54 protein-coding genes and 1 pseudogene (1 of these 55 cut by a window edge) are annotated in these 55,971 nt (G+C 59.6%); 33 read left to right on the top strand and 22 right to left on the bottom strand.

All coding sequences use genetic code 11. The annotated features are described in order from the left end of the window. Positions 1–137: 137 nt before the first annotated feature. Positions 138–491, top strand: a complete 354-nt coding sequence (locus AC5SEO_RS12095; protein WP_003513938.1) for a DUF6867 family protein — start codon at positions 138–140, stop codon at positions 489–491. A 118-nt stretch (positions 492–609) separates the two neighbouring features. Next, positions 610–1,728 (top strand): branched-chain amino acid ABC transporter substrate-binding protein, encoded by a 1,119-nt coding sequence (locus AC5SEO_RS12090; protein WP_174068590.1) that lies wholly within the window; start codon positions 610–612, stop codon positions 1,726–1,728. 203 nt (positions 1,729–1,931) lie between these two features. On the opposite strand, the gene AC5SEO_RS12085 is transcribed toward AC5SEO_RS12090, so the two are convergent. From AC5SEO_RS12085 to AC5SEO_RS12065, 5 genes are all read right to left on the bottom strand, one after another. Beyond that, on the bottom strand, positions 1,932–2,468 hold the full coding sequence (locus tag AC5SEO_RS12085) for an AAA family ATPase (RefSeq protein WP_313594470.1): 537 nt from the start codon (positions 2,466–2,468) through the stop codon (positions 1,932–1,934). Positions 2,469–2,663: 195 nt separating this feature from the next. Continuing rightward, entirely contained in the window at positions 2,664–3,593 is a 930-nt protein-coding gene (locus tag AC5SEO_RS12080) for a response regulator (RefSeq protein WP_111804606.1), read from the bottom strand. Then, positions 3,590–6,985 carry a hybrid sensor histidine kinase/response regulator gene (locus AC5SEO_RS12075; protein WP_065658671.1) on the bottom strand — a complete coding sequence of 1,132 codons (3,396 nt, stop codon included), beginning with the start codon at positions 6,983–6,985 and terminating at the stop codon, positions 3,590–3,592. The genes AC5SEO_RS12080 and AC5SEO_RS12075 overlap by 4 nt, the downstream gene beginning before the upstream one ends. Before the next feature lie 43 nt (positions 6,986–7,028). Then, positions 7,029–7,799 carry an SDR family oxidoreductase gene (locus AC5SEO_RS12070; protein ID WP_038492026.1) on the bottom strand — a complete coding sequence of 257 codons (771 nt, stop codon included), beginning with the start codon at positions 7,797–7,799 and terminating at the stop codon, positions 7,029–7,031. Between the two features lie 218 nt (positions 7,800–8,017). After that, entirely contained in the window at positions 8,018–9,052 is a 1,035-nt protein-coding gene (locus tag AC5SEO_RS12065; RefSeq protein ID WP_003510168.1) for a glutamine synthetase beta-grasp domain-containing protein, read from the bottom strand. Between the two features lie 481 nt (positions 9,053–9,533). On the opposite strand from AC5SEO_RS12065, the gene AC5SEO_RS12060 reads away from it, so the two are divergent. From AC5SEO_RS12060 to aidB, 21 genes are all read left to right on the top strand, one after another. After that, positions 9,534–9,740, top strand: a complete 207-nt coding sequence (locus AC5SEO_RS12060) for a DUF2735 domain-containing protein (protein ID WP_019565109.1) — start codon at positions 9,534–9,536, stop codon at positions 9,738–9,740. Between the two features lie 341 nt (positions 9,741–10,081). After that, positions 10,082–11,371, top strand: a complete 1,290-nt coding sequence (gene urtA / locus AC5SEO_RS12055) for an urea ABC transporter substrate-binding protein (protein ID WP_003513924.1) — start codon at positions 10,082–10,084, stop codon at positions 11,369–11,371. Positions 11,372–11,654: 283 nt separating this feature from the next. Beyond that, positions 11,655–13,268 (top strand): urea ABC transporter permease subunit UrtB, encoded by a 1,614-nt coding sequence (gene urtB, locus AC5SEO_RS12050; RefSeq protein ID WP_025594332.1) that lies wholly within the window; start codon positions 11,655–11,657, stop codon positions 13,266–13,268. Next, the gene (urtC, locus tag AC5SEO_RS12045; protein WP_003513919.1) at positions 13,265–14,443 is read left to right on the top strand and encodes an urea ABC transporter permease subunit UrtC; all 1,179 of its coding nucleotides are present in this window, start codon (positions 13,265–13,267) and stop codon (positions 14,441–14,443) included. Before urtB ends, urtC begins: the two co-directional genes overlap by 4 nt. A 7-nt stretch (positions 14,444–14,450) precedes the next feature. Then, positions 14,451–15,212: an urea ABC transporter ATP-binding protein UrtD gene (gene urtD / locus AC5SEO_RS12040; protein WP_003513917.1), complete on the top strand. Its 762-nt coding sequence runs from the start codon at positions 14,451–14,453 to the stop codon at positions 15,210–15,212. 208 nt (positions 15,213–15,420) lie between these two features. Then, positions 15,421–16,116: an urea ABC transporter ATP-binding subunit UrtE gene (urtE, locus tag AC5SEO_RS12035; RefSeq protein ID WP_174068587.1), complete on the top strand. Its 696-nt coding sequence runs from the start codon at positions 15,421–15,423 to the stop codon at positions 16,114–16,116. 255 nt (positions 16,117–16,371) lie between these two features. Continuing rightward, the gene (locus AC5SEO_RS12030; RefSeq protein WP_019565111.1) at positions 16,372–17,625 is read left to right on the top strand and encodes a CE1 family esterase; all 1,254 of its coding nucleotides are present in this window, start codon (positions 16,372–16,374) and stop codon (positions 17,623–17,625) included. Continuing rightward, positions 17,532–18,383, top strand: a complete 852-nt coding sequence (locus AC5SEO_RS12025) for an urease accessory protein UreD (protein ID WP_162701115.1) — start codon at positions 17,532–17,534, stop codon at positions 18,381–18,383. The genes AC5SEO_RS12030 and AC5SEO_RS12025 overlap by 94 nt, the downstream gene beginning before the upstream one ends. A 109-nt stretch (positions 18,384–18,492) precedes the next feature. Beyond that, positions 18,493–18,795, top strand: coding sequence for an urease subunit gamma (locus tag AC5SEO_RS12020; protein ID WP_003513909.1), 303 nt, complete (start codon positions 18,493–18,495; stop codon positions 18,793–18,795). Between the two features lie 10 nt (positions 18,796–18,805). Beyond that, the gene (locus AC5SEO_RS12015; RefSeq protein WP_013636714.1) at positions 18,806–19,063 is read left to right on the top strand and encodes a DUF1272 domain-containing protein; all 258 of its coding nucleotides are present in this window, start codon (positions 18,806–18,808) and stop codon (positions 19,061–19,063) included. A gap of 20 nt (positions 19,064–19,083) precedes the next feature. Beyond that, positions 19,084–19,389, top strand: a complete 306-nt coding sequence (locus AC5SEO_RS12010) for an urease subunit beta (protein WP_003491734.1) — start codon at positions 19,084–19,086, stop codon at positions 19,387–19,389. Between the two features lies 1 nt (position 19,390). After that, entirely contained in the window at positions 19,391–19,747 is a 357-nt protein-coding gene (locus AC5SEO_RS12005) for a GFA family protein (RefSeq protein ID WP_003513905.1), read from the top strand. Positions 19,748–19,756: 9 nt separating this feature from the next. Beyond that, positions 19,757–20,167, top strand: coding sequence for a lysozyme inhibitor LprI family protein (locus AC5SEO_RS12000; RefSeq protein WP_003513903.1), 411 nt, complete (start codon positions 19,757–19,759; stop codon positions 20,165–20,167). Between the two features lie 5 nt (positions 20,168–20,172). Next, on the top strand, positions 20,173–20,817 hold the full coding sequence (locus tag AC5SEO_RS11995; RefSeq protein WP_174068586.1) for a glycosyltransferase family 29 protein: 645 nt from the start codon (positions 20,173–20,175) through the stop codon (positions 20,815–20,817). Between the two features lie 4 nt (positions 20,818–20,821). Then, positions 20,822–22,531, top strand: coding sequence for an urease subunit alpha (gene ureC, locus AC5SEO_RS11990; RefSeq protein WP_013636712.1), 1,710 nt, complete (start codon positions 20,822–20,824; stop codon positions 22,529–22,531). 9 nt (positions 22,532–22,540) lie between these two features. Beyond that, entirely contained in the window at positions 22,541–23,209 is a 669-nt protein-coding gene (locus AC5SEO_RS11985; RefSeq protein ID WP_162696504.1) for a TIGR02117 family protein, read from the top strand. A 168-nt stretch (positions 23,210–23,377) separates the two neighbouring features. Beyond that, positions 23,378–23,914, top strand: a complete 537-nt coding sequence (locus AC5SEO_RS11980; protein WP_003513894.1) for a peroxiredoxin — start codon at positions 23,378–23,380, stop codon at positions 23,912–23,914. A gap of 150 nt (positions 23,915–24,064) precedes the next feature. Beyond that, positions 24,065–24,541: an urease accessory protein UreE gene (gene ureE / locus AC5SEO_RS11975; protein WP_174068585.1), complete on the top strand. Its 477-nt coding sequence runs from the start codon at positions 24,065–24,067 to the stop codon at positions 24,539–24,541. A 3-nt stretch (positions 24,542–24,544) separates the two neighbouring features. Beyond that, positions 24,545–25,216 carry an urease accessory protein UreF gene (locus AC5SEO_RS11970; RefSeq protein ID WP_174068584.1) on the top strand — a complete coding sequence of 224 codons (672 nt, stop codon included), beginning with the start codon at positions 24,545–24,547 and terminating at the stop codon, positions 25,214–25,216. A gap of 106 nt (positions 25,217–25,322) precedes the next feature. Next, positions 25,323–25,934 (top strand): urease accessory protein UreG, encoded by a 612-nt coding sequence (ureG, locus tag AC5SEO_RS11965; RefSeq protein ID WP_013636707.1) that lies wholly within the window; start codon positions 25,323–25,325, stop codon positions 25,932–25,934. 3 nt (positions 25,935–25,937) lie between these two features. Then, complete coding sequence (gene aidB, locus AC5SEO_RS11960; RefSeq protein WP_174068583.1) at positions 25,938–26,762, top strand: AidB family quorum-quenching N-acyl homoserine lactonase; 825 nt, start codon at positions 25,938–25,940, stop codon at positions 26,760–26,762. Between the two features lie 74 nt (positions 26,763–26,836). Here aidB and AC5SEO_RS11955 read toward each other — a convergent pair whose 3' ends face one another. The 10 genes from AC5SEO_RS11955 to AC5SEO_RS11910 form a co-directional block, all read right to left on the bottom strand. After that, positions 26,837–27,526: a Crp/Fnr family transcriptional regulator gene (locus AC5SEO_RS11955; protein WP_019565122.1), complete on the bottom strand. Its 690-nt coding sequence runs from the start codon at positions 27,524–27,526 to the stop codon at positions 26,837–26,839. Positions 27,527–27,860: 334 nt separating this feature from the next. Continuing rightward, positions 27,861–31,181 carry an efflux RND transporter permease subunit gene (locus AC5SEO_RS11950; protein WP_003513883.1) on the bottom strand — a complete coding sequence of 1,107 codons (3,321 nt, stop codon included), beginning with the start codon at positions 31,179–31,181 and terminating at the stop codon, positions 27,861–27,863. A gap of 13 nt (positions 31,182–31,194) precedes the next feature. Continuing rightward, on the bottom strand, positions 31,195–32,388 hold the full coding sequence (locus AC5SEO_RS11945; protein ID WP_112675524.1) for an efflux RND transporter periplasmic adaptor subunit: 1,194 nt from the start codon (positions 32,386–32,388) through the stop codon (positions 31,195–31,197). 365 nt (positions 32,389–32,753) lie between these two features. After that, positions 32,754–33,746 (bottom strand): ABC transporter substrate-binding protein, encoded by a 993-nt coding sequence (locus AC5SEO_RS11940; protein WP_003513879.1) that lies wholly within the window; start codon positions 33,744–33,746, stop codon positions 32,754–32,756. A 21-nt stretch (positions 33,747–33,767) separates the two neighbouring features. After that, positions 33,768–34,640, bottom strand: coding sequence for an ABC transporter permease (locus AC5SEO_RS11935; protein ID WP_003513877.1), 873 nt, complete (start codon positions 34,638–34,640; stop codon positions 33,768–33,770). Further along, positions 34,637–35,512: an ABC transporter permease gene (locus AC5SEO_RS11930; RefSeq protein ID WP_038491990.1), complete on the bottom strand. Its 876-nt coding sequence runs from the start codon at positions 35,510–35,512 to the stop codon at positions 34,637–34,639. Before AC5SEO_RS11930 ends, AC5SEO_RS11935 begins: the two co-directional genes overlap by 4 nt. A 198-nt stretch (positions 35,513–35,710) precedes the next feature. Further along, positions 35,711–36,505 carry an ABC transporter ATP-binding protein gene (locus AC5SEO_RS11925; protein WP_003513873.1) on the bottom strand — a complete coding sequence of 265 codons (795 nt, stop codon included), beginning with the start codon at positions 36,503–36,505 and terminating at the stop codon, positions 35,711–35,713. Next, positions 36,502–36,945, bottom strand: a complete 444-nt coding sequence (locus AC5SEO_RS11920) for an NUDIX hydrolase (RefSeq protein WP_019565127.1) — start codon at positions 36,943–36,945, stop codon at positions 36,502–36,504. The genes AC5SEO_RS11925 and AC5SEO_RS11920 overlap by 4 nt, the downstream gene beginning before the upstream one ends. After that, on the bottom strand, positions 36,942–38,399 hold the full coding sequence (hydA, locus tag AC5SEO_RS11915) for a dihydropyrimidinase (RefSeq protein ID WP_025594312.1): 1,458 nt from the start codon (positions 38,397–38,399) through the stop codon (positions 36,942–36,944). Before hydA ends, AC5SEO_RS11920 begins: the two co-directional genes overlap by 4 nt. Next, complete coding sequence (locus AC5SEO_RS11910) at positions 38,396–39,643, bottom strand: Zn-dependent hydrolase (RefSeq protein ID WP_174068582.1); 1,248 nt, start codon at positions 39,641–39,643, stop codon at positions 38,396–38,398. The genes hydA and AC5SEO_RS11910 overlap by 4 nt, the downstream gene beginning before the upstream one ends. A gap of 262 nt (positions 39,644–39,905) precedes the next feature. On the opposite strand from AC5SEO_RS11910, the gene AC5SEO_RS11905 reads away from it, so the two are divergent. From AC5SEO_RS11905 to AC5SEO_RS11895, 3 genes and pseudogenes are all read left to right on the top strand, one after another. Further along, positions 39,906–40,547 carry a TetR family transcriptional regulator C-terminal domain-containing protein gene (locus AC5SEO_RS11905; RefSeq protein WP_003513869.1) on the top strand — a complete coding sequence of 214 codons (642 nt, stop codon included), beginning with the start codon at positions 39,906–39,908 and terminating at the stop codon, positions 40,545–40,547. A gap of 255 nt (positions 40,548–40,802) precedes the next feature. Further along, a pseudogene (locus AC5SEO_RS11900) lies at positions 40,803–41,126 on the top strand (DUF2325 domain-containing protein); the annotation flags it as partial. Next, on the top strand, positions 41,107–41,394 hold the full coding sequence (locus AC5SEO_RS11895; RefSeq protein WP_112751968.1) for a hypothetical protein: 288 nt from the start codon (positions 41,107–41,109) through the stop codon (positions 41,392–41,394). The pseudogene AC5SEO_RS11900 and the gene AC5SEO_RS11895, both read left to right, overlap by 20 nt. A gap of 7 nt (positions 41,395–41,401) precedes the next feature. Here the strand turns inward: AC5SEO_RS11895 and AC5SEO_RS11890 are convergent, their stop codons facing one another. The 3 genes from AC5SEO_RS11890 to uppO form a co-directional block, all read right to left on the bottom strand. Continuing rightward, complete coding sequence (locus AC5SEO_RS11890) at positions 41,402–41,767, bottom strand: DUF423 domain-containing protein (protein ID WP_013636697.1); 366 nt, start codon at positions 41,765–41,767, stop codon at positions 41,402–41,404. Further along, positions 41,764–42,165 (bottom strand): globin domain-containing protein, encoded by a 402-nt coding sequence (locus tag AC5SEO_RS11885; RefSeq protein ID WP_174068581.1) that lies wholly within the window; start codon positions 42,163–42,165, stop codon positions 41,764–41,766. Before AC5SEO_RS11885 ends, AC5SEO_RS11890 begins: the two co-directional genes overlap by 4 nt. Before the next feature lie 134 nt (positions 42,166–42,299). Next, complete coding sequence (gene uppO / locus AC5SEO_RS11880; RefSeq protein ID WP_174068580.1) at positions 42,300–43,715, bottom strand: polysaccharide biosynthesis phosphomannomutase UppO; 1,416 nt, start codon at positions 43,713–43,715, stop codon at positions 42,300–42,302. Positions 43,716–43,973: 258 nt separating this feature from the next. Here uppO and uppM point away from each other — a divergent pair, with 258 nt between their 5' ends. After that, complete coding sequence (uppM, locus tag AC5SEO_RS11875; protein WP_174068579.1) at positions 43,974–45,593, top strand: polysaccharide biosynthesis protein UppM; 1,620 nt, start codon at positions 43,974–43,976, stop codon at positions 45,591–45,593. Positions 45,594–45,612: 19 nt separating this feature from the next. Here uppM and AC5SEO_RS11870 read toward each other — a convergent pair whose 3' ends face one another. Next, the gene (locus tag AC5SEO_RS11870) at positions 45,613–45,822 is read right to left on the bottom strand and encodes a hypothetical protein (RefSeq protein WP_003513853.1); all 210 of its coding nucleotides are present in this window, start codon (positions 45,820–45,822) and stop codon (positions 45,613–45,615) included. 240 nt (positions 45,823–46,062) lie between these two features. On the opposite strand from AC5SEO_RS11870, the gene uppL reads away from it, so the two are divergent. Next, a complete protein-coding gene (gene uppL / locus AC5SEO_RS11865) occupies positions 46,063–46,878 on the top strand; it encodes a polysaccharide biosynthesis UDP-hexose transferase UppL (RefSeq protein WP_034502051.1) in 816 nt (271 codons plus the stop codon). A gap of 531 nt (positions 46,879–47,409) precedes the next feature. Here the strand turns inward: uppL and uppJ are convergent. Continuing rightward, a complete protein-coding gene (gene uppJ, locus AC5SEO_RS11860) occupies positions 47,410–48,354 on the bottom strand; it encodes a polysaccharide biosynthesis UDP-hexose transferase UppJ (RefSeq protein ID WP_174068578.1) in 945 nt (314 codons plus the stop codon). A gap of 8 nt (positions 48,355–48,362) precedes the next feature. Further along, positions 48,363–49,274: a polysaccharide biosynthesis endo-1,4-beta-xylanase UppH gene (uppH, locus tag AC5SEO_RS11855; RefSeq protein ID WP_013636689.1), complete on the bottom strand. Its 912-nt coding sequence runs from the start codon at positions 49,272–49,274 to the stop codon at positions 48,363–48,365. 280 nt (positions 49,275–49,554) lie between these two features. Here uppH and uppI point away from each other — a divergent pair, with 280 nt between their 5' ends. Further along, positions 49,555–50,625: a polysaccharide biosynthesis UDP-hexose transferase UppI gene (uppI, locus tag AC5SEO_RS11850; protein WP_097100776.1), complete on the top strand. Its 1,071-nt coding sequence runs from the start codon at positions 49,555–49,557 to the stop codon at positions 50,623–50,625. Positions 50,626–50,627: 2 nt separating this feature from the next. Next, a complete protein-coding gene (gene uppG / locus AC5SEO_RS11845) occupies positions 50,628–51,707 on the top strand; it encodes a polysaccharide biosynthesis glycosyltransferase UppG (protein ID WP_495363881.1) in 1,080 nt (359 codons plus the stop codon). Between the two features lie 37 nt (positions 51,708–51,744). Here the strand turns inward: uppG and AC5SEO_RS11840 are convergent, their stop codons facing one another. Continuing rightward, on the bottom strand, positions 51,745–52,815 hold the full coding sequence (locus AC5SEO_RS11840) for a hypothetical protein (RefSeq protein ID WP_038492918.1): 1,071 nt from the start codon (positions 52,813–52,815) through the stop codon (positions 51,745–51,747). A gap of 500 nt (positions 52,816–53,315) precedes the next feature. On the opposite strand from AC5SEO_RS11840, the gene uppW reads away from it, so the two are divergent. The 3 genes from uppW to AC5SEO_RS11825 form a co-directional block, all read left to right on the top strand. Next, a complete protein-coding gene (gene uppW / locus AC5SEO_RS11835; RefSeq protein ID WP_019565136.1) occupies positions 53,316–54,731 on the top strand; it encodes a Wzy-type polysaccharide biosynthesis protein UppW in 1,416 nt (471 codons plus the stop codon). 161 nt (positions 54,732–54,892) lie between these two features. Further along, positions 54,893–55,669, top strand: coding sequence for an ABC transporter ATP-binding protein (locus AC5SEO_RS11830; protein WP_013636684.1), 777 nt, complete (start codon positions 54,893–54,895; stop codon positions 55,667–55,669). Between the two features lie 44 nt (positions 55,670–55,713). Then, positions 55,714–55,971, top strand: partial view of a transporter substrate-binding domain-containing protein gene (locus tag AC5SEO_RS11825; RefSeq protein ID WP_003513835.1) — the 5' end (the start) only. 513 nt of this gene lie beyond the right edge of the window; the window shows 258 of its 771 coding nt (coding positions 1–258); its start codon is at positions 55,714–55,716; its stop codon lies beyond the right edge, outside the window.

Genomic DNA, 55,971 nt, shown 5'->3' with positions numbered 1-55,971 from the left:
AAGATAACGAACCGCCGCCGGCCGTTTTCGAAGGGGAAATGGCCGGTGGCAAACAATAAAATGCCTGCCGGAAAAACGGCGGGACGACAACAAGGCAGGGCCGGACATTTGCATCCCGGCGCTGATGGGGAAAGAAGATGCAGGGCCTTTTATTCGAGACCGATAGCGGCGTGCGTTATATTCTGCGCGCACTGGTTGTTCTTCTTGGTTTCTGGACGGCGTGGCGCACGGGCAGATCCGTCGCCGATGGCTGGGGCGATTTCCCGCGTGTGGTGATCTATACGCTGGCTTTGGGGCTCGTGATGCGGTTTCTGCATTTCGCGCTTTTCAACGGGCCGTTCATCAACGGCTTCTACTACGTGTTTGACGTCGTTCTTCTTCTGGCTTTTTCAAGCATCGGTTTCCGCATGCGCAGGACGAGCCAGATGGTCAATAACTACTATTGGCTCTACGATCGGACGTCGGCATTTTCATATAAAAAGAAAGATTGACAGCCGGATTCCTCCGGCTGCACGATACTCGCGTGAGTGGAACGTTTCCTGTTCGGTTAAGGTGGGTACTGAACAGGTCCTGGTAGTCAACCCATCCAAAGGAACTGGGAGTATAGTAATGAAGAAGTCTCTTCTTTCCGCCGTTGCGCTGACCGCCATGGTCGCCTTCAGCGGTTCGGCCTGGGCCGATATCGTGATCGCTGTCGGCGGCCCGCTGACAGGCCCGAACGCCGCATTTGGCGCTCAGCTTCAGAAGGGTGCTGAACAGGCTGCGAAGGATATCAATACTGCAGGCGGCATCAACGGCGAGCAGATCAAGATCGTTCTCGGCGATGACGTTTCCGACCCGAAGCAGGGTATCTCGGTTGCCAACAAATTCGTTGCTGATGGCGTGAAGTTCGTCGTCGGTCACTTCAACTCCGGCGTCTCCATTCCGGCTTCCGAAGTTTATGCCGAAAACGGCATTCTCGAAGTAACGCCTGCTGCGACCAACCCTGTTTTCACCGAGCGTGGCCTGTGGAACACCTTCCGTACCTGCGGTCGTGACGACCAGCAGGGTGGCATTGCCGGCAAGTATCTGGCCGACCACTACAAGGACGCCAAGATCGCCATCATTCACGACAAGACCCCCTATGGTCAGGGCCTTGCCGACGAAACCAAGAAGGCAGCCAATGCGGCCGGCCTGACGGAAGCCATGTATGAAGGCGTCAATGTCGGCGACAAGGACTTCTCCGCACTGATCTCCAAGATGAAGGAAGCCGGCGTTTCCGTTATCTACTGGGGTGGCCTGCACACCGAAGCCGGTCTGATCATCCGCCAGTCGGCTGACCAGGGTCTGAAGGCGAAGCTCATCTCGGGCGACGGTATCGTCTCGAACGAACTTGCTTCCATCGCCGGCGACGCCGTCGAAGGTACGCTGAACACCTTCGGTCCCGATCCGACGCTGCGTCCTGAAAACAAGGAACTGGTAGAGAAGTTCAAGGCCGCCGGCTTCAACCCGGAAGCCTACACGCTCTACTCCTACGCCGCCCTGCAGGCGATTGCCGGTGCTGCCAAGGCTGCCGGTTCCGTTGAGCCGGAAAAGGTTGCCGAAGCTCTGAAGAAGGGCACCTTCCCGACCGCACTTGGCGATATCTCCTTCGACGAGAAGGGCGACCCGAAGCTTCCCGGTTACGTCATGTACGAGTGGAAGAAGGGCCCGGACGGCAAGTTCACCTACATCCAGCAGGGGACGTAAGTCTTACTGGACTGCAATATGGAGGCCCGGTCGCAAGACCGGGCTTTCTGCTTTCTGGTGCGGGGCATTTCCGGCGTCAGCACCCAGCCAGCCCAAGTCCTTGGGCTAAAACACTTTCCGAGCCGCACGTCAGACGGATTCCGTCTCAAAGACGGAGTGACGGTGATGGGAAAGGCTCGAAACACTTGGCTCCGATCGCGCCTTCAGCCAGCTTCAGCCGCCAGCCTCTCCAGCACAATATCGGCACGTTCCGTGACGGGGGCTTTCGGCAGTACAATCGTCTCATAATCCAGACGGGCATAGTCGTGCAGCAGGCGTTGATATTCCTCCACTGCCACCTCGAAACCATGCTTGCGCTCGCTGTCGCCTCGGTAGATCTCCGGCCAGGGCGGGGTGAGGAAGACCAGCGGGTTGTAGCGGTGCGTGCGCCGCAGCGTTTCGATGAATCCATCGCCGCTAATATGATGAAGTGCTGAGGCGGCGTCGATCAGGCCGCGGTCGAAGAAGACGAAGTCTTCCGCTGGCGCCTTTTGCCGGTCCTCCAGCGCCATGGCGATCGCCCGGCGGGCAAAGGCTTCCAGGTCGATCCAGGGGAGGGCGGTGCCGTTATTTCTCGTTTCCTCAGTAACGATGCGCCGCCCCGGTTCCTCGACGGTCGCGAAACCACGGTGAGCAAGCTCGGCAAGCAGGGTTGATTTGCCGCCGCCGGAGCAGCCGGAAAGAATAATGAAATGGTGCATGGGAACCTCCCTGCGCGGGGTTTGGGTTGGATGGAAGGTGATGTTTCTTGGGGGGGACTGAATTGCGGCGTTGCCGCTTGTTTCTTTCCTCGAGGGGAGAAGAAATATGCTGCACTCGCTCGGCGAATAAGTCGATGCTCTACGCTTAAGCGGAAAATATATGTTTTTCCAACCGTGTCACATCAGATGCAGCCGTCACCCCTGATGCAAAATATGCGCGGCCTTGACGGCGGCGGAGGCGCGGTTTTCGACACCGAGTTTGACGTAAATCTGTTCCAGATGTTTGTTCACGGTTCTGGCGGAAAGGCCGAGAATATCGCCGATATCGCGGTTGGATTTGCCTTTGGCAATCCACAGCAGAACTTCCGATTCCCGCGTTGTCAGGGCAAAGTGGTCCTTCAGCAGGTGGTCGTCGGATTTCTCGTTGGCGGCTGTCAGACGGAAGAGATATTCGTCCGGTCCCATTGCGCCGAGGAAGGATAGCTGCAAAGCGGGCCGCCCGGCCTCGGTGATCGTCAGCGGTGCATCGCGGGCGGAATCCACTGTTGTCCTGTCGGCCAGCCAGCCGGAAATATGGGCAACGACGATCTCCAGCCCATCATCACGGCCGGTGGCGGCGTTGACCAGCCGGGTTGCCTGTGGTGTGGACCAGTGGATCGCGCCGTTGGCGCGCACGGCAAGCAGGTGGCGTCCGGCGGCATCAAGCGCCACGCGGGCGCTCTGCGCCGAGCGGGCATTGGAGAGATGCACACGGATGCGGGCGCGCAGCTCATCGATGTTGATCGGCTTGGTCAGATAGTCGACACCGCCGGATTCGAGCGCCCGCACCACATGTTCGGTTTCCGTCAGCCCGGTCATGAAGATGACAGGCACCTGGGCCATGGCGGCGTTGGCCTTCAGGCGGCGGCAGGTTTCGAAACCGTCCATGGCCGGCATGACCGCATCGAGCAGGATGATATCGGGCGTGATGCGTTCGGCAATGTTGAGCGCGGCCTGACCGGATGTGGCGATCAGCGCCGAAAAGCCTGACTGTTCCAGCGCATCGGTGAGGAACCCCAGCGCTTCCGGGCTGTCATCCACCAGCAATACAATGTCTCTCGGCAGTGCTGCGCCTTGCCCGCTCATGCCTTGCCGTCTCCCCTGTCGCTCTCTTCAAACCGCTTTAGAAAGTGGGCGTAACCGGCCAGATCGAAGGCCTGCACATAGGTGCCAAGCTCTTGCGTGAAGGGCAGGTTGTTGGTGTTGCGGGCGAGATCTGCGAGTTTTGCCTCTATGCCGCGTATGTAGCCTATTTCGCCGAGCCTCTGCAAATCCTTGATATGAATTGCGCCGGGATGAACGATCTGCGCCGGCGGCTGGGGGATGGGTGCCGGGGGAAGGTCGGTATCGTAAATCCATTTCAGGCCGAGATGCACCGCAAGCCTGTCGCACAGGTGGCGGATATCGACCGGCTTGGCGATGGCGTCGTTGTGATTGTCTTCTCCGGCACCCGCTACGGTGCCGTCACCGATATTGGCCGAGAGCATGATGAGCGGAGCCGTCTGCCCTGCTTCACGCAACTTCGTCACAAGCTGCCAGCCGGACATTCCGGGCATGGAGATATCGATGAGAAAGAGGTCGGGCTGCACGCCTTCGATGAGTGTCAGGCATTCCGGTCCGCTTTGGGCGGTCAGCACCACGAAATCGAGCGGCGAAAGCACCTGCCGCATCAGCTCGCGGTGATCCTCGTTATCATCAACCACCACGATGGTGCGGCGTGGGCCCGAATAGGAGCGAATGGTTTTTTCCGGCGCAGGTGCGGTACTTGGCCGGTGCACGGCCGACAGCATGAGACGGACGCGGAAGGTGGAGCCGTTGTCCTTTTCACTGGAGACGGAAATCTCGCCGCCCAGTGTGTTGGTCAGAAGCCTCGTGATGGTGAGGCCGAGGCCAAGGCCCGGCATGGGGCGCACGCTTTCGGCCTCGCCGCGCTGGAAAGGCTCGTAGATGCGGGCGAGGTCTTTTTCGGCAATGCCGCGCCCGGTATCCGACACCGTGAAGCTCGCCACCTGGCTGCGATAGGCGACATCGAAGGTGACGCTGCCCTCGTCGGTGAACTTGATGGCGTTGGAGAGCAGGTTGACGAGGATCTGGCGCAGACGCTTTTCATCCGTGCGGACATATTGCGGCAGGGAATGGGCGCGTTCATGCCGGAATTCCAGACCCTTGGCCTGCGCCTGCGGGCGGAACATATCGACGATCTGGTCGAGGAAATCCTGAATATTGATCTCGTTGGAATAGACCTGCAGGCGGCCAGCCTCAATCTTGGAAATATCCAGAAGCCCGTCGATCAGGCCGGAGAGATGGTCGGCGGAACGGCGAATGACCTTGATGGCCGATTGCCGCGGCGCGGGAATGGTCTCATCGCGTTCGAGGATCTGGGCGTAGCCTAAAACAGCGTTGAGCGGCGTGCGCAATTCGTGGCTGAGGCCGACCACGTAGCGGCTCTTGGCGCGGTTGGCGGCCTCAGCCGTTTCCTTGGCGTCCTGAAGGGCGGCGTCAGTCTTCTTGTGTGCGGCGATTTCCTTCAACAGCAGCGTGTTCTGGCGTGAGGATTCCTCTTCCGCAACCACCCGGCTGTCATGGGCAAGAACCAGAAACCAGCAGACGATGCCGGCAATGACGGCAAAGACGAAAAACACGATGAGGATGGTGCGGTTGACCACGTCAGCCGTTGCCGGCGAGGCGGTGCCGACCTGATGGGCGATGAGCGCCAATATGCCGCCAATGGCGGTGACGGCGATGGCCGCCGCCATGCCATAACGTCCGAGCCGTGTGGCGAGTTTTGCAACCAGTTGGTGGGGCAGGAAAGATTTTGCGACCGTCGCGACCTGATAGTTGAGTTTGGCCTTCGGCTTGCACATGTCATGGCAGCGGCTGTCCAGCGAGCAGCAGAGCGAACAGATCGGCGCCGCATAGGCCGGACACCATGCCATGTCTTCCGGCTCGAACGGGTGTTCGCAGATGGAGCAGGTGATGGCGCTCAGCTCGCGCCATTTCTGGCGCGGCTTGCGGGCCAGATAGAATTTGCCCTTCGTGCCCCAGGCGATCAGCGGCGAGGCGATGAAGGCGACGATGAGGGTGAGATAGGGCGCAAGCGAGGCAGCGAGTGCGCCGAAGGTGCCGAAATGCGCCATCAGCGCAATGGTGGCCGAAAGCGCCATGGAGCCGACGCCGACGGGATTGATATCGTAGAGATGGGCGCGCTTGAACTCGATGCCCGGTGGGGCAAGGCCGAGCGGCTTGTTGATGAACAGATCGGCCGAGATGGTGCAGAGCCAGGCCATGGCGACGATGGAAAAAATGCCGAGCGTTTCTTCCAGCAGGCGATAGATGCCGAGTTCCATCAACAGCAGCGCGATCACCACGTTGAAGACCAGCCAGACCACGCGGCCGGGGTGGCTGTGGGTGAGGCGGGAAAAGAAGTTGGACCAGGCGAGCGAGCCCGCATAGGCGTTCATGACGTTGATCTTCAGCTGCGAGACCACCACGAAGGCGACCATCAGCAGCATGGCCGCCGTATGGTTGGGGATCATATAGCCGAAGGCGGTGAGATACATCTGGGCCGGATCGGCGGCGCGGTCCACCGAGACGCCGGAACTGAAGGTCAAGACCACGAGGAAGGAACCGGCCAGCAGCTTCGGCACGCCCACGACGACCCAGCCAGCACCGGCCAGAAAGACCGCGATGCGATGGCGCAGGCGGCTCTGGCCCTCGGCGGGCAGGAAGCGCAGGAAATCCACCTGTTCGCCGATCTGTGACATCAGCGCGAGGATGACGGCAGACGCCGCGCCGAATTCCACCAGATTGAAATGGGCCACGGTGCCCGGCGGACCGGAGGCGTGATGAATGCCGGAAAACGCCCGCCACAGGTCGTATTTTTCCCAGTCCATCAAAGCGATGAAGATGAAGGGCAATACGTTCAGCACGATCCAGAAGGGCTGGGTAATGATCTGGAAACGGCTGATGAGGCGCACGCCGTGGGTGACGAGCGGAATGACCATGACGGCAGAGATGATGTAGCCGATCCACAGGGGAATGCCGAGCGCCAGCTCCAGCGCGCCGGACATGATCGACGCCTCTATGGCGAAGAGCATGAAGGTGAAGGCGGCGTAGATCAGCGAGGTGATGGTGGAGCCGATGTAACCGAAGCTCGCGCCGCGTGTCAGGAGATCGATATCGACGCCGTGACGGATGGCGTAACGGCTGATCGGCAGGCCGACGGCAAGCATGGCAATGGCCGCGACGATGATGGCGTAAAAGGCGTTGGTGGTGCCGTATGACAGCGTGATCGCGCCGCCGATGGCTTCCAGTGCCAGAAAGGAAATAGCGCCGATGGCGGTGTGGGAGATGCGGTTGGACGAAAATTGCCGGGCGCTTTTAGCGGTGAAGCGCAGCGCATAATCTTCCAGCGTCTGGTTGGCGACCCAGCGGTTATATTCGCGCCTGACGGGGATGATGCGTTGCCGTGCGGCCATGCCTAGGATCCAGCCCCTTTCCGCAAAAGGTGTTTTGCCATTCTCACAGCCGCACCGACATGCCGCCATCCACCGTCAGCACATGGCCGTTGACGAAGGAGGACGCGTCGCTGGCCAGAAACAGGGCGGCACCGGCGATTTCATCCGGCCTGCCCCAGCGTTCCAGCGGCACGCGCAGTTTGGCAAAGGCGACCATGTCAGGGTTTTCGGCAAGGGCCGCATTGGTTTCCGTGGCGAACATGCCGGGTGCAATGGCGTTGCTGGTGATGCCGCGCGCACCATATTCGACAGCGATTGCGCGCATCAGCCCTGTCAGCCCCTGCTTGGCAACGGGATAGATCGCATCGCCCGGCCTGACGATGTGGCCGAGAATGGAGGTGATGGTGATGATGCGGCCGTAACTGTTGGTATTCATGGCTTGCGCGGCATCTCGCGACAGCGAGACGGAGGAGGTGAGGTCGGTGCGGATAAGCTCCAGCACGTCCTCGTCGCTGAATTCGGAAAGTGGGCGGCGGTCGCGTGCGCCGACATTGTTGACGAGGATATCGAGATGGCCGAATTCGTCCATGATGCGGTGGACGAGGGCAGTTCCGGCGGCGGTATCGGCAATGTCGAAAGCGGCATAATCGGCTTTTCCGCCGGCTTGCCGAAGTATGCCTGCTGCCTGTTCCAGCGCCTCGGCGTTACGGCCGGTCAGCCACACATGGGCGCCAGCCTCGGCAAAGGCCCTGGCGATTTCGAAACCGAGGCCGCGGCCGCTGCCGGTGATGATGGAGATGCGGTTTTCGAGAGAGAATTTTTTGAGAATGCCCATCGCTCACCTTCTTGCTTTAGAGCATCGGACCGAAAACCGTGTCGCGGTTTCGGAAAAGCCGATGCGGTTGGTCAAAGCCACGCAACGTCTTCGAGTTTGCGCATAGGCAAGAATATTCCACGCAGGGCAGAGGGCGAAAGGTCGCCTGTCCGGTCCGGCCGTTCGGTGGACATAAAAATGGCGTCGCCCGGTTGCGGGCGACGCCATGTCTTGGGTTATCAGGCAGCAGCCGACTTTGCGAGCGGCACTTCTGCAATCGTCTTCAGAACGACGGAAGCGATCTGGTAAGGGCAGCCCTGCGAGTTCGGACGACGGTCTTCGAGGTAACCACGGTAACCGTTGTTGACGAAGGAGTGCGGAACGCGGATCGAGGCGCCACGGTCGGCAACGCCGTAGGAGAACTTGTTCCACGGAGCGGTTTCGTGCTTGCCGGTCAGGCGCAGGTGGTTGTCCGGACCGTAAACGTCGATATGCTCCTGCCAGTTCTTGGCGAAAGCTGCCATGAGGGCTTCGAAATACTCCTTGCCGCCAACTTCACGCATGAACTTGGTGGAGAAGTTGCAATGCATGCCCGAACCGTTCCAGTCGGTATCGCCGAGCGGCTTGCAATGGAATTCGACGTCGATGCCGTACTGTTCGCAAAGACGCAGCAGCAGGTAACGGGCGATCCAGATCTGGTCGGCGGCGCGCTTGGAGCCCTTGCCGAATACCTGGAATTCCCACTGGCCCTTGGCCACTTCGGCATTGATGCCTTCGTGGTTGATGCCGGCTTCGAGGCAGAGGTCGAGATGTTCTTCAACGATTTCGCGGGCAACCGAGCCGACGTTCTTGAAGCCGACGCCGGTGTAATACGGACCCTGCGGAGCCGGATAACCCTGCTCGGGGAAGCCGAGCGGGCGGCCGTCCTGGTAGAAGAAATATTCCTGTTCGAAGCCGAACCATGCGTCCTCGTCGTCGAGGATGGTCGCGCGGCTGTTCGATGCATGCGGGGTGACGCCGTCAGGCATCATGACTTCGCACATGACCAGTACGCCGTTGGTGCGGGCCGGATCGGGATAGATCGCGACGGGCTTCAGCACGCAATCCGAAGAGTGGCCTTCGGCCTGCTGTGTGGACGAGCCATCAAAACCCCAAAGCGGCAGCTGCTCGAGCGTCGGGAATTCATCGAATTCCTTGACCTGTGTCTTGCCGCGCAGGTTGGGGACCGGCTTATAACCGTCAAGCCAGATGTACTCGAGTTTGAACTTAGTCATTACGAACCTCTCATAGGTAACAATGCGAAGCCTTGAGGCTTGCCGTGGCTTTCGCCACCGGAAGCACATTCGCGTTCAAGGGCTGGCCATATAGATGCATGCCGCGTGCCAGATTGGCGATGTTTTGCGAATTCTTCGAAAAATCTTTCAGGCATGCTCAGGGCCGAGGGGGCCCATATGGCCATTAACCGCTCATGCTGCACTGCGGCAGGTAAATCGAACCCTAATGTTTCGTCAGTGATTCCTAACAGATAGCGGGTGGCATCGCTCAAAATGCCCTGTTGCGGTGCAATGTTTTCGATTGCGAACGACGGATCGGCATTTGCCCCAAAAACCGGCGCTTCCGGAATGGTTTTTCTTGCTGAATGACCATTTAATGCCTATATTTTTCGCAACGTGATTTTTTTTTAATCAGATGGAGCTAAACCAGAGCTAACGGGTTTGCTTCACAACCAAAGTGCTTCGATGCAAACAAAGTGAGATGTTCGATATGGCAACTGGCTTTCATCGTGAAACGGCAACGATCTTTCAATTTCCGGTCGGCGGACGCGCGGGGCTCTCAAAGTTCCGTAACATCGGGCTGAGCGATCTGGAGCGCGAGGCACGTCAGCCGCATGTCGATTTCGGCTCCTGGTATCATGACGATGCGATCCGCGACGAAGAGCGGGAAGACAAGCCGCACGCCTGATGTGAAGCGTCGCTGATCGTTTCTTCTCCCCTGCCGGGGAGAAGGTGGCGCGAAGCGCCGGATAAAGGGACGACTTCTCAGTCTGTCTCCGACCTCGCACCCTCGACCCGCGCCGCTCTCGTCTTGCCTGCCGGAGAAGAAGCAAGTTGAAACGCCAAGTTTCACATCGATTGCCCCGGCCGGATTTCCCTCTCCCCAACACTCCCTGCAGCTTTCGCCACCCCGCCTACGTCAATTGACGTATACGGTTTCTCGCCCGCGAGATCGATAGTCCTTTCCAGCAGCGGTCAACGATGCCGCTGAAGCCCCATGAGGGCTAAACAAGGAGAGGGGTTCTTCCGATGACATTCCGCAAGACGCTTAGCGCCGCGCTGCTCGGCGCAATCATGTCCACCACCGCCTTCCATGGCGCATTTGCCGCCGACGATACGATCAAGGTAGGCGTGCTGCATTCTCTTTCCGGCACCATGGCGATTTCAGAGACGACGCTGAAGGATGCCATGCTGATGCTCATCGACGAGCAGAACAAGAAGGGCGGCGTTCTCGGCAAGAAGCTCGAAGCCGTCGTGGTCGACCCGGCCTCCGACTGGCCGCTGTTTGCCGAAAAGGCCCGCCAGCTGATTTCGCAGGACAAGGTCGCGGCCGTTTTCGGTTGCTGGACATCTTCGTCGCGCAAATCCGTGCTGCCGGTTTTCGAAGAACTGAATTCCCTGCTGTTCTACCCGGTGCAGTATGAGGGTGAAGAATCCTCCCGCAACATCGTCTACACGGGTGCAGCGCCTAACCAGCAAGCCATTCCGGCCGTCGATTATCTCGCCAAGACCGAAGGCGTCGAGCGCTGGGTTCTGGCAGGTACCGACTATGTCTACCCGCAGACCACAAACAAGATCCTGAAGGCCTACCTGATGTCGAAGGGCGTCAAGGAAGAGGACATCATGATCAACTACACGCCGTTCGGCCAGTCCGACTGGCAGACGATCGTGTCCGACATCAAGAAGTTCGGCTCGGCCGGCAAGAAGACCGCCGTTGTCTCCACCATCAATGGTGACGCCAACGTGCCCTTCTACAAGGAGCTTGCGAACCAGGGCATCAAGGCCGAGGACATTCCGGTCGTCGCCTTCTCGGTCGGTGAAGAAGAGCTTGCCGGTCTCGATACCGCGCCGCTGGTCGGCCACCTTGCCGCCTGGAACTACTTCCAGTCTGTCGATACCGAGGTCAACGCCGAATTCATCAAAACCTGGCATGCGTTTACCAAGAACGACAAGCGCGTGACGAACGACCCGATGGAAGCCGCCTATATCGGTTTCAACGCCTGGGTTAAGGCTGTCGAAACCGCAGGTACGACCGATACGGACGCAGTTCTTGACAGCATCATCGGCGTTTCCGTGCCGAACCTTTCTGGCGGTTACTCCACCGTCATGCCGAACCACCACATCACCAAGCCGGTGCTGATCGGTGAAATCCAGGCCGATGGTCAGTTCGAAATCGTGCAGCAGACGCCACAGGTCGTGGGTGACGAATGGTCGGATTATCTGCCTGACTCGAAGGATCTGATTTCGGATTGGCGCAAGCCGATGTCCTGCGGCAACTTCAACGTTGCGACCGGTAAGTGCGGCGGCAAGGGTAGCTGATAAGGAAACGAACGCCGCCCCTCTTTGGAGGGGCGGATTGTTTACAAACTGAGCCAGAATTACCCCCCTCTGTCCTGCCGGACATCTCCCCCTCAAGGGGGGAGATCGGCAAGATGCTCTCCCGCCATTTCATCCTTGAACGTCGAGATGGACGGGACCTTGCCACGGGTCGATCTCTCCCCTTGAGGGGGAGATGCCCGGCAGGGCAGAGGGGGGTGAAGCCGCATATTCAGGTCGTGCCACACGCAACCGCAGAGTCGCAAACCGCTCCAAGGAACCCGACATGACGATCCGATCTTTTCTCGGAGCCATCTTCCTCTGGCTCACCCTGGGGATCGCCGCCCAGTCCCTCGCGCAGAGCGATCCGAAGGCGCTGATCGACCAGCTCGGCACGGCTGACTTCAAGCAGGCCGAAACATTGATCGGCCAGATTGCTGCCACCGGCGACGCGCGGGTGGTGCCGGCGCTTGAGGCTTTTGCATCAGGCGATCTTTACGTGCGCAAGGCCGACAATCTGGTGTTCATGACCAAGCCGTCGGGTTCCAATTTCACGCTCATCGATCCGCTGACCGGCGAAAGCGCTGGCGAAGCGCCGAAGGCGGCGGTTACCAAGATCAGGGTCAACAACAATCTGCGTCGCGTCATCCGCGCCGCGATGGGCGGCCTGACGTTGCTCAGTCCGGAACGCTCGGTGCGGCTTTCCGCCGCCGATGCGGTTCTGAAAGCCCCCAGTGCCGAAAATCTGGAATTGCTGGAAGCGGCCATATCCAAGGAAACCGACAAAGAGGTGCGGACGCGGATGGAGGAGGCGCGGGCTGTCTCGCTGCTTTCTTCCGACCGCCCCCTTGAGGTGAAGAAAGAAGCGATCGCCACCATCAAGGCGCTTGGCGGGCGCGATGCGATCAGCATTCTGATGGCGGCGACGCCCACGGTTGATCCGAGCCTGAAGCCGGATGTGGACGAGGCGATTTCGAGCATCGAGAGTTCCCTTGCCTTCTGGGATTACGCACAGAATGTCTGGTACGGCCTGTCGCTCGGTTCCGTGCTGCTGCTCGCCGCCATCGGTCTTGCCATCACCTTCGGCGTCATGGGCATCATCAATATGGCGCATGGCGAGATGGTGATGATCGGCGCCTATTCCACCTTCATGGTGCAGGAGTTGATCCGCAGCCATTTCCCCGGCCTGTTCGACTGGTCACTGGCGATTGCCCTGCCGGCCGCCTTTCTGGTCACAGCCTGCGTCGGCCTCATCATGGAGCGCGGCGTCATCCGCTATCTCTACGGGCGACCGCTGGAAACGCTGCTCGCCACCTGGGGTATCTCGCTGATCCTGCAACAGGGCGTGCGTTCCATCTTCGGCCCGACCAACCGTGAGGTCGGCAGCCCGAGCTGGATGTCCGGCTCCTTCAGCGTTGGTTACCTCAACTTCACCTGGAACCGCGTGTGGATCGTCTGCTTCTCGCTTTCCGTCTTCTTCGCGCTGCTGGTGCTTTTGAAGCGCTCCGCCTTCGGCTTGCAGATGCGCGCTGTGACCCAGAACCGCCGCATGGCCTCTTCCATGGGCATCCGCACGCCCTGGGTGGATGCCTTCACCTTCGCGCTCGGTTCCGGCGTTGCCGGCCTTGCCGGGGTAGCGCTGTCGCAAATCGACAATGTCTCGCCCAATCTCGGCCAGAGCTACATCATCGACAGTTTCATGGTGGTGGTGTTCGGCGGGGTCGGCAATCTCTGGGGAACGCTCGTGGGTGCGCTGTCGCTCGGCGTGCTCAACAAGTTCCTTGAGCCGACGGTGGGCGCCGTGCTCGGCAAGATCCTCGTGCTCGTTCTCATCATCCTGTTCATCCAGAAGCGGCCGCGTGGTCTCTTCGCACTCAAGGGAAGGGCGATCGAAGCATGATTACCGGCTTCCTCCTGCGCGCGCTCGATCGCCGCATTTCCATCGCCATCGGCATCATCCTGGCCATCGCCGTGCTGGTGCCCGCCTCCAATCTGCTGTTGCCGGCTGACAGCGCGTTCCGCATCCCGACCTACATCATGTCGATGCTCGGCAAATATCTGGCCTATGCGCTGCTGGCGCTGGCGCTTGATCTGGTCTGGGGATATTGCGGCATTCTCTCGCTCGGCCACGCCGCCTTCTTCGCGCTCGGGGGTTATGCCATGGGCATGTATCTGATGCGGCAGATCGGCACGCGCGGTGTTTACGGCCATCCCGTGCTGCCTGACTTCATGGTGTTCCTCAACTGGAAGGAACTGCCGTGGTTCTGGCATGGCTTCGACATGTTCTGGTTTGCAGCACTGATGGTGCTGGTTGTGCCCGGCCTGCTCGCCTTCGTGTTTGGCTGGTTCGCCTTCCGCTCGCGCGTCAACGGCGTTTACCTCTCCATCATCACGCAGGCCATGACCTACGCCCTGCTGCTTGCCTTCTTCCGCAACGACATGGGTTTCGGCGGCAACAATGGTCTCACCGATTTCAAGGATATTCTCGGCTTTTCCGTGCAGGCGGATGGCACCCGTGCCGTGCTGTTTGCGATGACGGCCGTGATGCTGGCGCTTTCGCTGCTGATTGCATCCGGCATCGTCAATTCCAAATTCGGCAAGGTGCTGGTGGGCGTGCGCGATGCCGAAAGCCGGGTGCGCTTCCTCGGTTTCCGGGTGGAAAACATCAAGCTCTTTACCTTCGTCGTCTCGGCCATGATGGCGGGCATTGCCGGTGCGCTGTTCGTGCCGCAGGTGGGCATCATCAATCCTGGCGAATTCTCCCCCGCCAACTCCATCGAGGTGGTGGTTTGGACCGCAGTCGGCGGGCGCGGCACGCTGATCGGGCCGATCATCGGCGCGCTCCTGGTCAATGGCGGCAAGAGCTATTTCACCGGCGCTTTCCCCGAATTCTGGCTGTTTGCACTGGGTGGGCTGTTCATCGCGGTGACGCTGTTCTTCCCCAAGGGCATCGTCGGCACCGTGCAGCATTATCTGGTCGGGCGGCGCGAAAAGCGTGTTGCGCGGGCGGCAAGTGCGGCCGGACAACCGGGCAATGACAGTGCTGCAACAGCGGCGCAACAGGCGGCGGAGTGAGGCTGATATGAACACGGTTTCCGAAAACAGAACCAAAAGCCTGCTTTATCTCGACGGTGTTTCCGTTTCCTTCGACGGGTTCAGGGCGCTCAATTCCCTGTCCTTCGTGGTGGAGCCGGGCGAGCTGCGGGCCATCATCGGTCCGAATGGCGCCGGCAAAACGACGATGATGGATATCATCACCGGCAAGACCCGGCCGGATACCGGCACGGTGCTGTTCGAAGACAGCATCGACCTCACGAAAAAGGACGAGGCGGATATTGCCCAGCTGGGCATCGGGCGTAAATTCCAGAAGCCAACGGTGTTTGAAAGCCATACCGTCTGGGACAATCTGGAATTGGCGTTGAACCGCAAACGCGGCGTCTTCGCCACGCTGTTCTACAGGCTGACAGCGGAGGACAAGGCGCGCATCGAGGAAATCCTCGCCACCGTGCGTCTCAGCCACCGCCGCGGCGATCTTGCGGCCAACCTCTCGCACGGCCAGAAACAGTGGCTGGAAATTGGCATGCTGCTCGCGCAGGAGCCGAAGCTGCTTCTGGTGGACGAGCCGGTGGCCGGCATGACGGATGCGGAGACAGCCGAAACCGCCGTGCTTCTGAAAGAAATCGCCAAGACCCGCTCGGTCGTGGTGGTGGAGCACGACATGGGCTTCATCCGCGAGCTGGGCGTGAAGGTGACGTGTCTTGCCGAGGGCTCGGTGCTGGCTGAAGGGTCGATCGATTTTGTGTCCAGCGATCCGAAGGTGATCGAGAATTATCTGGGGCGGTGATGGAAGCGTCTGCGGCTTTACCCCCCTCTGCCCTGCCGGGCATCTCCCCCACCGGGGGGGAGATCGGCAAGCGGCTAACACCCTGCTCCAAGACCAGTAGGCGATGGGACGAGCGGGAACGGCATCTGATTTCCCTCCTTGTGGGGGAGATGCCCGGCAGGGCAGAGGGGGGTAGCGCCGCCCACCAAAGCATCAATGGAGTTGCACCATGCTGAACGTCGAAAACATCAACCTCCACTATGGCGCAGCGCAAGCCCTGCGGGGCGTGTCTCTGAAAGCGGAGATGGGCAAGATCACCTGTGTTCTCGGCCGAAACGGCGTAGGCAAAAGCTCGTTGTTGCGCGCGGTCACCGGCCAGCATGCCATCAGTGGCGGGTCGATCAGCTTTGAAGGGGCAGCACTGGATGGGCTGGCACCTTACCACCGGGCCAAGCGCGGTGTCGGCTACGTGCCACAGGGGCGTGAAATCTTTCCGCTGCTCAGCGTGCAGGAAAACCTCGAAAGCGGTTATGCGCCGCTGCCGCGCAAGGAGCGTTTCATTCCCGACGATATTTTCAGCCTGTTTCCTGTGCTGCAATCCATGCTGGGAAGACGCGCCGGCGACCTGTCCGGTGGCCAGCAGCAGCAGCTCGCGATCGGCCGGGCGCTGGTGACGAGGCCGAAAATCCTCGTTCTCGACGAGCCGACCGAAGGCATTCAGCCGTCGATCATCAAGGATATCGGCCGCGCAATCAAATATCTCAGGGATTCCACCGGTATGGCGATCCTGCTGGTCGAGCAATATCTGGATTTCTGCCGTGAGCTTGCCGACTATGTCTACATCATGGACCGGGGCGAAATTGTGCATGACGGGCTTGCCGAAACGCTGGATACGCCCGAGGCGCGTCGCCATCTGACAGTATAAATCGAGACTAGAAGCCACGCACGCCGATCACGGCGTGCAAACGGCGGATTAATATTTTGAAAGTCTATGCGTGTCTGCATGGCTTTTATGCGCAATTTTAGCATTTCATTGAATAAACGCCTGTGATATTGGCAGCGGAAATGCTGCATGCGAGACACAGACGAAGTCTATTCGCACGCCGCGACAGTTGATCCCTTACATTCCACGCGCGTCCGACGTATCGTCGGGGAAACCGTGCCCAATAAAGGCGTGTCAATGCATCAAGACTTTGCCCTTGGCCGGGCTGCCCGGCTGTTCCGCTCCGCCCGCACCCTGTTTCTGGGTCTTGCGATCTGCGCGAGCGCGAGTGTCGCAGCGTCGGCCTCGACCTGCGGTCAGCTTGCTCAACCCGGCGTGGAACCGGGCAGGCATGATTTTTCCATTCTCTCCAGTGGTCAGAAACGCGAAGGCGTTTATTTCGTTCCATCCGCCTATGACGGAAAAAAACCGGTGCCTGTGGTGTTCGATTTCCACGGCTCCAACAGCAATCCGCACGGACAGCTGAACCGCAGCGGCTGGGACAAGCTTGCCGAGCGCGACGGCCTGATGGTGGTGGCGCTGGCGGGCAGCCTCAATGGCGAATTGCCCGGCACCCATGCCTGGAATGTTCCTGGTGTTACCACCCGTCCCGGCGGGCTGGATGAGGTGAGCTTCATTCGCGATGCAATTGCCATGGTGAAAGGCAAGTTCTGCGTGGATGAGGAGCGCTTTTACGGTTCCGGTTATTCCGGCGGCGGGCGCATGCTGTCGCAATTCATCTGCAATGGTAGCGCGGATTTCACCGCTGCCGGCTTCGTTGCATCGTTGCGCGCGGGTTATCCGCTGGAGACCGAGGGCAAATGGGGACCGGATGCGGCAAGCTGCAAGCCGGCGCGGCCGATGTCGATCATCGCCTTTGCGGGTCTGAAGGATCCGGCCAATCCCTATCAGGGTGGTGGCAAGTCCTACTGGCAATATGGCGGCGAGACGGCGCTGAAACGCTGGGCGGAAATGGACGGCTGCAAGGGCGGCGCGAAAACCAGACCGGGCGAGAGCTTCACCGTCAATTCCTATGACGTCTGCAAGGGCGGGGCACGTATCCAGTCCTATGTCATTGACAATTGGGACCATGCCTGGCCGCGCGCCACCATGAAGGCGGAAGTGCTGGCAGCGTCGGCGGTCCTTACCCGCAAGCCGGGTGGCGAGCAGACGCCGAAGGCGGAACCCGCCGTGGAGCGCAAGATGCCCACAGGCGAAGTGACGCGCACGGTTGATGCGGCGGAAAGAATGTGGGATTTCTTCCGCAACACGGAAGGACAGATGGTGGTGGATGCCGTCGTCAAAAAAGATTGCGGCGCCAAGGCCGGGTCCGCTTCCGCAACCGTTTCGGAGACCGCGTGCAGCCAGAACAGCAAGCCATCCGCCCTTCCGGTCTCGAAGACGGCGAACCTGCCCGGCAGCAGCGCGCCCGTGGCAGAGGACGCATTGTAACCAAGGCTGTCGAAGGGCGCAGCCGGCTGGACCAATTGTTCCAGGAAGGTTGCGCCAAGATCCGCCTGCCGGATACGTTTTCCAACGAGATCGAGGCCATCCTCATCAACTCCTCCGGCGGATTGACCGGCGGAGATGAAATGGAATGGCAGGCTGTTGCCGGAGCCGGCACCTCGCTGGTGGTGACGACGCAGGCCTGCGAGAAGGTCTACAAGGCATCCTCCGGAACCGCCACCGTCACCGCCCGCGTTTCCGCAGGGCCGGGCGCCCGGTTGCACTGGCTGCCGCAGGAAACCATTCTTTTCGACCGCGCGTCGCTGACCCGCAGGCTGGAAGCCGATCTCGACGTAACCTCCGAATTCATCGCCGTCGAAGCCGTGCTGCTCGGGCGTCAGGCCATGGGCGAAGCGATGCAGCATGGCCTGTTCCGGGATCGATGGCGCATTCGCCATGGCGGCCGGCTGGTACATGCCGAAGAGCTGCTGCTTGCGGGTGAAGTGGCGGAGCTGACTGCAAAACCGGCGGTGCTTGCCGGGCAGGTGGCCTTTGCCACGCTTCTTTATATCGGGCCACTGGCCGAGGCGCTTTTGCCTAAAATCCGGGCTATTGCCGGGGAAAGCGGCGGCGCCAGCGAATGGCAGGGCAAGCTTGTCGTGCGCGTGTCCGCCGCCGACGGTTTCTCCCTTAGAAAAATACTTTTTCCGATCATTTCGCTCTTGCGAAACGGCGCGCCAGTGCCGAAAGTCTGGAATCTGTAAAGCTCCGGATCGCCCGCGACAGGCGACCTTCCGGGGTCTGTCAAACAAGTCGGATCAGCCCCCGAAACACTGTGTTTTGCGGGGCAGGTGCGAAAGCTGCGGGACGACGATGAACCTTACTCCGAGAGAAAAAGACAAGCTGCTGATTTCCATGGCCGCCATGGTGGCGCGCCGCCGGCTGGAGCGTGGCGTGAAGCTGAATTACCCGGAAGCGATTGCGCTGATTACCGATTTCGTTGTCGAGGGCGCCCGCGATGGTCGCGCGGTGGCCGACCTGATGGAAGCCGGCGCGCATGTCATTTCCCGAGATCAGGTTATGGAAGGCATCGCCGACATGATCCATGATGTGCAGGTGGAAGCAACATTTCCCGACGGCACCAAGCTTGTGACCGTTCACGAACCTATACGCTGAGGGGGACGATATGGCGCTGGAGCTTCGGCCCAATTGCGAATGCTGCGACCGTGATCTTGCCCCCGACAGTCGGGATGCGATGATCTGCTCGTTCGAGTGCACCTTTTGCGCCGATTGCGCGACCGATGTGCTCAAAGGCGCCTGCCCGAATTGCGGCGGCGAGCTGGTTCGCAGGCCCATCCGCCCGGCGGCCAAACTAGTCAACAATCCGGCATCGACGACACGGGTGCTGAAGGCTGAAGGCTGCGCGGCAGCCACCGCTGCTTGAGAGAGACAAAGGGGAGCACCATGAAACCAGGCGAAATCATTGCCGCAGAGGGCACCATCGAACTCAATGCCGGCCAGCCGACGGTGACGATCGAGGTTGCCAATACCGGTGACCGGCCGGTTCAGGTGGGCAGCCATTACCATTTCTTCGAGACCAATGCGGGTCTTGTCTTCGACCGCGATAAGGTGCGCGGCATGCGCCTCGACATTCCGGCTGGCACTGCGGTTCGTTTTGAACCCGGCCAGAAGCGGGAAGTGACGCTGGTGCCGCTTTCCGGCAAGCGTGAGGTTTACGGGTTTCGTCAACAGATCATGGGGAGGTTATGAGATGGCGACGGCACATTATCACGGAAGTTGCCAATGCGGCGACGTGAGCTTCGAGGTCGACGCCGATCTCGACCACACGGTCGTGTGCAATTGCTCGCGCTGCAAGCGCTTGGGCTCGACGCTTGCCTTTGCGCCTCGCGAAAAATTCACCCTGCTTTCCGGCGACGACAAGCTGACGGAATATCTCTTCAACAAGCACAAGATCCATCATCTGTTCTGCTCCACCTGCGGCATTGAGAGTTTTGCCTATGCCGATGGGCCGGATGGGACGCCGATGGTGGCGGTGAATACCAATTGCCTTGATGGTGTCGATCCGCGTGCGCTGAAGCCGCAGGCTTTCGATGGCGCGGCTGCCTGAGTGATGGCCATGACTTTGAAAAAATTCTGTTTCGGTGCGGCTGTCCTGCTGTCTCTTGCGGCGTCTTCCGCATTTGCCGACGACGCGCCCGATTGCACCTCGCCGCAAACGCAGGCCGATATGACAATCTGCGCCGGCAAGGATTACGAAAAGGCCGACAAGCAGTTGAACGCCGCCTACCAGAAGGTCCGCAAGCAGCTTGCCGAGCGTGACAAGACGGCAGACGAGAGCGGCAAGGGTGCCGTGGATGCATTGGTTGCCGCCCAGCGTGCGTGGGTGGCGTTTCGCGATGCCAATTGTGATGCCTTCGGGTTTCAGGCGCGTGGCGGCACGATGGAGCCGATGCTGGTTTCCTCATGCCTGGCCGATATGAGCAACAAGCGCGCTGATGAATTGCGCCAGTTGTCCGAAGGTTTCTGAACGGTATGGGGCGGCGGATCATGATTGTCGGAAACGGAGAAATGCCGCAGGGCGTGGCTGATCTCATCGACCTTTCCGACATTGTCATCCGCTTCAACGATTGCCGTTCGCTGGGCGCTGGCGGCAGCCGCACGGATGTGGTGGCCGTTTGCAACACCGGCCGGCCCGGCCGCGAGATGAGCGAAGGGGCCGCGTGGCGCGACAATGAGGGGGTGCAGCAGGCTTCCGCCGTCTGGTCGGTGCGCGATCCCGCGAAATTTTCGCAGATGGAGCCGGATATCCGCGCTCGCTGGCCCGAACTGACCGATTTTTGTGCCGATTATACCGCCGGTTTCGCAGCATTAGCCGAAGAGACCGGCAAGAGCCACCTCGTCATTCCGGGCGGGGTGCATGAGCGGCTTGATCACGCATTGCAGGTCTATGCGCCGGCCCCTTACGTCTGCCCGAGCACCGGGCTTCTTGCCATCGCCCATGTTCTGGAGACCGTGAGCGGCGGCGATGACGAGGTGGCGATTGCGGGCTTTGGTCATCACGGCTGGAACGGGCATCCGTTTGCCGCCGAAAAACAGCTTGTAGAGGCCCTCACACACGAGGGCCGGCTGACACGAATTTCTCCCATATCGATTTTCTCCGTGTCCGAAGGAGCCTGAACCCATGCCTTACAAGATTTCCCGCGCCGCCTATGCCGGCATGTTCGGCCCGACCGTCGGCGACAAGGTGCGTCTTGCCGATACCGAACTCTTCATCGAGATCGAGAAGGACTACACGACCTATGGCGAGGAAGTGAAATTCGGCGGTGGCAAGGTCATTCGCGACGGCATGGGCCAGAGCCAGGCGACGCGGGCCGAAGGCGCTGTCGACACCGTCATCACCAACGTCGTCATCGTCGACCATAGCGGCATCTACAAAGCGGATGTGGGTCTGAAGAACGGGCGCATCCACGCCATCGGCAAGGCGGGCAACCCCGATACGCAGCCGGGCGTGACAATCATTGTCGGCCCTTCGACAGAGGCGATTGCCGGCGAAGGCAAGATTCTGACTGCCGGTGGCATGGATGCACATATCCACTTCATCTGCCCGCAGCAGATCGAAGAAGCGCTGATGAGCGGCGTTACCTGCATGCTGGGCGGCGGTTCCGGCCCCGCTCATGGTACGCTTGCCACCACCTGCACCGGCGCGTGGCACATCGAGCGGATGATCGAGAGCTTCGATGCTTTCCCGATGAACCTCGCATTGGCGGGCAAGGGCAATGCTTCGTTGCCCGCGCCGCTGGAAGAGATGATCCTTGCCGGTGCCTCATCGCTGAAGTTGCACGAGGACTGGGGCACGACGCCCGCCGCCATCGACAATTGCCTGACGGTGGCTGACGAATATGACGTGCAGGTGATGATCCACACCGATACGCTGAACGAGAGCGGTTTCGTGGAAGACACGGTTGCCGCCATCAAGGGCCGCACCATCCATGCCTTCCACACCGAAGGGGCAGGCGGCGGCCATGCGCCTGATATCATCAAGGTCTGCGGCAATCCGAACGTCATCCCGTCTTCCACCAACCCGACGCGGCCCTACACCATCAATACGCTGGCCGAACATCTGGATATGCTGATGGTGTGCCACCACCTGTCGTCGTCCATCCCTGAGGATATCGCGTTCGCCGAAAGCCGCATCCGCAAGGAAACCATCGCGGCGGAGGATATTCTCCACGATATCGGCGCGTTCTCGATCATTTCCTCCGACAGCCAGGCCATGGGCCGTGTCGGTGAAGTGGCGATCCGCACCTGGCAGACAGCTGACAAGATGAAGCGCCAACGCGGCCGTCTGAAGGAAGAGACCGGCGAAAACGACAATTTCCGCGTCCGCCGTTACATCGCCAAATATACCATCAACCCGGCCATCGCGCAGGGCGTCAGCCATGAGATCGGCTCCATCGAAGTCGGCAAGCGTGCCGATCTGGTGTTGTGGAACCCGGCATTCTTCGGCGTGAAGCCGGAAATGGTGTTGCTCGGCGGTTCCATCGCCGCGGCACCGATGGGCGATCCGAATGCCTCCATTCCCACGCCGCAGCCGATGCATTACCGCCCGATGTTTGCCGCCTATGGCAAGCTGCGCACCAATTCCTCGGTTACATTTGTCAGTCAGGCGTCGCTGGATGCCGGCCTTGCAGGGCGTCTTGGTGTTGCCAAGAAGCTGATGGCGGTGAAGAACGTGCGCGGCGGCATTTCCAAGGCCTCGATGATCCACAATTCGCTGACCCCGCATATCGAGGTTGACCCGGAAACGTATGAGGTGCGCGCCGATGGCGAGCTTCTGACCTGTGAACCGGCGACGGTGCTGCCGATGGCGCAGCGTTATTTCCTGTTTTAACGGCGTTTCGTGGTGAGATTTATCACAAGGTGGATCGGCGGTGGCCTGCTGCTGATCATCCTGCTTCTTGTACTCGGCACCGTCGTGCCTCGACCCTTTTTTGCCGATGAAACAAGCGGCGTGAGGGATCGCGAGATATTGCTGTTATCCAACCCGATCCATACCGATATCGCCCTGCCTGTTGATGACGATCTGCGGCGGGTCTTTTCCGAATTGCAGGAGGGCGGTATCGCGGTCAACCATCCGGCTGCTGCCTATCTGGTGTTCGGCTGGGGTGGCCGGTCGTTTTACATACAGACGCCGACATGGGCCGACCTGAAGCCGATGCCAGTCGTGCGCTCTCTGACACTCGACCAGTCGGTGATGCATGTGGATGTGACTGGGGATTTTCCCGCCGACCTTGCCGGGGTGAAGCGCCTTCGCATTTCCGAAGCGGGATATCAGCGACTTGTGGCGGGCATTCGTGCGAGCTTCCTGCGGGACAATGGCAAAGTTCAGCTTATACCCGGTGCTTCCTACAGCCTGACGGATGGATTTTTCGAGGCGAATGGCTGGTTCAATGCGCTGGCCGGCTGCAACACGTGGTCTGCCGCCATGCTGCGGCAAGCCGGCATTCGCACCGGCTGGTGGACACCGTTGCCGCCACTGTTGCGCTGGTCGGTAGCGCTGCACAATTGATCTTACCGCGGTGCGACGTTTCGTTGATTTGACGTCTGGTAATCCGATTTTTATGCTGCACCGCAGCGCATCTTGCGCTAAAGAAACGGCAAAAGAATTCCGTGCGGATCGGTCCCAAGCGATCCGTGCAAAACGCCAGAAAATTGAAGACAGATCAGGAGACAAGACATGCTCGGCAAAAAAGTGCCCGCCGTTACCTTCCGCACGCGTGTTCGCGACGAGGCCGTTGGTGGCCCCAACCCTTTCCGTTGGCAGGACATGACCTCCGACGATTACTTCAAGGGCAAAAAGGTCGTTCTCTTCTCGTTGCCCGGCGCTTTCACGCCGACTTGCTCGACCTACCAGCTTCCCGATTTCGAAAAGCTCGCGGGCGAATTCCGCGCGCTCGGCGTCGATGAAATCTATTGCCTGTCGGTCAACGATGCCTTCGTGATGAACGCCTGGGCAAAAGGCCAGAACCTCGAAAACGTCAAGGTCATTCCTGACGGTTCGGGCGAGTTCACCCGCAAGATGGGCATGCTGGTCGCCAAGGACAATCTCGGTTTCGGCATGCGCTCCTGGCGTTACGCCGCCGTCATCAATGACGGTATGGTGGAGCAGTGGTTCGAGGAAGAGGGCTATTGCGACAATAGCGATACCGACCCTTACGGCGTTTCCTCGCCGCAGAACATTCTGGAAAACCTGAAGAGCCGCGCTGCGGCCTGATTGCGGTTTGCTTTTTTTGACAAGGCCCGGCAGCGATGCCGGGCTTTTTCGTTTTCCGAGACGCGTTCGACCTGAAAACACGCCTTGAAATCGGCCGGGCTATCCGTCAACAATCGGAACCCCAAGACTGTTTCTGAAATGGATCATCCCATGCTGCGCGTCACGTCCTATCACCCCGCCGGAACTCCAGCCGACGAACCTTCCGGTTATGTCACTCTCGCGCATGACCAGCGGCATCTGCGCCGCAAACTTCTGCATTTGCAGAATGACGAGATGGTGATGTTGGATTTGAAGGAAGCCGTGCTGTTTGCCCATGGCGACCTGCTGGTGGTGGAGAACGGTGATCTGGTGGAGGTTCGCGCTGCGGACGAAAAGCTGTTCGAAATCAAGGCGAAGGACCGTCTTCACCTGATCGAGCTTGCCTGGCATCTGGGCAACCGGCACCTTTCGGCGCAGATCGAGGAGGAGCGTATTCTCATCCTGCGTGACCACGTGATCCGCGCCATGCTGGAAGGTCTTGGCGCAACAGTGCGTGATGTGGAAGAACCTTTCCAGCCGGCGCGCGGTGCTTACCACGCCCATGGCGGCCATTCCCACGGTCACGGTCACGGGCATGACCATGGCTGAGGCATGAGCGAAGATCGCGGCGTTGCCGCGCTGCTGCGGCTCATGGCCTGGATGTCGCCGGCCTTTCCTGTCGGCGGCTTTTCCTATTCTGGCGGCCTTGAAAAGGCGGTGGAGGACCGGCGCGTCAGTGATGCCGCCGGCCTTTACGGCTGGGTGGAGGTGCTTCTGCGTTCCGGCAGTCTGTGGAACGATGCGGTATTTCTGGCTGATGCCTGGCGTAATGGAACGGACGCCGTCGCCCTGAGTGAAGCGGCGGATCTGGCTCGCGCGCTCGCCGGTTCTGCAGAGCGCTACCGCGAGACGGTGCTCCTCGGTGATGCCTTCGTTGCCGCCGCCGGCGCCTGGCCGCACGCGGTTCTTGAGCTGTTGCCGAAAGAGGTTCCTTATCCTGTTGCTATAGGTGCGGTGGCGGGAGGGCATGGCGTGCCGCTTCGGGAAACGGTTGCCGCATTCCTGCATGCCGGTGTCTCGCAGATCGTCTCCGCCGGTATCCGCCTCGGCGTCGCGGGGCAGAAGGATGGCGTTGCCATTCTCGCCGCAAGCGAGGCGACAATCGGCGAAATGGCGGCACGGGCCGTGCAATCCACGCTCGACGATCTCGGCAGCGCCACTGTTATCGCCGACACCGCGACCATGCGGCACGAGATGCAGGGAACGCGGCTTTTCCGCTCCTGAATATCTCGCCGCAATGCAGCATTGCCGCCCTTGAAGCGGTCGTGCGAAGCGTTATGTTGGGACAACATCAAAGCATATTGAAGGGAACATGGTTGTGACATCGGGCATGAAATCGGGCAACGGTCCGCTGCGCGTCGGCATTGGCGGGCCGGTCGGTTCCGGCAAGACCGCGCTGACGGAAAAACTTTGCAAGGCTATGAGCGCCGATTACTCCGTCGCCGTCGTTACCAACGATATCTACACCAAGGAGGATGCGGAAGCGCTGGTGCGCATGCAGGCGCTGCCGTCCGAGCGTATCGTTGGAGTGGAGACGGGCGGATGTCCGCATACCGCCATCCGTGAGGATGCGACGATCAATCTGCAGGCGATTGCCGGTCTCAATGCGCGCTTTCCCGATCTCGATGTTGTCTTCATCGAATCCGGTGGCGACAATCTTGCGGCGACTTTCTCGCCCGATCTTGCCGATATTACCATCTATGTGATCTCCGTTTGTCAGGGCGAGGAAATTCCGCGCAAGGGCGGGCCGGGCATCACCCGCTCGGACCTGCTGGTCATCAACAAGAAAGACCTTGCCCCTTATGTCGGCGCTGATCTGACGGTGATGGACAGTGACGCCACCCGCATGCGCAATGCCATGCCTTTCGTCTTTACCGACATGAAGCGCGGCGAGGGTGTCGATCGCATCGTCGGTTTCCTGAAAGAGCAGGGCGGTCTCTGAGATATGACCACGCCCCTCCGTTTTGGTCCCTATGACGTTTCCCGTTTTGTCGATGGTGTCTACAAGGCGCCTGTTGGCCACCTCATCCACCGACAGGGCGCGGATGCGCTGGCGGCGGCGCTTGCCGGGCATGAGGGCGAAACGGTGGATATGGACGTCAACTGTTTTGTGCTGTCGGGGCCTGATGGTATTTCGCTGATAGACACCGGTTGCGGCACGGCCTGGGGGCCGACCTACGGCCATGCCCGTGCGGGGATGATTGCCGCTGGGATCCAGCCTGATGATGTCAGCCGAGTTATCCTCACCCATATTCACGGCGACCATGCGCTGGGACTTATCGACGGCGACCGGCCTTATTTTCCCAATGCGGACATATGGGTGCCCGAGGCCGATCTTGCTTTTTTCACCAGCGAGGATGCGCGCAAGACATTGCCGGCTGCGAGGCAGGGCGCCTTCGATATTGCCGCCCGGCTGCTCGACATTTGTGGGGCCATGCTGCGGCCAATCCCAACTGGCAGGATTGCCGAGGGTATGGAAGCCATCGCCATGCCCGGCCATACGCCTGGCCATACCGGCTATCTCATCGGCAATGGCGGTGACCGGCTGTTATTGTGGGGCGATGTGCTGCATGTGAGCGCGTTGCAGGCGGACGATCCGGGTATCGGTTTCGTCTATGATATCGATTCCGAAACTGCCTATTCGACACGTCTCGATGCGCTGACCCAGGTTGCCGATCACGGCTGGCTGGTTTCCGGCGGCCATCTTGGCGGGTTTTTCCGCGTCGAGCGAGAGGGCGATCGCTTCCGCTTCGTGCCGCAGCCGGTCTGATATGCTGCTCGACAAAAAATTAGAGGACGGGATACCCGTAGGCGTCCCGTCCTCTTCCTCTCCCCGGTACTTCTTCAAATCTGCTTCAGCGCCGCGACATCATTGACCTGCACGATGCGGCCGCGAACGGTGACGCCCGCCTTTTTCAGTGCGGAGAAAGCGCGCGACAGCGCTTCCGGTGCAAGGCCGAGCTTGCCGGCGAGCAGGCTTTTCTGGAACGGCAGACGCAGCGAAAAGGACGTAGCGTCGCGCGGCCCCTGATTGATCAGGTAATGGGCAACGCGTTGCGGCGCGGTTTGCAGCCGGTCGTTGGCAATGCAATCCATGGTGCCAAGCAGGCTGTTGGAGAGGCAGCGCATCACGGCCTTGGCGATTGCCGGTTCCTGATCCACAAGGCTGCGGATTCTTGCCAGTTCGAAACGCGCCACGGTGCAGCTTTCCGCCGCCTGCGCGCTGTAACGATAGCTGTCGCTGCCGAAGATCAGGCATTCGTTGAAGGTATCGCCCGGACCGCTGACACGCACATCCGCCTCGCGCCCGTGCCTGTCCAGCCGGTAAAGGCGGACATAGCCCGACAGCACACAGTAGAAATATTGCGCTGCCTCGCCCTCCTTGAAGAGCACATGGCGGGCATTGAGATTGGTGACGGTCGCCGCCTCCATCAATTTCAACGCCGCCGCTTCATCCGCAATCCCTATCAGGGGCACGCGCAGCAGAATGTTCCTGTCCCTGTTGCTCAGCTTTACGGTCTTGTTCACGTCCATCCGGCTCCCGCTCAAACCTTTTGCCGGGTTGTCCGAAGCGATACGAAACCGGGGATGTTCCTTTTCCCTCACGCCTATCTGAAAAGAGCTCATCGCATTATCCTTCGACCGGCAATTCCCGATGCGAGGGAGATTAGCAGTTCACCTGAAAAGCGAATTGATTTCGATCAAATGGGTTTGGCGTTGTTGTGCGGGGAGCAGGGAAATGTGGAGCGAGCAGGTGCGGCCTATCTCTTCTCCCCGACGTGGAGAAGAAGCCAGCCGCAACGCAGTCGCGACCAAGCAAACTCACCACAAAAGGAAACGCCGGGCGCTGGACCCGGCGTTTCAACTTTCACTCGGCAGCGAGCGGCGGCAACCGCAATATATTGCTGCCCTTGTCACCGGATTTTTCACCGGAGCCTTTTTCCATGCCGGCAACGCGCGCTTCCAGCGAGGAGAGCGCCAGGCTGTTTTCGCGGGCGATCTCCGAGAGTTTTTCGTTGGAGAGCGACTCTTCCTCCTCTTCCTTCTTGCCGACAAAGCGGCCGAAGAGGTGGGCGAGCAGGCGCGACAGGTCATCCATGATCAGGAAGAAGGCGGGGACCACGATCAGGGACAGCACCGTGGAGACGATGATGCCACCGATCACCGCAATCGCCATCGGCGCGCGGAAGGAGCCGCCTTCGCCGACGCCAAGTGCCGAGGGCAACATGCCCGCCGACATGGCGATGGAGGTCATGATGATCGGGCGGGCGCGCTTGCGGCCGGCCTCGACCATGGCATGCACCCGTTCCATGCCGTGCCGGCGCATTTCAATGGCGAAGTCCACCAGAAGGATGGCGTTTTTTGTCACGATACCCATCAGCATCAGAATGCCGATGAGAACGGGCATGGAAAGCGCGTTCTGCGTGATGATGAGCGCCACGGCCACGCCGCCGATGGCGAGCGGCAGCGAGAACAGGATGGTGAAGGGCTGGATGATATCCTTGAACAGAAGGATAAGCACCACAAGCACCAGAAGCAGGCCGAGCAGCATGGCGTTGACGAAGCCCTGCTGCATTTCGCCCTGTACCTTGGCATCGCCGCTTTCGGCAAGGCGAACGCTTGCCGGCAGTTCGGTTTCCGAAACGATCCGCTTGAACTCCGCCGTAGACGTATCGAGCGCTGTGCCGAACGGTACATCGGAGCCGATGGAGACGACGCGGTTGCGGTCGTTGCGCTTGATCGAGCTTGGACCTTCCGAATAGTCGATATCGGCAACACTGTAGAGCGGCACCAGCGAACCGGATGCGGTCTTGATCTTCAGCGCGCGGATGGTGGCGAGGTCACGGCGGGTATCGATGGATGCCTGCACGCGGATCGGGATCTGCCGGTCGTCCAGCGAGATTTTCGTCAACTGTGCGTCGATGTCACCGATGGTGGCGACACGCACCGTCTGCGAAATCTGCTGCGGCGTGATTCCGAGGCGGGCGATCTCGTCCTTGCGCGGGCGGATCTGCAGTTCAGGACGGGGAAGCGCTCCCTCCGAGCTGACATTGGCAAGGATGGGCGAGGCGCGCAGGCGGCTTTCGAGAATGCCGACGGCGTCGTTCAGATCCTTCTCGTTGGACGAGAGGAAGTTGAAGCTCAGTTCGCGTTCCGCGCGGTCGTTCAGCTTGATGATGCGCACATCCGGAATGCTGTGGACCTTGGCGAAGATATCCCGCTCCACATCCCACTGCGGACGGACACGGCCCTTTTCCTCGATCTTCGGAAGATATTGGCCGACAAGCGGAAGCGAGCCGAGACCCTTGTTGACAAGGGTTTTCAGCAGCGAATGGTCGATATGCTGGAGAATGACGTTGACGGTGGCGCGGCGAAGCTCCAGATCGCCCTTGGGCGAGGCGCCGCCGAGGATGAAGACGCTTTCCACACCGTTGATATCGCGGATCGCGTGGAAGATTTCGGTCGTCGTCCGGTCTGTCTCGTCCAGCGTTGCATTGGGCGGCAGTTCTACCGAAAGCGTTACGCGCGAGGCGTCGTCCGGCGGCAGGAAGCTGCCCGGCACCTGGCTTAGAAGCATGACGGAAGCAATGAGGAAGCCGATGGCGCCGACCAGCGTCAGGTAACGCGCCCACCATTTGGAGGTGGTGGCGGAAACCATGCGCGTATAGGCTTTCATCAGCCAGCCGTCATTGTCGGCATGGTCGTCCATCGCGTCTTCGGCGCGCATCAGATAGGCGGCCATCAAGGGCGTGATGAGACGGGCGACCGCCAGCGAGAAGAACACCGAGAAGGCGACCGTCAGACCGAACTGGATGAAGTACTGGCCGGGAATGCCTGGCATGAACGACACGGGTACGAAGACGGCGATGATGGTGAAGCTGGTGGCGATGACGGCAAGGCCGATTTCGTCTGCGGCTTCCAGCGAGGCGCGATACGGCGTCTTGCCCATCTTGATGTGGCGGGCGATGTTCTCGATTTCCACGATGGCGTCGTCCACGAGAATACCCGTGGCGAGCGTCAATGCGAGGAAGCTGACGAGGTTGAGCGAGAAGCCCATGATGTCCATGATCCAGAATGTCGGGATCGCGGAGAGCGGCAGGGCCACGGCGGCAATCAGGGTAGCGCGCCAGTTCCTGAGGAACAGCAGAACCACGATGACGGCGAGGACCGCGCCTTCGATCAGCGTATCGAGCGCTGCCGTATAGTTGCCATAGGTGAAGTAGACGGCGTCATCGACCATCTGGATCGCGACGTCGGGATGGTCCTTGCGGACCTGATCGAGGCTTTCGGCCACGGTTTTGGCGACCGAAACCTCGCTGGCGCCCTTGGAGCGGAACACCGCAAAGGTAACGGCGGGGTTGCCGTTGAAGCGCGAGAAGGACTTCTGCTCCTCATAGGTGTCCGTGACTGTGCCGAGTTCGGCGAGCTTTACGAAACGGCCATTGGAGAGCGCGATGGTGGTGTTGGCAAGCTGGGTGACGTCGCGGGTGTCGCCGAGCGTGCGGATCGTCTGTTCGTTACCGCCAACCTGGCCGCGGCCGGAGCCAAGGTCGATATTGGTGCCGCGCAGCTGGCCGTTCACTTCGCTTGCGGTGATGCCGTAGGCGTCGAGCTTTTCGGGGCTGAGCGAAACGCGCACTTCGCGGTCGGCGCCGCCGTAACGGTCGACCTTGCCGATGCCGGACTTGCCCTGCAGCGAACGCTTGATGGTGTCATCCACGAACCAGGAAAGTTCTTCCAGCGTCATGTTGGGCGAGGAGACGGCAAAGGTCTGGATTGCCTGGCCTTCCACGTCGATCTTGCTGACAACAGGCACTTCGATGTCGGATGGCAGATCGCTGCGGATCTTGTCGATAGCGTCCTTGACGTCCTGAACCGCCTCTTCCGTCGGCTTTTCGATGCGGAAGACGACTGTTGTCAGGGATTGTCCGTCGGTGACGGTCGACTGGATTTCGTCGACGCCGCTAATGGCGGCGACAGCGTCTTCGATCTCCTTCGTCACCTGCATTTCCAGCTCGGACGGCGAAGCGCCGCTCTGGGTCACGGTGACGGCAACGACGGGAACGTCGATATTCGGAAAACGGGTGATCGGCAGGGCGTTGAAGGCCTGGATGCCGAGGAACATCAAAAGCGCGAAGCCGAGAAGCGGCGCAATCGGGTTACGGATTGACCATGCGGAGAAGTTCATTTCATTCCCTCAGTCAGTTGGACGCAGCCGTCTGGGCTTCCACCGGTCTTATCCGGTCACCATCACGCACGAATGCTCCAGCTTTCTCGACAACCTTGTCACCAGCGGCAAGTCCGCTGACAATCTCGATGAAACCGCTGTCTTCAATGCCGGTCTCGATCTTCACCTGCTTGACGATGTCGCCTTCCACCTTGCGGGTGGTCGAGCCTTCACGCCCGGAGGTGACGGCCGAAAGCGGCAGGGCAAGCGCGTTCGTCTCTTTTACGATGATCTCCGCGCTGGCATACATGCCCGATCGTGCCGGGCTGTCCGTCGGCAGCACAACATGCACGGAACCAAGGCGCGTTGCCGGATCGACGGTCGGCGAAACGAGACGCACCTTGCCCTCAATTTTTTTGGCTCCGCCGGCAACCGTCAAGAAAGCTTTCTGGCCGGCCTTCACCCGCTGGATGTCAGTCTCGGAAAGATCGGCGACAAGCTCGATCGCGCCGTCCTTGATGATCGTGAAAAGCGGGTTTCCCGCGCCGCTGGCGATGGCGCCGACCTTGGCATTCTTGGCGGAAACGATGCCGGTGACGGGGGTTTTCACACCCGTGCGCGTCAGTTTCAGATTGATGTCGTCAATCTGCGCGTCGACGACCTTGATGTCTGCCTCTCCGGCGGAAACGGTCTGCTTGGCGGCATCAAGGCGTGCCTGCGCAACCTGGGCAGCGGCCTCGGTCTTTTCCGTCTCGGAGACGGAACCGGAACCGCTCTGGCCGAGCTTGGCGGCGCGGTCGCGCTGGCGAAGGGCATCGGCCTTGTTGGCCTCAGCCTCCAGAACCTGCGCCTTGGATTGCGCAACGGCGGCCTGCGCCTTGGCCCTGTTGGCCTCAAGCTGGCTTTTTTGCAGGAGAAGACTGTCCGAGGAAAGCACGGCCAGAACCGCATTCGCCTCGACCCTGTCGCCGATATCGACGTTCAGTTCGTCGATCGACAGGCCGTCGACCAGCGGCTGTACATAAATTTCGTCCACGGGCCTGATGGTGCCGGTGGCGATGATGCGGTCCACGAGATCGCGTGTTGCGGCGTGCGCGACGATGATGGAAGGCAGGTTCTGCTGTTTGACCGGTTCCGGCACTTCTCCCTCGGCCACGGCCGAAAATGGCAGGGCCGTTGCGGAAAGAAAAAGGAAAACAAAGCGGTTAAACGTGACTTTATGCTGCATGTGTCTTGGCTCGCGCAATATTCGATCGCATGTCCTTCAGCCTGAAGGCGTGTTTTAAAAGGTCATGCGGCAACGAATGTGAAACAAGGGATCACAATACTTCCTTCTCGATCCTCCCGATTCAAACGCCCCTCAACGCGAATCTTAAGCACCTTTGCCTAGTGCTTTTTTACAAGATCAAATTCGGCAGTCTTGTTGGCGGGGACTCTAATTGTTGTTGCTATACAAATCAATCCGCATAGCCTCGAGGGTTGATATACATTTTTGTATATGGCCGAGTGTTGTAATTCATCAAACGGGTCACCAACGCGCAAAAAAACGCGCGGCGATGGCCGCGCGTTTCCATGTTTTCGGCTTCGACGTGACTATTTCAGCGCCGCATCGGTGATTTCAGTGGTGTAGGCGCCTGTCGGCTCCTTGGTGATGACGGGATCGGAACCGCCGCCGAGCAGCGTCTTGACGGTGCGCTCGTAATCCGCCTTGTCCAGCGCACCCTTCGAGCCTGCCGTCAGCTTGGCGACTTCGCCCATCATGCGCTTCTGGTGCTTTTCGGTCTGGGCGCCGGAGGCGTCATTTTCAAGAACGATACCTGCTGCATCGTCAGGGTGTTCTTCCGCCCACTTCCAGCCCTTCATGGAAGCGCGGACGAATTTGACCATGTCTTGTTTGAACTTGGCGTCCTTCAGCTTGTCTTCGAGAACGTAGAGCCCGTCCTCCAGCGTTGCGACGCCTTCGTCCTCATATTTGAAGGTGACGAGTTCCTCCGGCTTGATGCCGGCATCAATGACCTGCCAGTATTCATTATAGGTCATGGTGGAAATGCAGGCGGCCTGCTTTTGCAGCAGCGGATCGACGTTGAAACCCTGCTTGAGGACGGTGACGCCATCCGCGCCGCCGGTGGTCGGGATTTTCAGGTGCGCCATCCACGACAGGAACGGATATTCATTGCCGAAGAACCAGACGCCGAGCGTCTTGCCCTTGAAATCTTCCGGCTTGGTAATGCCGGTTTCCTTGAGGCAGGTCAGCATCATGCCTGACGTTTTGAACGGCTGGGCGATGTTGACGAGCGGTACGCCCTTTTCACGGGTGGCGAGTGCCGATGGCATCCAGTCGACGATCACATCCGCGCCACCGCCGGCCAGAACCTGCGCAGGCGCAATATCCGGTCCGCCCGGCTTGATATCGACATCGAGGCCTTCGGCTTCATAAAAGCCCTTGTCCTTGGCGACGTAATAACCGGCGAACTGCGCCTGGGTGACCCATTTCAGCTGCAGGGTGATCTTGTCGGCGGCCTGAGCCTCAAATGCGCTCAGAAGTGACGCGCCGGCAAGAAGCATGGAGGCAAGTTTCATTTTCATCGCTGTTCCCTTTTTCGTTATTTACGTTCGTCCCCCACGGACGGACGGATGCCAGAAGGTGACGGCGCGCTCGATGAGCGCCACCAGACCGTAAAATCCTGAGCCTGCGAGCGCCGCCACGGCAATTTCTGCCCAGACCATATCGACATTGCTGCGGCCCATTTCCGCCGAGATGCGAAAACCCATGCCGACGATGGGCGTGCCGAAGAATTCCGCGACGATGGCGCCGATCAGCGCCAGTGTGGAATTGATCTTCAGGGCGTTGAAGATGAAGGGCCAGGCGGCGGGCAGGCGCAGTTTCAGCAATGTCTGCCCCCAGCCTGCGGCATAGGTGCGCATCAGGTCGCGTTCCATGTGGCTGGAGGCGGCAAGCCCTTGAACCGTATTCACCAGCATCGGGAAAAACGTCATGATGACGACGACAGCCACTTTCGACTGCCAGTCGAAACCGAACCACATGACCATGATGGGAGCGATGCCGACGACCGGCAGGGCGGAGACGAAATTGCCGATGGGCAGCAGCCCGCGCTGGAGGAAGGGCGAACGATCGATGAGGATGGCAACGATGAAACCGAGGCCGCAGCCGAGCACATAACCTGTCAGCACCGATTTGAGGAAGGTCTGGCGGAAATCCGCCCAGAGGATCGGTAGCGAGCCGAGAAGGCGGGCGAGGATGGCGCTCGGGGCGGGCAGCAGGATGGGCGGGACGGAGAAGCCGCGCACCACACCTTCCCAAAGCGCGAGAATGGCCAGCCCGAAGAGAAGCGGTACGGCCATGCGGCTCATTCGCTTTGCCGACTGTGATGCGAAGGTGTGGCGCACCAGCCATTCGTTGGAGGCCCAGGCGGCAAGCCAGAACAGGATTGCGCCAATAAACCAGACGGGATTTGTCATGGCCGCGCTCCCATTCTCTTGAGGACGGCAGCGTGGGCGATGCCGATGATCGAGACCAGAATGGCGGCCACACCGGCGGCCATGAACAGCGCTGCCCATATCTGCACGGTCTGGCCGTAATAGGAGCCGGAGAGCAGACGCGCACCGAGGCCGGCGACAGCGCCCGTCGGCAATTCGCCGACGATGGCCCCGACCAGCGCAATCGCGATGGCGATCTTCAGCGAGGTGAAGAGATAGGGCAGGGCAGACGGCCAGCGCAGCTTCCAGAAGATTTGTGCGGGCGAGGCATTATAGGTGTGCATCAGGTCCAGCTGGATGGTTTCGGGGCTTCTGAGGCCCTTCACCATGCCGACGACAATCGGGAAGAACGAGAGATAGGTGGAAATCAGCGCCTTGGGCAAAAGCCCGGAAATGCCGATGGAATTCAGGACGACGATGATCATCGGCGCGACGGCAAGGATGGGGATGGTCTGGCTGGCGATGATCCACGGCATGACCGAGCGATCCATGGCGCGATTGTGGATGATGGCGACGGCAAGCAGGATGCCGAGCACCGCGCCGATGGCGAAACCGAGGAGCGTGGCCGAAAGCGTGACGCCCGCGTGATAAACGAGGCTGCGCTTGGAGGTGATCGCCTTGTTGACGGTGGTGTCCCACAGTTCCGCGATGATCTGGTGCGGGGCGGGGAGAACCGGGCGCTCCTGTGCGAAGGTTTGCGGCAGAAGCTCCATGAAGCTCGGCGTCTGGCCGGCGCGGTTTGCCTGATCGCGGACGAAGGGCATGTTGAGGTAGATGACGGAAAGGTGCCAGACGATGAGGATGGCGAGGAGGACGGTGAGGATGGGGAGGACGCGGTGGCGGAGGAGGGTCATCGGGTTGCCCTCGGTTGATGGGAGTTACCCCCCTCTGTCCTGCCGGACATCTCCCCCACCAGGGGGGAGATCCAATCGTGGATAGGTCTCGGCAATCTCCAGGCTCGAAAATTGAGAGGAGAGTGCGCCCCTTGCCGATCTCCCCCCTTGTGGGGGAGATGCCCGGCAGGGCAGAGGGGGGTAGTGCTGGCGCTGACCTCACCCCTCATAGCTATGCCCCGCCTTCAATCCCTCACGCACGCGATGCGCAATTGCCAGAAATTCCGGCGTCTCCCTGATCTCAAGCGGCCTTTCCCTTGGCAGCGTGGATTCGATGATATCCGTCACGCGGCCGGGCCGTGGTGACATCACGACGATCTTGGTCGAGAGATAAACGGCTTCCGGGATGGAATGGGTGACGAAGCAGATGGTCTTGCCGGTCGTATCCCATAGTTTTAGTAGCTGTTCGTTCAGATGGTCGCGGACGATCTCGTCCAGCGCGCCGAAGGGTTCGTCCATCAGCAGCAGGTCGGCATCGAAGGCCAGCGCTCGGGCGATGGAGGCGCGCTGCTGCATGCCGCCGGAAAGCTGCCATGGGTATTTCTTGCTGAAACCGCTGAGATTGACGAGATCGAGCGTGCGGTCGATGCGCTCCCTCTGTTCGGCCTTCGTATAGCCCATGATTTCGAGCGGCAGCGCAATGTTCTTTTCGATGGTCCGCCACGGATAGAGTGCGGCGGCCTGAAAGACATAGCCGTACGACCGGTCCTTGCGGGCGTTTTCCGGCGTGGTGCCATTGACGGTGATATCGCCGGATGTGTGCTTTTCTAGATCGGCAATCACCCGCAGGAACGTGGTCTTACCGCAGCCGGAAGGGCCGATGAAGGAGACGAACTCGCCCTTGCCCACTTCCAGATCGACATTGGAAAGCGCGTGCACCGGGCCATCGCCGGTTTCGAAGGTGAGGCCGAGATTTCTGGCGGAAACGACGGAATAGGACGAGGCTTGGTTCATCGTGGCTTGTTTCCACTTTCCGTCAGGGCTGCGCGTGCCAGCGGCAGCATACGTGTTTCCGTGAGTTTGGCGATCGGCAGATTGGAGGCCGCATCCAGATCGAGCCAGCGCACCTCCTCTATCTCGGCCTGCGGGGTAACGTCGATATTCAGTTGGGCGACGAAGGCATGGGCCACGACCTCCGCCCCTGTCTCATTGGCGGCCTCCTCCCGAAAGATGCCCTCGTATCGCGCGGCATTTTCAGGAAGCGTGAGGCCGATTTCCTCGGCAAGTTCACGGTGAAGCGCCTGCTCAGGCGTTTCACCCGGATCGATCTTGCCGCCCGGCTGCATGAATTGCGTGGTGCCGCGCTTGCGCACGACAAGCATTTGCCGCCGCGCATTCAGGAGAACGGCGGCAGCGATGACGATTTCGCGTTTCGGATCGGTGCTCAAGGTCATACACCCGATGCCGGAATGCCGCTGCGTTCTACCTTGCGTGGCGCGACGAGCTCTTTCCATGTGGACAGCGCCTTGCTGACGGCGGGATAGGGATCACGGGCGACGAACGTGCCGTGACCTTCCTGCGTCTTGACTGTGCTTTCCTCGATGCTGACGATGCCGCGCGACAGGGTGAAGCGCGGCAGGCCCTTGACCTTCTGTCCTTCGAACACGTTGTAGTCGATGGCCGATTGCTGGTTTTCCGCGCGGATGGTCTTTTCCCGCGCCGGATCCCAGACGACGAGATCGGCATCGCTGCCGACGAGGATCGCGCCCTTTTTCGGATAGATGTTGAGGATTTTCGCAATGTTGGTGGAGGTGACGGCGACGAATTCGTTCATCGTCAGCCGACCGGTCGCCACGCCATGGGTCCAGAGCAGCGGCATGCGATCTTCCAGCCCGCCGGTGCCATTGGGGATCTTGCGGAAATCACCGAGGCCGAAGCGTTTCTGGTCGGTGGTGAAGGCGCAATGGTCGGTCGCCACGCATTGCAGCGAGCCGGAGGCGAGACCCGCCCAGAGGCTATCCTGATGCTGGCGGTTGCGGAAGGGTGGCGACATGACCCGGCGGGCAGCATGGTCCCAGTCGGCATTGGCATATTCGCTTTCGTCGAGGATCAGGTGCTGGATCAGCGGTTCGCCATAAACGCGCATGCCGTTCTGACGCGCACGGCGGATGGCTTCATGTGCCTGCTCGCAGGATGTATGAACGACATAAAGCGGCGCACCGGCCATATCGGCGATGATGATGGCGCGGTTGGTGGCCTCACCTTCGACGGAGGGCGGCCGGGAATAGGCATGCGCTTCCGGCCCGACATTGCCTTCCGCCATCAGCTTTTCCTGCATCTGCGCGACGATATCGCCGTTTTCCGCATGAACGAAGGGAATGGCGCCAAGCTCGGCGCAACGCGAGAAGGAGGCGAACATCTCGTCGTCATTCACCATCAACGCGCCCTTGTAGGCCATGAAGTGCTTGAACGAATTGATGCCCTTTTCCTGAACCACAGTCTTCATCTCGTTGAAGACCTGCTCGCCCCACCAGGTAACGGCCATGTGGAAGGAATAATCGCAGTTGGCGCGCGTTGCCTTGTTGTCCCATCTTTGCAGGGCGTCGAGCAGCGACTGGCCGGGATCGGGCAGACAAAAATCCACCACCATGGTCGTGCCGCCGGCAAGGGCGGCACGCGTGCCACTCTCGAAATCATCGGCGGAATAGGTGCCCATGAAGGGCATTTCCAGATGCACATGCGGATCGATGCCGCCGGGCATGACGTAACATCCCGTGGCATCGAGCACTGTGCCGCCGGTCAGATCGGGTCCGATCTCTGTGATCTTGCCGCCTTCGATTTTAACATCGGCCTTATAGGTCAGGTCGGCGGTGACGATGGTGCCGTTCTTGATAATGGTGGCGGTCATTGCACGATCTCCGCAGTTTCCAGCACCGCATGCAGCAGCACGTCGCAGCCCGCGGCGGCCCATTCGGAGGAGATGTCTTCGGCTTCGTTGTGGGAAAGACCGTCCACGCAGGGGCAGAAGATCATGGTGGAGGGTGCAACCCTTGCCGTCCAGCAAGCATCATGGCCGGCGCCGGAAATGATGTCCATATGGCTGTAGCCCAGCTTTTCGGCAGCAGCGCGCACGCGGCCCACCAGCACCGAATCGAAGGTGACGGGATCGAAATGGCCGATGGCCTCGATTGAGCAGCCGACGCCGAGTTCTTCGGCGATAACGGGCACCTCGCGTTCGAAGATGGCGCGCATGTTGTCGAGTTTCGCCTGCGAGGGGGTTCTGAGGTCGATGGTGAAAACCACCTTGCCGGGCAGCACATTGCGGGAATTGGGCGTAAAGATCATCTGGCCGACGCCGGCGACAGCGCCCGGCTGGTGGGCCATCGCCACTTCCTGCACCTTTTCGAGGATGCGGGCGGCGGCGAGGCCAGCATTGACGCGCATGGCCATCGGCGTCGAGCCGGTATGCGCCTCCTTGCCTGTCAGCGTCACTTCCAGCCACCACAGGCCCTGACCATGGGTAACGACGCCGATCTGCTTGCCTTCCGCCTCGAGGATCGGTCCCTGTTCGATATGATATTCGAAATAGGCGTGCATCTTGCGGGCGCCCACCTCTTCCTCACCCAGCCAGCCGATGCGCTTCAGCTCGTCGCCATAGGTCTTGCCGTCGGTATCGGTGCGGCTATAGGCGTAATCGAGATCGTGAATGCCGGCGAAGACGCCGGAAGCCAGCATGGCCGGGGCAAAGCGCGCGCCTTCCTCATTGGACCAGTTGGTAACGACAACAGGGTGTTTCGTCTTTATGTTGAGATCGTTCAGGCTTCGCACGACTTCCAGTCCAGCCAGCACGCCGAGAACGCCATCGAACTTGCCGCCGGTTGGCTGGGTGTCGAGATGGCTGCCGATATAGACCGGCAGTGCATCCGGGTCCTCGCCGGGGCGGGTGGCGAACATCGTGCCCATCTTGTCGACGCCCATCGTGAGGCCGGCCGCTTCGCACCAGCGCTTGAACAGGCTGCGGCCTTCAGCATCTTCATCCGTCAGCGTGCGGCGATTATTGCCGCCGGCAATGCCGGGGCCGATTTTCGCCATGTCCATCAGACTGTCCCACAGACGGTCGCCATTGACCGTCAAGTTCTTACCCGCTGCCATGAAGTGTCGTCCTCACCTGTTTTGTTTTTATCGAAGCAAAGCTTGTGCCGTTCCCGTTTTTGCCGGTTAAGATAACAGCCATTGCCTTGTGATGGCGATGGTGGATAAATTGACCGGCTGGTAAACATTGCAAATTCGCCATGACGTCAGCAAGGGATTTTCGTGACGAATCGCACTAATTTTGCCTAAACTGTACGCGGCGATTATTTTTTAAGCATACTGTAGCGGCAATTGCACCGAAAAGAAACACAGAGAGCAGAGTATGGCCATACCGCGCGCAGCGAAAACACAGAAGCGGACCCGCATTCAGGAAGAAAAGCAGGAAGCGATTCTTGAGGCCGCGCTGAGTGTGTTTTCCACCAACGGCTTTCGCGGTTCCACCATCGACCAGATTGCCGAGGCGGCCGGCATGTCGAAACCGAACGTACTTTATTATTTCCGCACCAAGGAGGCGATGCATCGCGCGTTGATCGAGCGGGTGCTGGATACCTGGCTGGATCCGCTCAGGGCTTTTGATGCCGAGGGCAATCCTGAAAGCGAAATCCGCTCCTATATTCGCCGCAAGCTGGAAATGTCGCGCGATTTTCCGCGCGAGAGCCGCCTGTTTGCCAATGAAATCCTCCAGGGCGCGCCACATATCGAGGATGAGCTGAAGGGTCCGCTGAAGCAACTGGTGGATGAAAAGGCAGAGGTAATCCGCGTCTGGATCAAGGCCGGGCGGATGGCGAAATGCGATCCCTATCACCTGATTTTCTCTATCTGGTCGACCACGCAGCACTATGCGGATTTCGACGTGCAGGTGCGGGCCGTGCTGGGCGACAAGAACGGTGGCGAAGGCCGGTTTGAGGATGCAGCCCGGCACCTGGAGCAGCTTTTCATGGGTGGATTGAAGATCAACAACTGATCTGGTGAGGTTATCGCGAATATGTGATCGATTCTTTATGTCAAAACATGAGGAAAATTATCACCTTTATACTTTACTCCAAAACTCATCTTTATTATGGTGCCGGCATCCCGAACGTCGGGGCATGAAAAAATTCAACCGGCAGGTGAGGGAATGGCACGCAAGGAAAAGAAGAAAGCCGAACGCGGCGGCAAGCAGGGCAAGGGCGCGCCTCAACCTGAAAAGGATGTGGCTGAACAGCAGCTTTCCGGTCCGAAGAGCTTTCTTTATGTTGGCGGCCGTGACTGTCAGGTTGCCCATCTTCGCCAGATCGCCAGCAATTTCGGCGCCGAGCTTATCCATCACGATGGCGGATTGCGTGAGGCGGTCTCGCGTATCGACACTGTTCTTCCCTCCGTCGACTGCGTTTTCTGCCCGATCGACTGTATCAGCCACGATGCGTGTCTGCGGGTGAAGTCCGGTTGCAAGAAATTCGGCAAGACGTTCATTCCGCTGCGCAATGGCAGCAAATCCAGTCTGGAGCGAGCGCTGCAGACGATGAATGAACGGACCTTAAACGATGAGCGACGAGCGCAATAATTTCAAGGATGCAGAGCAGGCGGTGACTGAGGCCTGCCGCGTGGAGCTTCACAAGATGGCCGACCACGGCGCCGATCCGGCCCTGACGGAGATGTATGAAGTCGTCGGCGAACGCGAGCGGCGCAACCGCGCCGCAGCTGACGGCGGCAATGTGCTGGCTTTTCCCTATCTGCGCACCCGCCAGCCGGGCGAAAAGCCGTTCTTCGAGATCGGTGACGCGGCTCAACGTGGCGGCAACATCCTGTCGTTTCGCTGGAAACGGCGTTGATGCCGATTTAGCCCCTCGGCTTCAAAAATGCACCGGCGCAGAGCACCAGCCATCCCGCGATCATGCCGAGGCCACCCAAGGGAGCCGCGTAGGGAAACAGGCTGTGACCGGAAAAATGTCTGGTGACGAGATCACCAACAAAAACCGCCGTGCCGAAGCCAAGAATCAGCCCTGCCGGAATGGCGGTTCTGATGCGGTCCGCGCCGATATGCAGTGCCACAAGCACTGGCGCATGGGCGAGCGCCATGGCCGAGGCGTTGCCAAGCATATAGGTTTCGCCGGTATGGGTGGCGGCGGCGGCAAGCATGACGCCGGCAGCACCCAAAAGGCTGCCCAGCAGCAAAATCAAGGCGCGCAATCTTTCCGTCGTCATGGGTTATTCGCTTCCTGATTTTGCATGTGAAAGGCCAGCCGCTCCACCGGTCCCCAGATGATGTCCCGGAGCTTTGGGTTGTCGATGGTCTCGTCCATCGCGCGGCGAAAGCAGAGCAGCCATTCGTCCCGCTCGGCGGGTCCGATAGGGGCCACGAAATGACGCCTGCGCAACATCGGGTGGCCGTGTTTTTCGACATAGACCGGCGGTCCGCCAAGATATCCGGTCAGATAATCGTAGAACTTGCTTTCGCTACCGGAAAGATCGGCTGGATGGATGGCGCGGCAATGCACCGCCTCCGGCAGGGTGTCCATCAATTCGTAGAAGCGCCGGGTCAGTGCTCTGACTGTGGCATCGCCGCCGATCGCTTCATAAAGGGTAATGGTCTCGCCGCTCACATCCCGCCTCCTTGAACCCTGCGGCCCTTATCGCTTTCCGGAGCAGGAAGAGCAACAGGCAAAGACGGGATGCGACATTTGCGACACTGGGACATTCATGTGACCGTCCGCTTTAAGCGTTCGGCGCCATCCACTCATCCAAAGTTGCGGATGAGATCGAGGCCCCTGCTCAGCAGCGTTTCGGCTTCGTCCTGATTGGCGGCCTCGACGTAGCAGCGCATTTCCGGAGCATTGCCGGACGGGCGGAAATGGATGGTGCTGCCGTCTGTCAGCGCCACGCGCAGGCCGTCAATGTCGCTCAGCGCCTTGACCGTGCCCACGGGGGCGAGGAAGGTTTCGAGATTATCCCGCGAGGCGCGCAGATGCGTCATCAGGGCAGCGCTCTTTTCCTGTGCGAAGTTTTCCAGACGATCCGCAGCCGCGACCGGCAGGTTATAGGCGGCGGCAATCTGCGATAGCGGCTTTTTCTGCTCGGCGGAGAGAAGCAATACGGCGAGGATGGGCAGAAAGCTGTCCCGCGTCGGCAGGGGCGATAGCGGTTTGCCGTTCAATGTGAAGGTGGAGGCTGTCAGAAGGCCGCCATTGGCCTCGAACCCCATGACGCCGTTGTTTCCTTCGGCAAGGGCCTGTGCCATGCCGGCGATCACGAAAGGCGAACCGACCCTGGTGCGGATGACCTTGAACGAACCGCTCGCCTCAATGCCGGAATTGGAGGTGACGGGGGTGACGACTACGCCGGCATCGAGAAAATTCGCTGTGATCAATCCGATCAGGTCGCCGCGCAGCGGCACGCCGTTTTCATCGGCAAGCAGGGGCCGGTCGCCGTCACCATCGGCGGAAACGATGGCATCGAGGCCGTGTTCCGGCGCCCATTTTTTGAGAAGCGCCAGCGTTTCAGGGGAGACCGCCTCGGTATCGACCGGAATGAAGGTCTCGGAACGGCCGAGCGACACAACTTCGGCGCCATAGTGGGCGAGAACGTCGACGAAGAGATCGCGCGCCACCGTGCTGTGCTGGTAAACGCCGATTTTCAGGCCCGAAAGCGCCTTTTCCGGCAGGAGTGCGGCATTGCGCTCATAAAAGAGCTCGGCTGCAATTGCGGAATGGTCGTCCGCCGTTGCGGCCTCGTCGTTAATCCCTTCAGCCTCGACTTCGGCTGCGAGTGCGGCGATCGCCGTTTCGTCCTGTTTGTCGATTTCGCCGTCCGGGCGGTAGAACTTGATGCCGTTGCGGTCGGCCGGAATATGCGAACCCGTTATCATCAGCGCGCCGGCCTTGAGGGAAAGTCCATAAAGCGCCAGTGCCGGTGTCGGGACCGTGCCGCAATCGAGCGGTGTGAGGCCGGCCTTTTTCAGCGCGGCGATACAGGTTGCGGAAACATCCGGGCTCGAATCGCGGAAATCGCGGGCCACGAGAATGGGGTCGCCCGCCTTTGCCTGACCCGATGTGAGAAGGTGCCTTGCAAATGCCGTTGCGTAGACGGCCGAGGCCTTTCCTTTCAGATCGACAGACAGGCCGCGAAGGCCGCTCGTTCCAAATTTCAGGCTCATGCCAAACTCCGTTTCGATAAAATCTTTGAGGTTCAAATGGATAATACAAAAATATAACGCCAGAAAGAACCGTATCGATCCATTCAAGTCAATCATCTCTTTCATGGACGCGGCGAATAGGTGATGATGGCGGGGATGATGCGGGTAACCTAAAATTCACCCGTTATATCTAGACTTGCCGGTTAATAGTGGTTCTGGCGACGATGAAAACCATCTGTTGCAGGCCTTTTTTGTGGTTCGTTCAAGTTGGATTGGCTGATGTACAGGCTTCAAAAGGCGGGACATAAGCAGGCACGTCCGCTGGATGAAAAAGCGGCGCCCGCCGCCAGACCCCACGGTTCCCTGCTGGACGATCTGGTGGATGAGGATGAGGTTTTCGAGCGCACGGTGCTGAAAGAGCATCTTGAGCCGAAGCCGGCGGCTGCCATTGCCGAACCCGCTCCGGCTGAAAAGCCCACAAGGCCGGCCTCGCCAAGCAACAGTCTCGCGGCCACGCTGCCGGGCCTGAAATATATCGACCGGATCGGTGTCGACGAGGTGCTCGGCTGGCTGCGTGCCGGGATCGTCTGGATTGTGCTTGCGATCATTCTCTGCGTCGCCGCTGCACTCGCCTACGCCTATGTGACGCCGCCGCGTTACACCGCCTATACGGATATCGTCGTCAATCCCTCCAACCTGAATGTCGTCAATGACGGGGTGTTTTCGCCCAACCAGCAGCGCGACACCCAGATTCTCGAAGTGGAGAGCAAGCTGCGCACCGTCACGTCGCGCAACGTGCTGGCGCGGGTGGTGGACGAGCTGAAACTGGATGAGGACCCGGAATTCATATCCCCACCGCCTCTTGCGCGGCTGAAAGCATTTTTTTCACCCAAGCCGGAAGATGGTGACAACAAGGTCGGCGCGCTTCGTTCGCTGGGCGAACGGGTTGCGGCGGAACGGGATCCGCGGTCCTTCGTGGTGACGCTTGCGGTCTGGACCAATGATCCGGACAAATCCGTGACAGTCTCGAAGGCGATGGTGAAGGCTTTCGAAAGCGAGTTGTTCCAGACGACCTCCGACAGCAGCCTGCGTATCGTCGATGATCTCAAGAAGCGGCTTGAGGAAATGCGTCAGAACGTGACGGTTGCCGAAAAGCGCGTCGCCGATTTCCGCCGCGAAAACGGCCTGCAGGAGAATAACGGCCAGCTGGTCAGCAATCTGGCGTCCGGCGAGCTGAATGCGCAGGTTCTTGCCGCGCAGCAGCGCGTCATTCAGGAGGAGTCGCGCCTCAAGCAGATGCAGGCGGCGATTGCCCAGAACCGCACCCAGAGCGACGCGATCTTCGACAGCCAGACCATGAACACCATTCGTGCGCAATACAGCACCTTGCAGCAGCAGATTGGGGCGATGACGCTGACCTATGGCGCCCGCCATCCGCGTCTGGCGACTGCCGGGGCGGAACGCGACATGCTGGAACGCGGCATTGCGGATGAGGCGCAGCGGATTTTGCTGGCGGCCAAGACCAATGTCGCCGAGGCCCGCTCCTCGCTTGATGCCCTGCGGCTGAAGGCGGTTGCGGAACGCGCCAATGTCTTTACCGACAATGAGGCGCAGGTGCGGCTGCGCGATCTGGAGCGAGACGCCAACTCAGCTGCCGCGATCTACGAGACCTATCTCAATCGCTCACGTCAGATCGCCGAGCAGCAGACAATCGATTCCACCAATGTGCGGGTGATTTCGCAGCCGGTAGCGCCCAATTCCAGAAGCTGGCCGCCCGGCAAGCTGATCTTCCTGATCGCCGGTGGCGTGGGTGGTCTGTTCCTTGGTCTCGGAATTGCCATCGCACTGGGGCTTTTGGGTTTTCTGCGCCGGACAGACCACGCGGAACGCTACGCCTGAGGGCTGTGACCGCGCGCGCTTATTCCTCGGACATCAGGCCGTCATAGACTTCGAGCAGGGCGGCGGCGATGGCAGCGCCCAGCGCATTACCCGCATCGCGAATGCCTGTCTCGTCGCCGTCACGGACCGAAACGGCAAGATCGGACGCCTCGTTGGCGACGATTTCTTTTGCCCGTTCGATGGCCCAAAGGCCGAAATCGCCGCGGTTGTCGATCGATATGGTTTCCATGGCCGGGACCTTTTCTATGGTGTGGTTTCGTCGTCCCTTAACCCATCAGCCGCAAAACCGGAATAGGTGGAGGAGAGGTTGGGGTGGTCACTCAACCCCCGGGCGTATAATTGTTTGATTCAAGCGTCAGATTTATAAGAATATTAATGATAGTTATTCGTAGTGTTTGAAGCCTTATACCTTAATCCTATGCGTGAATATAACAGTGAAACGATGCCTATCTTGGACACCGGACAGAATATGACAGGGAGAGATGTCCCGCATGCGGAAGGGCCTGGCACACACTGGCCGGTTGTTCCGCTTGCGGCTTTGCCCATCACCGATGCGACCATCGAAGAGACGGCGCAGGATTTTATCCTGCGGGCGGAACGTGAACGCGCGGCCGGCGCAAAGCCGTTCTATTCGACATCGGCGAACGGTCAGGTCATCGCACTCTGTCACCAAGACAAGGAATTCGAAGCCCTGCTGCGGCAGGCGGACCAGATTCATGCCGACGGCATGTCGCTGGTGATCTTTTCCCGCCAGTTCTGCGTAAGGGCGCTGCGGGAACGTGTGGCGACGACGGATCTCGTTCATGCGGTGGCCCGGAGGGCTGAGGCGACCGGCACGCGGTTCTATTTTCTCGGCGGTTCCGAAGAGGTGAACCGCGCGGCAGTCGAGGAAATGCAAAAGCTCTATCCACGGCTTGTCTTTGCCGGTCGGCGCAATGGTTATTTCAGACCCGGCGACGAGGAGGCGATCCTTGCCGATATCGTCGCATCGCAGACCGATATTCTCTGGGTGGGCTTCGGCATACCGCTGGAGCAGCGTTTCGTCGCGCGCAATCTCGACAGGCTTTCCGACATTGCGGTGATCAAGACCTGCGGCGGTCTGTTCGATTTTCTCGCGGGCAAGAACAGCAGGGCGCCACAATGGATGCAGGATATGGGGCTCGAATGGCTCTACAGGGCCATGCTTGAGCCGAGGCGTCTCGGCAAGCGCTACCTGCTGACCAATCCCATCGCCATATATTCGCTGCTGAAGCATCGCTACGGGTTCGGGGCCGGCAAGGTCTGAAATCTGCGCATTCTCATTGATTCTTTACGGAATTGCCCCTGACCGTCCGGCCGGTTCAGGATCGATATCATGTGAGCGGCATCTGCCGGCGCATGCAATCATCATATGGAGTCGCGCTATATGAGGTCGCTCTAACGTATCGGGGTGGAGGTGTCTTTCCGCGGAAAATCGTTGCAAGTGGGCGTAACGGCGGTACACTGAGCGGATATTACATATTTATTCGAATCAGAAATATATTGAGGACAGCGATGGTAATTACGTCCATTTCTCTTTTCGTATATGGGATTGGCACCGTTACTTCTCTTGCCATGACCTATATAGAAGGCGCCCGCCGCGACAAGGATTGGGACTTTTACCGGGTGACCGGTATCATCCTTTGTTTCTTCTGGCCGGTTCTTGTGCCGCTTCTCATTCTTGCAGCCGTTTTTTCGTCATTCGCTTCCCAGAAACGGCATGTGAATGGGATCTCTTTGCGCAGGGAAAAAACCCTGAGCTGAAAAGCTGATATTAACTGCCGGAACGAGCCCGCGTTCAGGCCTTTTTCGCCGGCGCCTTATAGGGCGTGAGCGTAATACCGAGGCTCGCCATGACGCGGCCGATGGACATAAGCGGTGGATGCGTGGCGGGCAGCAGCGCACCGGTTTTCAGGAATGCGGAAACGGCGCGGACCAGTGACAGGCACAGGCTGATGACGTTTTTGGCGGCAAGCAGCAGCCCGCCCTTCAGGCCGGGGCGTCGGGCGCGGTCGATGCTGTAATTGATGATGCCGGTTCGGAGCGAGCGCTCCATGATCCAGCGCGGCGCCATGCGGTTTTCCGGCACATATTCGATGATGAGGGCTTGAGCGTTCCAGGCGAATTTGAAACCCGCCTTTCGGCAACGGGTGAAGAAATCCATGTCGCCGCCGCCGAGGAAGTTGAACCGTACATCGAATTCCGGCTTTTCCAGCGTTTCGAAAACCCGCCTCGAGATCAGGCAATTGCCAGACCCATGGATTTGATCGACTACGCCGGTGGGTGCCTCGATGGAGCCGAACAGCGGGTGTGCCAGAACCGCCTTGGGTGCGGGGGCATCGAATTCGCGATCGACCGGCCCGCCGACGATATCGACGCCGAAGGATTTTGCGGCAGAGACCATTTCAGCGAGCCAGACGGGCGAGGCCGCTTCGTCGTCATCGATCATCAGAAACCACTGCGCGGATGGATAGCTCTGCCGCGCCGTGCGGAATGCCGTGTTGATGGCGTAACAATTGCCCTGCGTCGGCTCGACCAGCGTCTGGCCCATCATTCCGCTCTCGGAGAAAAACGCACGCGCGACGGCCAGCCCCGCCTGGCCCAACCCGTCATTATCGACAACGACGATGGCGAAGGGGAAATCGACCTTCTGGGCTGCCAGCGAGTTCAGCGTCTTCTGCAAACCTGCAGGCCTGCGGAAACTCGGAATGCACACCACCGCTTCCGGCATGATTTCGGACATGGACACTCCTAAATTCCGGCAAGGGCTGCGGCGGAAAACACGACGGCGCGCAGGCTTTGGCGCGGGCGATTGACAAATGTATCGGCAAGCGCCGAAAAGGCCTCGCGATAGCGCCGGGCGCGAAAGGCCTGCGCCACGGTATAGGCATTCATGTGATTTTCGGATTTGCGGCGAAGCCGGCGCAATTCCTGCGGCGCAATGGCGGCGACGATGGCGGGATCGGAAAACACCGCTTCGATCGCCGGTTCGCAATCCCGGAAGGTCAGAAGGCGGTTCATCATCACGCTTGTCCGGTGCACCCGGTAATCCAGCACGTGGCGGCCGGGCAGATAGGCGAAACGGCCGGAGGCAGCCAGCCGGCACCAGCCATACCAGTCTTCCGCGTAACGCAATGTCTCGTCGAAACCGCCAAAATCCTGAAAGATGCGGGTTTTAACCAGCATGATGCCGCCATTGACGATGAAGTTTCCGCCCAAAAGCGGCTGGAGGATGAAACCATCAGGTTTTTCCCGCCGTCTGATGAGGTTGCGCCGTCCGATCTTGGCGCCATTCTCATCAATGCGCTCATAATCGCCGTAGACGGCAACGACATCCGGTCCGGAGATGCCGGCGCATAGGGCGGCGATCGCGCCTGGCTTCACGCGGTCGTCGGCATCGAGAAACATCGTCCATTCACCGCGCGCCTGAGACAGGCCGAAATTGCGCACGGCGGAAACGCCCTGCCGTCCCTGCGGCCGGGCCAGCAGTTTTACGCGGGGATCGGCGAAACTTTGCACCTTTTGCGCCGTTGTGTCGGTGGAGCCGTCATCGACGACGAGCACTTCGCAAACGGTTTTCCCCTGAGACAACACGCTTTCGATCGCTTCCACGATGTAACGCTCGCCGTTGCGAACGGGAATGACAATCGAGACGGAAACCAATATTTTTACTCCATCAGGGGCGGGTCAATAATTCTCACACTGAAGTTACTACCGGATTAAGCCGGCTTGCGCCAATTGTGACGTGGTATAGCGTCAGTTAACCTTGCAAATCTTTAATATCCTTTTGGCATGATCAAGATGTTATGTTTTGAGAATTAGAGCGTCGTGCGGCCATTGGGACGCATCAGCGACGTGCTGACAGTTGTGATATGCGCATCGTCCCTTTCGAAAATCGCTTTCGATTTTCAGGCCGATGCGCCGGGGTTGTGGAGGCGGGCGAATGCGGATCGGGCGGCGGAATTTTCTGGGTGGTGCTGCAAGCGCTGGCCTGTTGCATGCCATGGCCGGGCAGGGCGTTGCCGCGACCAGGAAAACGTCGACAAAGATTGCCCCTTACGGTGCGGCCATCTATCTGCCGGACCTTACCGCCGATAGCCGCATCGGCGAAGCGGTGGTCAAATATTGCTCGCGCATCACACCCGTTACTGAAATGAAATGGGAGGTCATGCGGCCTTCGGCAGACGTTTTCGATTTTGCCGCTGCCGATGCGCTTGCGAACTTCGCGCGCCAGAACAAACTCACCATGCATGGTCATCCGCTTATCTGGTACGCTTCCAACGCGCCCTGGCTTGCCAGCATCGGCAGCGGCTCGAAGGTCGAGAAGTTGATGGAAACCCACATCGTCAAGGTGATGGAACGGTACAAGGACGTGATACACAGCTGGGATGTGGTCAATGAGCCTATCCCCGACGTGCCCGGCAATGTGCGCTCGCGCCGCGACGCCTGGTATTATGGCGCAGGCCCGGACGCCATCAAAAAGGCCTTTGACATCGCCCATTCCGTCGATCCGAAGGCCCAGCTTGTCCTCAACGAATATGATGTGGAATTTGCGGTCGAGAAATCGCCGGCCAAGCGCGCGGCCTTCCGCAATCTCATTCTCGAGTTGCTAGAGAAAGGCGCTCCGATCAACGCTATCGGCCTGCAGGGGCATCTGCGCGGTGGCTGGCCCATTGCGAAAGACGAGCTTGCCGCCTTTACCAAGGAAATGCGCAGTTATGGTCTTGCCGTTCTGGTGACGGAACTGGATGCGATGGACCAGACGCTTCCCGCCCCGGAAGCCGAGCGCGACATGCTGATAAACGGTCAGGTCCGCGATTTTCTCGAAGCGGCGTGCGAAGGCGGCCCGCTTTCCTCCATCACCACATGGGGCATTTCGGACCAATATACCTGGATTCGCTGGGCCTATCCCCGCCGGGATGGCACCGCGAACCGGCCGCTGCCGCTCGACTGGAGCTTCAACGAAAAACCCATGATGGCCGTCATCAATGAATTCCGGAACCGTGGTGCGTAATTATGACTGCTGAAATGCCGCTTCCTCCCGTACAAAAGGCGCTGCAAATCAATCTGCATCCCTTCGACGCACCGCATGCGGCCCTGACCGTTCCGCATCAGCTGCGGGTCTGGGGCGGGCAGGTGGACCGCATTCTCCTGACGGTGGATACCGGCCAGGTTGGAGCCGGCCGCTACAAGGGCAACGGTTTCGAGGCCGCCAGCAAACGCCTGTTTGACATGCTGGAGGAAATGCAGGCCAACTATCCGCATCTGTATGTGGATATTGCCGACTGTAGCGATGCGGCGCGCAGTGCGGTGGCGGAGACGTTCTTTTCGCGCTCGCCGGTTCCTTATCCCGCCAAGGCTTTCGACGGCGGGCCTTTCCATGTTTATTTCCACGGGTTGAAACGTGCCAACGCCCGTTATGTGCTGCATATGGACAGCGACATGATGTTTGGCGGCGGCAGCCAGAGCTGGTTCAACGAAGCCATTGCGCTGCAGAAGGCCAACCCGGACGCGCTCTGCATCACGCCGTTTTCCGGGCCGCCCACCGTGCGCGGCGATCTCGATATCTCCCGCCATGTCGGCATGCCGGGGGTGAAGAACATTCCCGAACCGCGCAAGCTGCCGAGCCGCGTTCCCACATGGCGGTTCGCGACCGTTTCCACGCGCCTGTTCATGATCGACATGGACCGTTTCGCCAAGCGTATCGGCTCGCTCGAACTGCTGAGACCCGACGTCAAACGGCGCATCCGCTCCTATGCCTATAATCAGCAACCGGTCTCAATGCCTGCCGAAGAGGTGCTGAGTGACAATATGATGCGCATCGGCGTATACCGGCTTGATTTTCTCGGCACGGGCAAGGGCATGTATTCGCTGCATCCGCCCTATCGCTCGCCCGAGTTTTACGCGGCGCTGGGCTCCATCGTCGAGCGCATCGAAAAGGGTGACGTTCCCGAAGGCCAGCTCGGAGATTTCGATATCAACGGATCGATGGTGGACTGGTCGAGCGCCCTTGCGGCCAAGACGCGCTCCAAACGTTACGCGAAGGCGCTGCGTCACCTGATTTCAGCGAATGTCCAGCGCTTCACTGGGGCATAGAAGGCTCGGCACTTTCTTCACAACCGGCGCAAGTGCCTTAGAAATCTGTGATGAGCTTGCTCCAGCTTTCCGAGCTTAGCCCGCCAATATAGATATCGCCGGCAAGCGCCCGATCCCGGAGGGCTTCATCCCGGGTGGCCATGCAGAAATAACCGCGATGATGGAAGGTCACGTGGTTCTGACGGTAGAGCGCGTTCATGAGAAACGGCTGCGACATCCCGGTGACATGGGCATAGTTCTCATCATCGAAATGGCGGAACAGCGCACCGAGCACGTCGTTTTCGCGACCGGCATCGCAGACGAGGTTCAGCACATAGGCGGTCCGTCCCGCCTGTCCGAAATACAGGGCAGCGCCGATGATGCGGCCTTCGGCATTTTCGATCGCCAGGCTGCTCAATTCACCAAGGGTGCCGTTGGTTTTACTCATTTCGATCAGCCAGTGGAATTCCTCGTGGGACCATTCCGGGCGGACGGAAAAACGCTCGATCATTGTCAGCGCGTTGCGTCGGAACGTCTCGAAATCCACCGGTCTGACCGTGGTGCCGGCAACTTCATTGGGCCTTATGCCCTTTTTCCACGATCGCAGGATACGGTCCACAAATCCAAGTGCCATAAGTCCGGGCCTGGATTTGACTACTTGCGAACGGCGCGGCATGCGCAGGGCAATCGCGCTGAAAGGCTTGAGCGCCTTGTGCCATTGCAGGCTTTCCATCGGCAGCATGCTGCCGCCGATCGCAAGCCAATGATCGGCGCTGACGGGGGAGGCCGTGTCCGAAAACAGCATATCGTGTTTCGTCGCGCGCATGCCGCGGGAGAGGCGCGCGGCGCCGAGTGCGCCGAGTTTTCCTTTCGACGCGAAAGCACATAACAACCTTGCGGTAATGGGTTTTCCGTTCGCGACAAACCGCATGGGGACGGCAAGGATAACGCTTGTAACGCCGCTCTCTCCAGCATCGTAGACAACGCTGCCATATTCGGGATCAAACACAGGACTGCTGAAAAACAATGTTTCGACGTAAGCGCCGAAGTCGAAGTTTCTATCAAGCCCGGTCTTTTTGAACGCGCTGTTGAGCACAACCTCGACAGCCGGAAGATCGTCCCTGCGCATGGGTCGAACGCCGGGCGCAGCTGGCTGAACCGGGCGTTGTGTCACCCCTTCGTTGTTGCTATCGTCCATATTGGTGTGTATCGGAACGTCCACCGTCGGTTTCCAGCTATTTACGCGTTTATGAAATCAACAAGCCAAAGATATATCCAGAGTTGTTAATATACGTTAAACAGAATTTCGGATCATCACCCCAGTATATCCTTAACGTAGCGAAATATCTCTGTCGTCAAATAGATATAAGCAACCTTTACGAGGGCGTATGTCTAGCCAATAATAGGGAAATCAGCAACTTAAATTTGACAGATGAAGTTTGATATGGTCAAGATTCTACCCTTATCCATATGTTGACTTTGAAAATCAGGTTCTGTTTCAATTTCCCGGGCTTCATTCCTCTATAATGGAATTACTATTCCTCCGTGTATTATGGATAACTAAAAAATAGGGTTTTGACGGGATATTCATGTTACCGAGACGAAGCATCGGGTACGATGTGAGAACGTATGGAAAAAGGTAGAGAAAATTACCTGATGGATGCAGCGCATGATGAGCAGGCGAGTGTCGCCTGGCGGAATGCACTGTTTTATGTGACGTTCTTTTATTTCACGGTCGGCTTCTCGCCCTATATCTCGCTTTCCTCGACCTATCTGGGGTCCGCCATGGCGGCCGGGTCCAACCTCCTCAACCAGCTCACCGCGATCATCCTGCTCATCAGTTTCGTGGCGTTCATGGCAAAGGAGCGGTCGTCTTCCATTGTCTTTACGCCGCGTTTGCTGATGCTCGCGATCTTCGGCTGGTATATCTTCACCTCAGTGGTGGGCGGCGCGCCGGTGTTTTCGCTGCGGCGGCTTGCCATGTGCGCTATCATCTGCGTGCTCGCCAGCTGCTTCCTGCAATTGCCGCGCACCGAGCGGCATTTCACCACGCTGCTTGCCACATGCGTGCTGATCATCCTGTTCCTCTGTTATTTCGGCGTTGCTGTCCTGCCGTCGCGGTCGATCCATCAGGCAAGCGATGCGCTGGAGCCGCTCCTTGCAGGCAACTGGCGTGGGGTCTTCCGTCACAAGAACGAGGCAGCCTCGATCATGGCGGTGCTGATGATCGTCGGGATTTATCTGTGCAAGCGCTGGTCCCTTATCGGCGGCCTGGCGGTGCTGTTGCTGTCGTTGATATTTCTCGTCAAGTCGGGTGGCAAGACCGCGCTCGGCCTGATGCCGATCATCATCGCCACGGGCTGGTTCATCGTGGGCTGGCCCAGATGGCGTTACGCTGTTGTGACCGTGCTTCTGGGAACCTTCGCCGTGGTGATCGTCGGCACGACCGTTGATCCGGTCTTTTCACAGATGCTGACGAAACTGGGGATCGACGCCAGTTTCACCGGCAGAACCGATATCTGGACCGTCTCGATAGATTATATCCGCCAAAGCCCGATTGTCGGATACGGCTACCAGGCCTTCTGGCGCAGCGACACCCTGATGACGAGCTTCACCGAGAACAATACCTGGGCAACGACGGCGCCGGATTCCCACAATGGCTATTTCGACCTTGTGCTTGGCGGCGGCGTGCCAGGTCTTATTCTGGTGCTGACGTGGATTTGTCTGATGCCGCTTCGCGATCTCGGCAAGATGGATGAGGCCACGCGCAAAAGCCCGCTGACGAAGCTCTATGTCGGCGTCTGGCTTTATGTCCTGCTCTACGGCTTTCTCGAAACGATGTTCTTCCTCAGTACCGGTTTCGTCTGGTTTTTCCTCGTCGTTGCCGTGATGGGCCTGCGTTTGCAGGCGAATGCCAGCCTTGTCGAGGATGAGGCGCAGGCGGAACCGCAATTGGCCCTGACTGGCAGTAACGCGGCCAGCGTGGCGAGGCGCATCAGGGGCAAATCGCGCAGATCGTTGCTCGCGGATGATATTTTGAAATGATTTTTCGTTTCAAATGTGTAAAAGAGCCTGATATTGCGCGCGTTTGCAGCAGGTTTCGCTAAACATGCGTGGCTTAAGTCTTTGTTGTTATGCATGTCCTGTCGCAAAACCGCTCCGCATTTTGCTCGACACGCAATGAACCGGATCGGCAAGGTCAATAAATGGCAGATACAGGCGCCTGTGCGCTCGAAGCGGATGACATCCACAAGAGCTTCGGCACACACGAAGTTTTGAAGGGCGTTTCGCTGAAGGCCCACAAAGGCGATGTGATATCGATCATCGGCTCGTCCGGTTCCGGCAAGAGTACCTTCCTGCGCTGCATCAACTTTCTCGAAACGCCGGATCGCGGCCGGGTCATCGTCAATGGCGAGGAGATCGCCATGAAGATTGGCAGGGACGGCAAGGCTGTGCCGAAAAGCTGGCGGCAAGTGGAAAAGCTGCGGACAGGGCTTGGCATGGTGTTCCAGAATTTCAATCTCTGGGCCCACCGCACCGTTCTGGAAAATGTCATCGAAGCGCCTGTTCACGTTCTCGGCGTCAAGCGACAGGAGGCGGTGGAAAAGGCCGAAGCCCTGCTGAACAAGGTTGGCCTTTACGACAAGAAAAATGCCTATCCGGCGTTCCTCTCCGGCGGGCAGCAGCAGCGCGCCGCGATTGCGCGCGCGCTCTGCGTGGAGCCGGCGGTGATGCTGTTCGACGAACCCACCTCGGCGCTCGATCCGGAACTTGTGGGCGAGGTGCTGAAGGTCATCCGCGATCTGGCCGAGGAAGGCCGCACCATGTTGCTCGTTACTCACGAGATGCGCTTTGCGCGCGATGTTTCCACCGAGGTGATGTTTCTGCATCAGGGCCGTGTGGAGGAAGCGGGGCCACCGGCGCAGGTGTTCGGCAATCCCGTAAGCGCCCGTTGCAGGGAATTTACCGGCGCGCTGGCGTGATGGCCGTTTCGCTTCGCCGTTTGTTTTAACAGGAGAGACTTTAAATGAAATTCTTCGCCACGCTGCTTGCCGGAACGGCATTTGCGGTTTCCGCCTTCACCGCCAGCGCCGATGTCCGGTTCGGCATCATGAACGAATCCTACCCGCCTTTCTTCGCCAAGGATGCCAGCGGCAAGTGGCAGGGCTGGGAAATCGATCTCATGGACGCCGTCTGCGCGGAAATGAAGGAAAAATGCTCGATCGTCGAGCTTTCCTGGGATGGCCTCATCCCGGCGCTGCAGACGAAGAAGTTCGATGTTATC

This window comes from Agrobacterium sp. K11 (assembly GCF_059429395.1).
This window is presented reverse-complemented; position numbering and strand designations above follow the sequence as displayed.

Excerpts from the sequence above, each read along its gene's own strand:
- AC5SEO_RS12095 (WP_003513938.1), top strand. The coding sequence starts at position 138 with ATGCAGGGCCTTTTATTCGAGACCGATAGCGGCGTGCGTTATATTCTG.
- AC5SEO_RS11930 (WP_038491990.1), bottom strand. The coding sequence starts at position 35,512 with ATGACCCTCCTCCGCCACCGCGTCCTCCCCATCCTCACCGTCCTCCTC.
- urtD (WP_003513917.1), top strand. The coding sequence starts at position 14,451 with ATGAACACGGTTTCCGAAAACAGAACCAAAAGCCTGCTTTATCTCGAC.
- AC5SEO_RS11920 (WP_019565127.1), bottom strand. The coding sequence starts at position 36,945 with ATGACCTTGAGCACCGATCCGAAACGCGAAATCGTCATCGCTGCCGCC.
- AC5SEO_RS11955 (WP_019565122.1), bottom strand. The coding sequence starts at position 27,526 with ATGGACGTGAACAAGACCGTAAAGCTGAGCAACAGGGACAGGAACATT.
- ureG (WP_013636707.1), top strand. The coding sequence starts at position 25,323 with ATGAAATCGGGCAACGGTCCGCTGCGCGTCGGCATTGGCGGGCCGGTC.
- urtA (WP_003513924.1), top strand. The coding sequence starts at position 10,082 with ATGACATTCCGCAAGACGCTTAGCGCCGCGCTGCTCGGCGCAATCATG.
- AC5SEO_RS11870 (WP_003513853.1), bottom strand. The coding sequence starts at position 45,822 with ATGGAAACCATATCGATCGACAACCGCGGCGATTTCGGCCTTTGGGCC.
- ureE (WP_174068585.1), top strand. The coding sequence starts at position 24,065 with ATGCTGCGCGTCACGTCCTATCACCCCGCCGGAACTCCAGCCGACGAA.
- AC5SEO_RS12000 (WP_003513903.1), top strand. The coding sequence starts at position 19,757 with ATGACTTTGAAAAAATTCTGTTTCGGTGCGGCTGTCCTGCTGTCTCTT.
- AC5SEO_RS12085 (WP_313594470.1), bottom strand. The coding sequence starts at position 2,468 with ATGCACCATTTCATTATTCTTTCCGGCTGCTCCGGCGGCGGCAAATCA.
- uppM (WP_174068579.1), top strand. The coding sequence starts at position 43,974 with ATGTACAGGCTTCAAAAGGCGGGACATAAGCAGGCACGTCCGCTGGAT.
- AC5SEO_RS11970 (WP_174068584.1), top strand. The coding sequence starts at position 24,545 with ATGAGCGAAGATCGCGGCGTTGCCGCGCTGCTGCGGCTCATGGCCTGG.
- uppG (WP_495363881.1), top strand. The coding sequence starts at position 50,628 with ATGACTGCTGAAATGCCGCTTCCTCCCGTACAAAAGGCGCTGCAAATC.
- uppL (WP_034502051.1), top strand. The coding sequence starts at position 46,063 with ATGACAGGGAGAGATGTCCCGCATGCGGAAGGGCCTGGCACACACTGG.
- urtE (WP_174068587.1), top strand. The coding sequence starts at position 15,421 with ATGCTGAACGTCGAAAACATCAACCTCCACTATGGCGCAGCGCAAGCC.
- AC5SEO_RS12015 (WP_013636714.1), top strand. The coding sequence starts at position 18,806 with ATGGCGCTGGAGCTTCGGCCCAATTGCGAATGCTGCGACCGTGATCTT.
- AC5SEO_RS11830 (WP_013636684.1), top strand. The coding sequence starts at position 54,893 with ATGGCAGATACAGGCGCCTGTGCGCTCGAAGCGGATGACATCCACAAG.
- AC5SEO_RS11945 (WP_112675524.1), bottom strand. The coding sequence starts at position 32,388 with ATGCAGCATAAAGTCACGTTTAACCGCTTTGTTTTCCTTTTTCTTTCC.
- AC5SEO_RS12065 (WP_003510168.1), bottom strand. The coding sequence starts at position 9,052 with ATGACTAAGTTCAAACTCGAGTACATCTGGCTTGACGGTTATAAGCCG.
- AC5SEO_RS12070 (WP_038492026.1), bottom strand. The coding sequence starts at position 7,799 with ATGGGCATTCTCAAAAAATTCTCTCTCGAAAACCGCATCTCCATCATC.
- AC5SEO_RS12030 (WP_019565111.1), top strand. The coding sequence starts at position 16,372 with ATGCATCAAGACTTTGCCCTTGGCCGGGCTGCCCGGCTGTTCCGCTCC.
- AC5SEO_RS11905 (WP_003513869.1), top strand. The coding sequence starts at position 39,906 with ATGGCCATACCGCGCGCAGCGAAAACACAGAAGCGGACCCGCATTCAG.
- urtB (WP_025594332.1), top strand. The coding sequence starts at position 11,655 with ATGACGATCCGATCTTTTCTCGGAGCCATCTTCCTCTGGCTCACCCTG.
- AC5SEO_RS11940 (WP_003513879.1), bottom strand. The coding sequence starts at position 33,746 with ATGAAAATGAAACTTGCCTCCATGCTTCTTGCCGGCGCGTCACTTCTG.
- AC5SEO_RS11910 (WP_174068582.1), bottom strand. The coding sequence starts at position 39,643 with ATGGCAGCGGGTAAGAACTTGACGGTCAATGGCGACCGTCTGTGGGAC.
- uppI (WP_097100776.1), top strand. The coding sequence starts at position 49,555 with ATGCGGATCGGGCGGCGGAATTTTCTGGGTGGTGCTGCAAGCGCTGGC.
- AC5SEO_RS12005 (WP_003513905.1), top strand. The coding sequence starts at position 19,391 with ATGGCGACGGCACATTATCACGGAAGTTGCCAATGCGGCGACGTGAGC.
- AC5SEO_RS11935 (WP_003513877.1), bottom strand. The coding sequence starts at position 34,640 with ATGACAAATCCCGTCTGGTTTATTGGCGCAATCCTGTTCTGGCTTGCC.
- ureC (WP_013636712.1), top strand. The coding sequence starts at position 20,822 with ATGCCTTACAAGATTTCCCGCGCCGCCTATGCCGGCATGTTCGGCCCG.
- AC5SEO_RS12060 (WP_019565109.1), top strand. The coding sequence starts at position 9,534 with ATGTTCGATATGGCAACTGGCTTTCATCGTGAAACGGCAACGATCTTT.
- uppO (WP_174068580.1), bottom strand. The coding sequence starts at position 43,715 with ATGAGCCTGAAATTTGGAACGAGCGGCCTTCGCGGCCTGTCTGTCGAT.
- AC5SEO_RS11925 (WP_003513873.1), bottom strand. The coding sequence starts at position 36,505 with ATGAACCAAGCCTCGTCCTATTCCGTCGTTTCCGCCAGAAATCTCGGC.
- AC5SEO_RS12010 (WP_003491734.1), top strand. The coding sequence starts at position 19,084 with ATGAAACCAGGCGAAATCATTGCCGCAGAGGGCACCATCGAACTCAAT.
- AC5SEO_RS11980 (WP_003513894.1), top strand. The coding sequence starts at position 23,378 with ATGCTCGGCAAAAAAGTGCCCGCCGTTACCTTCCGCACGCGTGTTCGC.
- AC5SEO_RS11890 (WP_013636697.1), bottom strand. The coding sequence starts at position 41,767 with ATGACGACGGAAAGATTGCGCGCCTTGATTTTGCTGCTGGGCAGCCTT.
- AC5SEO_RS12080 (WP_111804606.1), bottom strand. The coding sequence starts at position 3,593 with ATGAGCGGGCAAGGCGCAGCACTGCCGAGAGACATTGTATTGCTGGTG.
- AC5SEO_RS12090 (WP_174068590.1), top strand. The coding sequence starts at position 610 with ATGAAGAAGTCTCTTCTTTCCGCCGTTGCGCTGACCGCCATGGTCGCC.
- AC5SEO_RS11895 (WP_112751968.1), top strand. The coding sequence starts at position 41,107 with ATGAGCGACGAGCGCAATAATTTCAAGGATGCAGAGCAGGCGGTGACT.
- aidB (WP_174068583.1), top strand. The coding sequence starts at position 25,938 with ATGACCACGCCCCTCCGTTTTGGTCCCTATGACGTTTCCCGTTTTGTC.
- uppJ (WP_174068578.1), bottom strand. The coding sequence starts at position 48,354 with ATGTCCGAAATCATGCCGGAAGCGGTGGTGTGCATTCCGAGTTTCCGC.
- AC5SEO_RS11995 (WP_174068586.1), top strand. The coding sequence starts at position 20,173 with ATGGGGCGGCGGATCATGATTGTCGGAAACGGAGAAATGCCGCAGGGC.
- AC5SEO_RS11950 (WP_003513883.1), bottom strand. The coding sequence starts at position 31,181 with ATGAACTTCTCCGCATGGTCAATCCGTAACCCGATTGCGCCGCTTCTC.
- AC5SEO_RS12020 (WP_003513909.1), top strand. The coding sequence starts at position 18,493 with ATGAACCTTACTCCGAGAGAAAAAGACAAGCTGCTGATTTCCATGGCC.
- hydA (WP_025594312.1), bottom strand. The coding sequence starts at position 38,399 with ATGACCGCCACCATTATCAAGAACGGCACCATCGTCACCGCCGACCTG.
- urtC (WP_003513919.1), top strand. The coding sequence starts at position 13,265 with ATGATTACCGGCTTCCTCCTGCGCGCGCTCGATCGCCGCATTTCCATC.
- AC5SEO_RS11840 (WP_038492918.1), bottom strand. The coding sequence starts at position 52,815 with ATGCGCAGGGACGATCTTCCGGCTGTCGAGGTTGTGCTCAACAGCGCG.
- AC5SEO_RS12075 (WP_065658671.1), bottom strand. The coding sequence starts at position 6,985 with ATGGCCGCACGGCAACGCATCATCCCCGTCAGGCGCGAATATAACCGC.
- uppW (WP_019565136.1), top strand. The coding sequence starts at position 53,316 with ATGGAAAAAGGTAGAGAAAATTACCTGATGGATGCAGCGCATGATGAG.